At 65.0% G+C, this 57,671-nt stretch carries 50 protein-coding genes (1 of these 50 running past the window's edge); 30 read left to right on the forward strand and 20 right to left on the reverse strand.

Features of this window, described 5'->3' with window-relative positions; genetic code table 11:
- Positions 1-35: 35 nt before the first annotated feature.
- Both K940_RS32775 and K940_RS0100010 read right to left on the reverse strand, forming a co-directional pair.
- Positions 36-263, reverse strand: coding sequence for a hypothetical protein (locus tag K940_RS32775; RefSeq protein WP_196812055.1), 228 nt, complete (start codon positions 261-263; stop codon positions 36-38).
- 331 nt (positions 264-594) lie between these two features.
- Entirely contained in the window at positions 595-1,473 is an 879-nt protein-coding gene (locus tag K940_RS0100010) for an IS5 family transposase (protein ID WP_155980711.1), read from the reverse strand.
- Positions 1,474-1,626: 153 nt separating this feature from the next.
- On the opposite strand from K940_RS0100010, the gene K940_RS0100015 reads away from it, so the two are divergent.
- The gene (locus K940_RS0100015; RefSeq protein WP_028475825.1) at positions 1,627-2,175 is read left to right on the forward strand and encodes a GNAT family N-acetyltransferase; all 549 of its coding nucleotides are present in this window, start codon (positions 1,627-1,629) and stop codon (positions 2,173-2,175) included.
- Positions 2,176-2,195: 20 nt separating this feature from the next.
- On the opposite strand, the gene K940_RS0100020 is transcribed toward K940_RS0100015, so the two are convergent.
- Together K940_RS0100020 and K940_RS0100025 are read right to left on the reverse strand one after the other, a co-directional pair.
- On the reverse strand, positions 2,196-2,708 hold the full coding sequence (locus K940_RS0100020) for a TIGR04338 family metallohydrolase (RefSeq protein WP_028475826.1): 513 nt from the start codon (positions 2,706-2,708) through the stop codon (positions 2,196-2,198).
- Positions 2,705-3,577, reverse strand: coding sequence for a DUF2786 domain-containing protein (locus K940_RS0100025; protein WP_231390194.1), 873 nt, complete (start codon positions 3,575-3,577; stop codon positions 2,705-2,707). The genes K940_RS0100020 and K940_RS0100025 overlap by 4 nt, the downstream gene beginning before the upstream one ends.
- A gap of 120 nt (positions 3,578-3,697) precedes the next feature.
- Between K940_RS0100025 and K940_RS0100030 the strand changes: the two genes are divergently transcribed.
- From K940_RS0100030 to K940_RS0100055, 6 genes are all read left to right on the forward strand, one after another.
- A complete protein-coding gene (locus tag K940_RS0100030) occupies positions 3,698-5,008 on the forward strand; it encodes an ABC transporter substrate-binding protein (RefSeq protein WP_028475828.1) in 1,311 nt (436 codons plus the stop codon).
- Between the two features lie 140 nt (positions 5,009-5,148).
- Complete coding sequence (locus K940_RS0100035) at positions 5,149-6,117, forward strand: carbohydrate ABC transporter permease (protein ID WP_051406781.1); 969 nt, start codon at positions 5,149-5,151, stop codon at positions 6,115-6,117.
- Positions 6,114-6,983, forward strand: coding sequence for a carbohydrate ABC transporter permease (locus K940_RS0100040; RefSeq protein WP_028475830.1), 870 nt, complete (start codon positions 6,114-6,116; stop codon positions 6,981-6,983). The genes K940_RS0100035 and K940_RS0100040 overlap by 4 nt, the downstream gene beginning before the upstream one ends.
- A 265-nt stretch (positions 6,984-7,248) precedes the next feature.
- Positions 7,249-9,627 carry a transglycosylase domain-containing protein gene (locus K940_RS0100045; RefSeq protein WP_369797438.1) on the forward strand — a complete coding sequence of 793 codons (2,379 nt, stop codon included), beginning with the start codon at positions 7,249-7,251 and terminating at the stop codon, positions 9,625-9,627.
- Between the two features lie 354 nt (positions 9,628-9,981).
- A complete protein-coding gene (locus K940_RS0100050) occupies positions 9,982-10,440 on the forward strand; it encodes a GyrI-like domain-containing protein (RefSeq protein WP_028475832.1) in 459 nt (152 codons plus the stop codon).
- An 11-nt stretch (positions 10,441-10,451) separates the two neighbouring features.
- Entirely contained in the window at positions 10,452-10,877 is a 426-nt protein-coding gene (locus K940_RS0100055) for a GyrI-like domain-containing protein (protein WP_028475833.1), read from the forward strand.
- Positions 10,878-11,068: 191 nt separating this feature from the next.
- Here K940_RS0100055 and K940_RS0100060 read toward each other — a convergent pair whose 3' ends face one another.
- Both K940_RS0100060 and K940_RS0100065 read right to left on the reverse strand, forming a co-directional pair.
- Complete coding sequence (locus K940_RS0100060; RefSeq protein ID WP_028475834.1) at positions 11,069-12,169, reverse strand: inositol-3-phosphate synthase; 1,101 nt, start codon at positions 12,167-12,169, stop codon at positions 11,069-11,071.
- Entirely contained in the window at positions 12,162-12,719 is a 558-nt protein-coding gene (locus K940_RS0100065) for a PadR family transcriptional regulator (RefSeq protein ID WP_028475835.1), read from the reverse strand. The genes K940_RS0100060 and K940_RS0100065 overlap by 8 nt, the downstream gene beginning before the upstream one ends.
- 255 nt (positions 12,720-12,974) lie before the next feature.
- Between K940_RS0100065 and K940_RS0100070 the strand changes: the two genes are divergently transcribed.
- The 4 genes from K940_RS0100070 to K940_RS0100080 all read left to right on the forward strand — a co-directional run bounded on the left by K940_RS0100070 (position 12,975) and on the right by K940_RS0100080 (position 18,082).
- Positions 12,975-13,394, forward strand: a complete 420-nt coding sequence (locus tag K940_RS0100070; RefSeq protein WP_196812057.1) for a DUF5318 domain-containing protein — start codon at positions 12,975-12,977, stop codon at positions 13,392-13,394.
- Between the two features lie 130 nt (positions 13,395-13,524).
- On the forward strand, positions 13,525-13,893 hold the full coding sequence (locus K940_RS32780; RefSeq protein WP_036527009.1) for a hypothetical protein: 369 nt from the start codon (positions 13,525-13,527) through the stop codon (positions 13,891-13,893).
- Entirely contained in the window at positions 13,890-16,331 is a 2,442-nt protein-coding gene (locus K940_RS26375) for a transglycosylase domain-containing protein (RefSeq protein ID WP_051406746.1), read from the forward strand. The genes K940_RS32780 and K940_RS26375 overlap by 4 nt, the downstream gene beginning before the upstream one ends.
- An 11-nt stretch (positions 16,332-16,342) precedes the next feature.
- Positions 16,343-18,082 (forward strand): glycosyltransferase 87 family protein, encoded by a 1,740-nt coding sequence (locus K940_RS0100080; protein WP_028475837.1) that lies wholly within the window; start codon positions 16,343-16,345, stop codon positions 18,080-18,082.
- 36 nt (positions 18,083-18,118) lie between these two features.
- Here K940_RS0100080 and K940_RS0100085 read toward each other — a convergent pair whose 3' ends face one another.
- Positions 18,119-19,528 (reverse strand): TerD family protein, encoded by a 1,410-nt coding sequence (locus K940_RS0100085; RefSeq protein ID WP_028475838.1) that lies wholly within the window; start codon positions 19,526-19,528, stop codon positions 18,119-18,121.
- Between the two features lie 178 nt (positions 19,529-19,706).
- Between K940_RS0100085 and K940_RS0100090 the strand changes: the two genes are divergently transcribed.
- The 4 genes from K940_RS0100090 (at position 19,707) to K940_RS0100105 (ending at position 23,451) form a co-directional block, all read left to right on the forward strand.
- Complete coding sequence (locus K940_RS0100090; RefSeq protein ID WP_028475839.1) at positions 19,707-20,330, forward strand: AIM24 family protein; 624 nt, start codon at positions 19,707-19,709, stop codon at positions 20,328-20,330.
- 6 nt (positions 20,331-20,336) lie between these two features.
- Positions 20,337-21,026 carry an AIM24 family protein gene (locus K940_RS0100095; protein ID WP_028475840.1) on the forward strand — a complete coding sequence of 230 codons (690 nt, stop codon included), beginning with the start codon at positions 20,337-20,339 and terminating at the stop codon, positions 21,024-21,026.
- 2 nt (positions 21,027-21,028) lie between these two features.
- Entirely contained in the window at positions 21,029-21,793 is a 765-nt protein-coding gene (locus tag K940_RS0100100; protein ID WP_028475841.1) for an AIM24 family protein, read from the forward strand.
- Positions 21,794-21,951: 158 nt separating this feature from the next.
- On the forward strand, positions 21,952-23,451 hold the full coding sequence (locus tag K940_RS0100105) for a hypothetical protein (protein ID WP_028475842.1): 1,500 nt from the start codon (positions 21,952-21,954) through the stop codon (positions 23,449-23,451).
- A 187-nt stretch (positions 23,452-23,638) separates the two neighbouring features.
- On the opposite strand, the gene K940_RS0100110 is transcribed toward K940_RS0100105, so the two are convergent.
- Genes K940_RS0100110 through K940_RS0100130 form a run of 5 tightly spaced genes read right to left on the reverse strand, consistent with a single transcriptional unit; the run spans position 23,639 to position 29,456 of the window.
- Positions 23,639-24,415 carry an HAD family hydrolase gene (locus K940_RS0100110; RefSeq protein WP_051406782.1) on the reverse strand — a complete coding sequence of 259 codons (777 nt, stop codon included), beginning with the start codon at positions 24,413-24,415 and terminating at the stop codon, positions 23,639-23,641.
- Positions 24,416-24,474: 59 nt separating this feature from the next.
- Positions 24,475-25,614 carry a cysteine protease StiP family protein gene (locus tag K940_RS0100115; protein ID WP_028475844.1) on the reverse strand — a complete coding sequence of 380 codons (1,140 nt, stop codon included), beginning with the start codon at positions 25,612-25,614 and terminating at the stop codon, positions 24,475-24,477.
- Positions 25,611-27,014 (reverse strand): phosphoribosyltransferase domain-containing protein, encoded by a 1,404-nt coding sequence (locus K940_RS26380; protein WP_051406748.1) that lies wholly within the window; start codon positions 27,012-27,014, stop codon positions 25,611-25,613. The genes K940_RS0100115 and K940_RS26380 overlap by 4 nt, the downstream gene beginning before the upstream one ends.
- A complete protein-coding gene (locus K940_RS0100125) occupies positions 27,011-28,225 on the reverse strand; it encodes an HpcH/HpaI aldolase/citrate lyase family protein (RefSeq protein ID WP_028475845.1) in 1,215 nt (404 codons plus the stop codon). Before K940_RS0100125 ends, K940_RS26380 begins: the two co-directional genes overlap by 4 nt.
- A gap of 13 nt (positions 28,226-28,238) precedes the next feature.
- Positions 28,239-29,456, reverse strand: coding sequence for a hypothetical protein (locus K940_RS0100130; protein ID WP_028475846.1), 1,218 nt, complete (start codon positions 29,454-29,456; stop codon positions 28,239-28,241).
- Between the two features lie 146 nt (positions 29,457-29,602).
- On the opposite strand from K940_RS0100130, the gene K940_RS0100135 reads away from it, so the two are divergent.
- Together K940_RS0100135 and K940_RS0100140 are read left to right on the forward strand one after the other, a co-directional pair.
- On the forward strand, positions 29,603-30,178 hold the full coding sequence (locus tag K940_RS0100135) for a TerD family protein (protein ID WP_028475847.1): 576 nt from the start codon (positions 29,603-29,605) through the stop codon (positions 30,176-30,178).
- 159 nt (positions 30,179-30,337) lie between these two features.
- A complete protein-coding gene (locus K940_RS0100140) occupies positions 30,338-31,435 on the forward strand; it encodes a DUF475 domain-containing protein (RefSeq protein ID WP_028475848.1) in 1,098 nt (365 codons plus the stop codon).
- A 41-nt stretch (positions 31,436-31,476) separates the two neighbouring features.
- Here the strand turns inward: K940_RS0100140 and K940_RS0100145 are convergent, their stop codons facing one another.
- Positions 31,477-32,865, reverse strand: a complete 1,389-nt coding sequence (locus K940_RS0100145) for a glycosyltransferase family 87 protein (protein ID WP_028475849.1) — start codon at positions 32,863-32,865, stop codon at positions 31,477-31,479.
- A 198-nt stretch (positions 32,866-33,063) separates the two neighbouring features.
- Between K940_RS0100145 and rpsF the strand changes: the two genes are divergently transcribed.
- From rpsF to dnaB, 5 genes are all read left to right on the forward strand, one after another.
- A complete protein-coding gene (gene rpsF / locus K940_RS0100150) occupies positions 33,064-33,351 on the forward strand; it encodes a 30S ribosomal protein S6 (RefSeq protein ID WP_028475850.1) in 288 nt (95 codons plus the stop codon).
- An 88-nt stretch (positions 33,352-33,439) separates the two neighbouring features.
- Positions 33,440-33,961, forward strand: coding sequence for a single-stranded DNA-binding protein (locus K940_RS0100155; RefSeq protein ID WP_028475851.1), 522 nt, complete (start codon positions 33,440-33,442; stop codon positions 33,959-33,961).
- A 57-nt stretch (positions 33,962-34,018) separates the two neighbouring features.
- Complete coding sequence (gene rpsR / locus K940_RS0100160) at positions 34,019-34,270, forward strand: 30S ribosomal protein S18 (protein WP_028475852.1); 252 nt, start codon at positions 34,019-34,021, stop codon at positions 34,268-34,270.
- Positions 34,271-34,287: 17 nt separating this feature from the next.
- Positions 34,288-34,740, forward strand: a complete 453-nt coding sequence (gene rplI, locus K940_RS0100165; RefSeq protein ID WP_028475853.1) for a 50S ribosomal protein L9 — start codon at positions 34,288-34,290, stop codon at positions 34,738-34,740.
- 750 nt (positions 34,741-35,490) lie between these two features.
- Entirely contained in the window at positions 35,491-37,227 is a 1,737-nt protein-coding gene (gene dnaB, locus K940_RS0100170) for a replicative DNA helicase (protein WP_081706086.1), read from the forward strand.
- 61 nt (positions 37,228-37,288) lie between these two features.
- On the opposite strand, the gene K940_RS26385 is transcribed toward dnaB, so the two are convergent.
- Positions 37,289-38,806, reverse strand: a complete 1,518-nt coding sequence (locus K940_RS26385; protein ID WP_081706063.1) for an MFS transporter — start codon at positions 38,804-38,806, stop codon at positions 37,289-37,291.
- 32 nt (positions 38,807-38,838) lie between these two features.
- On the opposite strand from K940_RS26385, the gene K940_RS26390 reads away from it, so the two are divergent.
- Positions 38,839-39,432, forward strand: a complete 594-nt coding sequence (locus K940_RS26390; RefSeq protein ID WP_051406750.1) for a TetR/AcrR family transcriptional regulator — start codon at positions 38,839-38,841, stop codon at positions 39,430-39,432.
- A gap of 81 nt (positions 39,433-39,513) precedes the next feature.
- On the opposite strand, the gene K940_RS0100185 is transcribed toward K940_RS26390, so the two are convergent.
- On the reverse strand, positions 39,514-40,071 hold the full coding sequence (locus K940_RS0100185; protein ID WP_028475855.1) for a sugar O-acetyltransferase: 558 nt from the start codon (positions 40,069-40,071) through the stop codon (positions 39,514-39,516).
- 286 nt (positions 40,072-40,357) lie between these two features.
- Here K940_RS0100185 and K940_RS0100195 point away from each other — a divergent pair, with 286 nt between their 5' ends.
- Together K940_RS0100195 and K940_RS0100200 are read left to right on the forward strand one after the other, a co-directional pair.
- On the forward strand, positions 40,358-41,704 hold the full coding sequence (locus K940_RS0100195; protein ID WP_028475856.1) for a wax ester/triacylglycerol synthase family O-acyltransferase: 1,347 nt from the start codon (positions 40,358-40,360) through the stop codon (positions 41,702-41,704).
- Positions 41,705-41,917: 213 nt separating this feature from the next.
- The gene (locus K940_RS0100200; RefSeq protein ID WP_028475857.1) at positions 41,918-43,042 is read left to right on the forward strand and encodes a nitronate monooxygenase; all 1,125 of its coding nucleotides are present in this window, start codon (positions 41,918-41,920) and stop codon (positions 43,040-43,042) included.
- Between the two features lie 12 nt (positions 43,043-43,054).
- On the opposite strand, the gene K940_RS0100205 is transcribed toward K940_RS0100200, so the two are convergent.
- Positions 43,055-43,831, reverse strand: coding sequence for a GntR family transcriptional regulator (locus K940_RS0100205; RefSeq protein ID WP_028475858.1), 777 nt, complete (start codon positions 43,829-43,831; stop codon positions 43,055-43,057).
- Between the two features lie 532 nt (positions 43,832-44,363).
- Here K940_RS0100205 and K940_RS0100210 point away from each other — a divergent pair.
- Together K940_RS0100210 and K940_RS0100215 are read left to right on the forward strand one after the other, a co-directional pair.
- The gene (locus tag K940_RS0100210; RefSeq protein ID WP_051406751.1) at positions 44,364-45,149 is read left to right on the forward strand and encodes a 2OG-Fe(II) oxygenase; all 786 of its coding nucleotides are present in this window, start codon (positions 44,364-44,366) and stop codon (positions 45,147-45,149) included.
- On the forward strand, positions 45,139-45,897 hold the full coding sequence (locus K940_RS0100215; protein ID WP_028475860.1) for an SDR family oxidoreductase: 759 nt from the start codon (positions 45,139-45,141) through the stop codon (positions 45,895-45,897). Before K940_RS0100210 ends, K940_RS0100215 begins: the two co-directional genes overlap by 11 nt.
- A gap of 80 nt (positions 45,898-45,977) precedes the next feature.
- Here the strand turns inward: K940_RS0100215 and K940_RS26395 are convergent, their stop codons facing one another.
- The gene (locus tag K940_RS26395; protein WP_196812058.1) at positions 45,978-46,610 is read right to left on the reverse strand and encodes an SDR family NAD(P)-dependent oxidoreductase; all 633 of its coding nucleotides are present in this window, start codon (positions 46,608-46,610) and stop codon (positions 45,978-45,980) included.
- 258 nt (positions 46,611-46,868) lie between these two features.
- Here K940_RS26395 and K940_RS0100225 point away from each other — a divergent pair, with 258 nt between their 5' ends.
- Positions 46,869-49,241, forward strand: a complete 2,373-nt coding sequence (locus K940_RS0100225; protein WP_028475861.1) for a lysylphosphatidylglycerol synthase transmembrane domain-containing protein — start codon at positions 46,869-46,871, stop codon at positions 49,239-49,241.
- 9 nt (positions 49,242-49,250) lie between these two features.
- On the opposite strand, the gene K940_RS0100230 is transcribed toward K940_RS0100225, so the two are convergent.
- Positions 49,251-50,210 carry an MBL fold metallo-hydrolase gene (locus tag K940_RS0100230; protein WP_231390196.1) on the reverse strand — a complete coding sequence of 320 codons (960 nt, stop codon included), beginning with the start codon at positions 50,208-50,210 and terminating at the stop codon, positions 49,251-49,253.
- Positions 50,211-50,517: 307 nt separating this feature from the next.
- Here K940_RS0100230 and K940_RS26400 point away from each other — a divergent pair, with 307 nt between their 5' ends.
- Entirely contained in the window at positions 50,518-55,323 is a 4,806-nt protein-coding gene (locus K940_RS26400) for a type I polyketide synthase (protein WP_036527012.1), read from the forward strand.
- A 20-nt stretch (positions 55,324-55,343) separates the two neighbouring features.
- Here the strand turns inward: K940_RS26400 and K940_RS0100245 are convergent, their stop codons facing one another.
- On the reverse strand, positions 55,344-55,748 hold the full coding sequence (locus K940_RS0100245; RefSeq protein ID WP_028475863.1) for an RNA-binding S4 domain-containing protein: 405 nt from the start codon (positions 55,746-55,748) through the stop codon (positions 55,344-55,346).
- Positions 55,749-55,750: 2 nt separating this feature from the next.
- Entirely contained in the window at positions 55,751-56,404 is a 654-nt protein-coding gene (locus K940_RS0100250) for a C40 family peptidase (protein ID WP_036527015.1), read from the reverse strand.
- Between the two features lie 395 nt (positions 56,405-56,799).
- Here K940_RS0100250 and K940_RS0100255 point away from each other — a divergent pair, with 395 nt between their 5' ends.
- A protein-coding gene (locus K940_RS0100255) for an AAA family ATPase (RefSeq protein ID WP_028475865.1) crosses the window boundary here: on the forward strand, positions 56,800-57,671 show its 5' portion. 310 nt of this gene lie beyond the right edge of the window; 872 of the gene's 1,182 nt are visible here — the first part of the coding sequence; the start codon lies at positions 56,800-56,802; its stop codon lies beyond the right edge, outside the window.

Genomic DNA, 57,671 nt, shown 5'->3' on the forward strand with positions numbered 1-57,671 from the left:
GGTCGATTACGAGCCACAATGTCGAAATTGCAGGCTCAGCAGTCCGGGCGACCGATGCAACCACGCAAGATGTCCAGCAGGTCTCCGTTGAGCAATAGCTCGGCACTACCAGTGCCGCTACTCCCACTCCCGGACTCTTGAATCTGCGTCGCCGGGGCAGCTGGTTCCAGCGACAACGGAGCTGCTACAGCCGTTCCACTGGCTACAGCGGCACCCATTGTGAGCGCAGCAAAGCCGGCGGACACGATACGAAGAGTACGCATACGATCACCTCATCTGAAAATAACTCTGGTCAGATTTGACGAAGTCATTAGAACAACTCCGAACTCGTTTGGCAACCCTATTCAGAACGACCAGCGGTATTCGGCCAGCGGTATTCGGTCGACTTCGGCTGCGCGCGGCCTCGATCATGGTCGAACAACACATCGCTCTTTCAATTGTTTTGGAGCACAGCTCGATACGTCGCGCAGGGCTTCGAATCGACCGGAAAGTAGATCTGTATGCCGCGATCGCACGGATCATTCGAATTCCGCTGCTCAGGCGTTTCTTCTACTTCCTTCGGTAGCTTCGGTTTCGGGCCGTGACGCATAACGACTAGGTTGCGTCTCCTAATAGCTTGAGCCATTCGACGATCAGGGCCAGGACGAGTCCGGCCCGGTAGGTCAGGGCCAACTTGTCGTAGCGGGTGGCGATGGCGCGCCACCGTTTCGCCTTGTTGAAAGCGCGTTCCACGACGTTGCGGCGCCTGTAAGTCTCGGTGTCGAAGTCCGGTGCCCGTCCGCCTGCACGTCCTTTGCGTTTGCGGTTGGCGATCTGATCGGCCCGCTCCGGGATCACCGCTTTGATCCGCCTACGGCGCAGTAGTTTCCGGTTCGATCTTGCTGAGTACGCCTTGTCACCGATCAACTGGTCGGGAGTCGTGCGTGGTGCTCCGCTGTCGAGCCGGGGCACCGCAACACCGTCGAGCACGTTCGGCAGCATCGGGCTGTCTGCGGCCTGACCGGGTGTGATGAGCACCGCCAAGCCGCGTCCGTTGCCGTCGGTGACCAGATGGGCTTTGGTGGTGAGCCCGCCGCGGGAGCGGCCGATAGCATGGTCGGCCGGTTCGTCGTGCAGATTCTTGTAATTCGATGGGGCCCCTGTGTGGCGGGCGAGGCTCGCGCCGTGCTGGTGTACCCGCACGATCGTGGCGTCGATCGAGATCACCCAGTCGAAGTTGCCGGTGGCATCGGCGAGAGTCAGCAGCGCGGTCAGCACCTTGTCCCACGTGCCGTCGCCTGCATAGCGGCGGTGCCGCTTCCACACCGTCTGCCATGGCCCGAATATCTCGGGCAGGTCCCGCCATGGGATTCCGGTCCGCAGCCGGAACAGCATGCCTTCGATTACGCGGCGACTGTTGGCGAAGTTGCGGCCCACGCGGCCCTGGGATTTCGGCAGCAACAACTCCAACAGTTCCCACTGCTCATCGGTCAACCCCTGATATCGATCACCAACCGCCACAACCACGCTGATATTGGAGTACACGCGGGGGCTCCGTTCCATGGCCGGGGTTGCCGAAAAGCGTTGGACGGTTTGATCAATACGCGACAGGATGACCATTGACCGTGGCAGCGGGAGGGGCTTGGGGTGGATGTCTTTTTGCTGACAGACCGTCTCGTCCTGCGTCGGTTCACCGACGCCGACATCGAGAATTTGGTTTGGCTGGATAGCGAGCCCGCGGTGATGAGGTTCCTGACCGGTGAGCCCACACCGCGCGGCGAGATCGAGCACGAGGTGCTGCCCGGGATCCTGCGCGACTACCAGCTGAGTCCGGCCGGACGCTTTGCCGTCATCGAGCGATCCACCACGGCGTTCGTGGGCTGGCTGGCCTTACAGCCGCCGTGGGACGGCAGCGTCACAGACGTAGAACTCGGATACCGGCTCACGCCGTCCGTCTGGGGCCTCGGATACGCTACCGAGGGCGCGCGGGCGTTGATCCGGAAGGGCTTTACCGAACTCGGCGTAGGGCGGGTCTGGGCCCAGACCATGGTGGTCAACATCGCGTCTCGCCGCGTCATGGAGAAGGCCGGTCTCACCTACGTTCGAACTTTCCACCAGCACTTCGACGACCCACTACCCGGCACCGAACACGGCGAGGTCGAGTACGAACTCCACCGAGCCGACTGGGCAGAGTAGGAATCATTAGGAGACGCAACCTAGCCGAGTCGCACACCACAGCCGAGCATGGTGGTACGCAACAGCAACCCGGCCTCGGGGCCGACGATGCCGTCGACCAGATCGATATAGCGACAGCAGAATTCGGATCCGTGGGGCGCTACGGTAGCTGGCGCCGGCTCCAGATGGTGTGCCAACTCGTGCAACACGACCAATTCACGCAGCGCCCACACGCTGGCGCCGGTATGCGTCGGTACTGCGATCACTGCGCGCTCGCCCTCGTAATGTGCGGCAGTGGTGCCGTTCCGAGCCCGAACGCGGACCGGTACGGCTGCCCGGTGCCACCGCAACCTGATCCAGTGCAGGGCAAGCACCTTGCAAACGTAGTCCTGCACCGACTCCACCGAGGCAAACCGACGCTCGATCGGCAAAGTCACCTGCGATCCGTACAGTTCGATCGTGCGCGTGCGGTGTTGGTCTGCACGGTCGAATACCCCGCGTACCAGGTGCTCGGCGTCGTACACCTGCGCACGCTGCGTATCACGCACACTCATCCCGCCCAGCTGCCCTTGGGTTCCAATTGTCCACGTGCGGAATGCAGTTCGGGTGAGGTTGCGATACGTGCCGCACGGCCCGCACGGTCTCCTGCCGCCCGCGATGCCGCCGCATACCCGGTCGATGCTTGCGGACCGCGCCAGGTGCCGCGCGCCTGGGATGCTCGCGCATAGAAGTCGCGCAGCTCGATCTCCTTGTCACGCAAAGCGACCGCGACGCTGGGGAAGGCGTTCGTGCCACGCGCCGCACCGTCCGCCTCGGCCCGCGCCTGCGCTTCAGTGTCTGCCTTCACCGCAGCCAGGCGCCGTCCGACGCGGTCGGCAAAGGCCATGTGAAAATTCAGGCGCGCGGTCACGCCGGCCACAGGTACCCGCGCTCGATGCCGGACCCGTCGACCCCCGCGCTGCGCCACCACGATCTTCTCCATGGTCGCCGACCGGTAGGCGCCCGACTTGATGTACAGATCCGATGCCCGCACCATCTGCACCAACAGACTCGCATACAACGCCGCGCAGGCGTCGATATCGGCGGGAAAGCCGTAGGCGTAGACCTGTGTGGAGGTTCGGGCTACGTCGCAGTGCACGTCATTGGCCGACGCAATCGCAACGAACAGGTGGACGTAGGTGCGCAACCCGCGCTTGCCCGGCTCACCGATGGTGATCACTCGCTGCACCGGCGTGGGCTTGCGCTCACGTCCGGAGATATGGGCACGCGCCACAGCGAGGTCGATGGACGATTTGGTGGCCAGCCGCTGGGCGGCGGCGAGGAACGCGTCGGCTTCGTGCTCGTTGTCGGTGGACTCGGCCTTGCGCAGCAGTCCCCCGATGCGGGTGAGCATCCGGTCCGGAACTGCATTCGGCGACGTCATCGCCGGCCAGCCTAGCGCGCGGTCGCGGCGGTATCGCGCATACCAGCGCAGACCATGTATCTTGCCTTGTGCACCGGCAGGGTGTGCTGCCGCTCACGATTGATCTTGGAGTGTTTGCCGATGGCCGTGATGAAAGTGTCGTCCCTACGACTGGCGCGTGGGCCGCGGGCGGCGCTGGCAGGCGCCGCAGTGGCGCTCCTGGTCACCGCATTCACCAGCGCCTGTTCCAGCGACAGCGGGAGCAACGCCATCGACCAGAACCTCACCGGCCGCGGTCCGATCACCTACGTCGAAGGCAAGGACATCACCCAGACCGGCGCGGTCAAACAGCTGATCGCACGCTGGAACGCCGCGCACCCGGACGAGCAGGTGACCTTCAAGGAACAGTCGAACGACGCCACCCAGCAATACGACGACCTGGTGGAGCACATGCGCTCCGAACAGTCGGGCTACGACGTGGTCGCCCTGGACGTTCCATGGACCGCCCAGTTCGCCGCGAACGGCTGGATCCAGCCGCTGAAGGACACCTTCGCCATCGACACCAGCGGTCTACTGTCGCCGACGGTAGCCAGCGCCACCTACAACGACACCCTCTACGCGGCACCACGCAACACCAATGGCGGCCTGCTGTACTACCGCACGGACCTGGTGTCCGAGCCACCGAAGACCTGGAACGAGATGTTGGCGCAGTGCGATATCGCACGCGAACAGAACATCGGCTGCTATGCAGGCCAGTTCGCGGCCTACGAGGGGTTGACCGTGAACGCGGCCGAGGTGATCAATGCCTACGGTGGCAGCTTCGTCGGCTCCGACGGCTCCACCCCGACGGTCGACAGTCCGCAATCACGCGCAGGGCTGCAAGTCCTGGTCGACGCCTACCGCGACGGCGACATTCCGAAGGAAGCGATCACCTTCAAGGAGGCCGAGTCCGGCAACGCCTTCGAACAGGGCAAGCTGATGTTCCTGCGCTCCTGGCCGCACACCTTCGCCGACCTCAGCCGCGAGACCTCCGCGGTGAAGGACGACTTCGCGGTCGCGCCACTGCCCGGGGAGGACGGGATCGGCGCCTCCACTCTGGGGGGCTACAACGCCGCGATCAGCGCCTTCTCCGAACACAAGGCCACCGCGCTGGACTTCCTGCGCTTCTTGATCAGCAATGACGCACAGCACATCGTCGCCGCCGGCGCGCTGCCCCCGGTACGCGCCTCGGTGTACGACGATCCGGCGCTGATCGCCAAGATGCCGTATCTGCCCGCGCTGAAGGATTCCATCGCCAATGCGGTACCGCGCCCGGTGACGCCGTTCTACTCCGCGGTGTCCAAGGCCATCCAGGACAACGCTTACGCCGCGTTGGAGGGAGTCAAGTCCGTCGACGACGCGATCGGCGACATGCAGACAGGCATCGAAACCGCCGGATCGGGAACGCGCTGACAGGCTCCAGGAGACATGGTGTCGGATCCTTCGGGAACGGCGACGAACGTGCCCAATGACGAGTTCCTCCGGTGAAGGGTGGATTCGGCGCGCCGACCGCCCAGAAGCCGCGCAGATACAGCGCACAGACGCTCCAGAAGTTGCGCGAATACTCCGCGGCGAGCGTCCAGGAGTTGCGCAGATCCAGGAGAGCCTGGCTGTTCGTCACGCCCGTGCTGCTGGCACTCGCGATCGTCATCGGGTATCCGGTCGCTCGGGCAGTGTGGATGTCCTTCCACCAGGACCCCGGGCTCGACCCGGCGACGGGAATGTTCGTCGACGGCGGCAGCGCCGGTATCTCGAACTACACCCACTGGCTGTTGCAGCAGTGCCATACCGCGACCGGTGAGACGGTCGCGTGCCCGACCGGCACGCTCGGCTCGCAGTTCTGGGCCGCCGTCGGGGTCACCCTGTTCTTCACAGTCGTCACCGTTGCTCTCGAGCTGGCGCTCGGTCTCGGTATGGCCGTGGTCATGGGCAAGACCTTCCGTGGTCGGGCGCTGCTGCGCGCGGCCGTCCTGATCCCATGGGCCATCCCGACCGCGGTCACCGCACGGTTGTGGGAGTTCATGTTCCAGTTCGACGGCGTGATCAACCGCGTCCTGGGCACAGAGTTGCTCTGGACCGCCGACCCGTGGTCGGCGCGCTTCGCGGTGATCGTGGCCGACGTGTGGAAGACCACCCCGTTCATGGCGTTGCTGCTGCTCGCCGGTCTGCAGATGATCCCGGCCGACGTGTACGAGGCAGCTCGCGTGGACGGCGCATCGGCGTGGCAGCGGTTCACGCAGATCACCCTGCCCCTGCTGAAGCCCGCGCTCCTGGTCGCAGTGCTGTTTCGAACCATGGACGCCCTGCGCATGTACGACCTGCCCGCGATCCTTACCTCGGGCAACCCTTCGACGCAGACGGTGTCGATCCTCGTCGTGGAGCAGGTTCGACAAGGCCCCTACAGCGCCGCGGCATTGTCCACGATCACCTTCGTGCTGATCTTCGCGGTGGCTTTCATGCTGGTGAAGGTGCTGGGTGCCAATGCGGTCCGTACCCAGGAAGAACAGCGGAGGGCCGGATGAATCCACACACCCCTGCCGCGCAATCGGTTCCGTGGACCAAGCGGCTCGGCTCGGTCCGGTTGTATCTCGGCGCCGCGATCGTGCTCGTCTGGGGGATGGCGCCGTTCTATTGGATGGCGGTCACCGCATTCCGCGACCCCGAGCACACCTTCGACAACACACCGTGGCCCACGCACCTCACGCTGGAGAACTTCCGAAACGCGTTCGATACCAGCCGCGGCAACGATTTCGGCCGAGCACTGGTGAACAGTGTGTTCATCGGTAGCGCCACGACCGTCATCGCATTGCTGATCGGGGTGCTCGCCGCCTACGCGCTGGCCCGACTCACCTTCCGTGGCAAGTACCTGGTGTCCGGCCTGATTCTCGCCGCCTCGATGTTTCCGGTCGTGGTTTTGGTGACGCCATTGTTCCAGCTGTTCACCGATCTCGGCTGGATCGGCGAATACCAGGCGATGATCATCCCGAACATCTCCTTCGTTCTGCCGCTGACGGTCTACATCCTCGCGTCGTTCTTCGCCGATCTACCGTGGGAACTCGAGGAGGCCGCGCGGATAGACGGCGCCACCAAGATGCAGGCGTTCCGTCTGATCATGCTGCCGCTGGCCGCGCCGGCGGTCTTCACCACGGCGATCCTCGCGTTCATCGCGGCGGTCAACGAATACCTGCTGGCTCGTTTGCTTTCCAGCGACGAAACCGAACCGATCACGGTCGCGGTCGCCCGTTTCTCCGGCAACAACCCTCTGGTCGAGCCCTACGCCGCGATCATGGCAGCCGGGACCCTGGTCACCGTGCCGTTGGTCATCATGGTTCTGCTCTTCCAGCGTCGCATCATCTCCGGTCTCACCGCCGGTGGCGTGAAGAACTGATTCCCAGCCACCGACCATCGTCTCGAACCCAGGCTGTCTCGAACCCCGGCCGTCTCGAACCCAGGCTGTCTCGAACCCCGGCCGTCTCCGAACCCCGGCCGTCTCGAACTCGACCCGCAGCCGAAGCCCACGCGGTGAACAATCGGCCCGCCAGAGGACGCCAACACGCGGTGCTGTGGGCGCCATCCCGCTAAGGTGCGAGTCATAGCTTCTTTCCGATCGTGTTCGTGCAGGTGAGTGTCCGACGCTACGGGAGGAGATAGTCGTGAGCTCGGTCCGCAAACCGCCAGGGCACAGGCGTCGTGCCCGGAAGGCTCCGCGAACCGCGCCGTACGCTTCGATCGCGGGCTGGAAGCAGCGACCGCGCACGGCGACACGGAACGAGCGAGCCGGCCGTGAGCGGACATCGGGCCGGCATGCCTCGAAGCATCTCGCCGCGCAGCCGGCGCCGAACCCGAATCGGCGACCATCCAGTCGGGGCCAGCGCATTCGCCGCCTGGTGCTGGCCTTGTTCGTCTTGTTCGGGGTCATGCCCGCGCTGCTGGCCGTCCTTGCGTATTGGAGCGTCGAACTGCCCGATGCCACCACGATGCAGACCGACAAGATCTCCACCATTCTGGCCGCGGACGGCAACACAGTGCTCGCGAAAGTCGTTCCACCGGAAAGCAGTCGGGTGCAGGTTCCCTTGTCGGCGATACCGCAGCCGGTGCGGGAGGCGGTCTTGTCCGCGGAGGACCGGGACTTCTACAGCAACCCGGGATATTCGGCTTCGGGCTTTCTGCGCGCCGCCCGGGACAACCTGCTCGGTCGAGACAACGCCGGCGGCGGCTCGACCATCACCCAACAGTATGTGAAGAACGCTTTCCTCGGCTCCGACCGCACCATCACGCGCAAGATGCGCGAACTGGTGATCTCGGCAAAGATGGGCCGCCAGTGGAGCAAGGACGATATCCTCGCCGCCTACCTCAACACCATCTACTACGGCCGCGGGTCCTACGGAATCGCCGCGGCCGCCGCAGCATATTTCGACAAACCCGTCGCCCAGCTGACCCGCTCCGAAGGCGCCGTGCTCGCCGCGCTGATCAGAACGCCGTCGCTACTGGACCCCGAAACCCATCTCGCAGACCTGAAAGCTCGCTGGCGCTACGTGCTCGACGGCATGGTCGACATGGGCGTGCTGACCCCGCAGGAGCGCGACGCGACGACGTTTCCGCAGATCATCCCGGTCACCGAGGTCGCCGACGACACCGTGGCGCGTGGGCCGGAAGGTTTGATTCGCAGCCGGGTCCTACGCGAGCTGCGCGCTTCGGGCATCAGCGACGCCGAATTGAACGCCGGTGCGCTACAGATCACCACCACCATCGATATACAGACCCAGAATGCAGTGGTGGACACGGTGCACGATCGACTCGGATCCCAACCGCCAGAACTGCGCGCGGCGGTGGTATCGATCGATCCGCGTTCCGGTGCGGTGCGCGGCTACTTCGGCGGTCACAACGGCTTGGGCTTCGACTTCGCTCAGGCCCCGCTCCAACCCGGGTCCGCGTTCAAGGTCTTCGCGGTGATTGCCGCACAGCGGCAGGGCATTCCGCTGTCACGAGTGTTGGACAGTTCCCCGGTCACTCACCGTGGCACACGGATCACCAATGTGAACGGTGAATCCTGCGGCAGGTGCACGGTGACCGAGGCGCTGACCCGGTCGCTGAACACCAACTTCTACCGACTGACCATGTCGATGTTCGATGGGCCGCAGGCCATCGCCGACGCGGCGCACGATATGGGCATCCCGGAGCGGATTCCCGGCGTCGCCGGCGAAACCCTGTCCGAGAACGGCGGAAAGCCGCTACCGGGAATCGTCCTCGGCCAGTATGTGGTGCGCCCGATCGATATGGCCTCCGCCTACGCCACGCTCGCCGCGTCGGGCGTCTACCACGAGCCGTACTTCGTGCAACGCGTCGTGACCAGCAGTGGGCAGGTACTCCTGGATCGCGGCTTGGACCAGCAGGTGGGCCATCAGATGGCGCAGGGTCGACAACGGATCGCCAAATCGATTGCGGACAAGACCGTGCGGGCGATGACCCCGATCGCGGCGTACTCCAACGGGCACGCACTGCGCGGCGGGCGACCCTCGGCAGCCAAGACCGGCACCACGCAACTCGGCGAGAGCGACCGCAACAAGGATGCGTGGATGATCGGCTTCACGCCCTCGCTGTCCACGGCAGTATGGGTCGGCACCGAGCAGTCGCAGCCGATTCGCACCGCGCGCGGCAGCGATATCTACGGCTCCGGCCTACCCGCCGATATGTGGAAACAGATCATGGACACCGCGCTCGACGGAACCCCGGTCGAGCAATTCCCCGATACACCCGGGCAGATGTGGACCGGTCGGAGCGAGCCCACTGGCGGGACCTACGACATCCTGAATCCATCACGCCCATCACCGCAACGCGCCACGCCACCCACCACGCAGCGACAGGCGGCCCCCCGCGCACCGGTCACCACCGACCCACCCACCGCTGCACCAGAACCCCCGCAGGACACACCGGAACGCGAACCCCTGGTGGTCATTCCGCCGCCGCCGCCGACAGCACCACCACGAGACGTGGAGATCTTCCCCGGGCTGAGCATCCCACTGCCCGGATAGCGATGGCAGCGACCGCATGACGTCGACCCGCGGGTGCACGAAACCAACGCCGGCCGGTGTGCGCTGGGCGTCGTCGTTGGTTTCGACTGTGACATACTCCGTGAAGCTCTTGGCAGTAGCGGTCGTCCCGGTGTGCCAACCGCCCGGCCCGGCGACGTTGGAATCGGGTTTCTTGCTGAAAGCGATAATGCTGTGACCTTCCGTGGCCCGGCGGAACGCGTGACATGGCAGCATCGTTTGCCAGAGTGAGAGCGAACAGCGAGACCTCGCGATGAGCAGACACCGCAACCGCGGCAACGATGCGGAGGGTCCGCGCTCGAGCGACGACGAAGACGAGACATAGGGGCTACGCCGGTGGATTTCAATGTCGTTGACCAACCCGAGACGCTGGTGGCGGGAACTGTGCTGCGCAGCCCCGCGCTCGCGGTCGAAGGGCCACGACGGGCGAAAGTCGAGCAGGCGTGGCGGCGCAACCGGGCGCGCACGCTGCCCGGACCACCCACCACGGCCTATGTCGACCACGCAGTCGAGATCAACTCGTATTTGACCCACATCACCGGCTATCTCTGCCACAGCGTCGCCGACCTGTTGCCCGGCGATGTGCTCGCCCGGGTACCCGGGGGACGATTCGCTCGGTTCATCGCCAATGGCGACAACCTCGGCGACACGGTCGTCCGCATCTGGCGCGCGGTCTGGGACGCGGAAGCCTCGGGCCGGCTCGTGCGTGCCTATACCGGTGATTGGGAACGCTATCCCGAGACGAACACAGTGGAAGTCTTCGTCTCGTTGGCAGACGACCAGGCGACCGAGTAGGAACACAAACCGTGGATTTCGAGATCGTCACACTGAAGCAGAGCATGGTCGCGGGCCTCACCGTGCCACTGGCCGGCCGCGAAGTGACCGCGCGCGACCTCGACCTGGTGAACTTCACCTGGGACCGGTACCTGGCGCGCGAAAAGAACGTTCCCCGAGCAGCCGCCTACGTCGGCCAGAACGATCACGCTGTCGCGGTACTCGGCTACGAGATCGCCTCGATCGAGGACATGGACCCCGGCGACGTGCTCACCATCGTTCCGCCGGGTCGCTATGCCAAGTTCGTCGTCACCGACAAGCCCTACGACCTACTACGCACAGCATGGGCCCACGTCGCCAAGGCGGAACACTCCGGAACCATCACCCGCTCGCATACCGCCGAGGTCGAGCGCTATGTCGGTCCGACCTCGGTCGAGGTCTACGTCTCACTGGATTAGGTCGCGTCCACGCCGGCACATACCGACCTCGATCGGCCGGAACATGCTGTTCCGGCCGATCGAGGTCGATTGCCGCTGGGCGATCGATGTCCACGACGCAGGTCGAGATCCACGACGCAGGTCGTTCGAGATCCACGCCGGACGTCGAACAGAATCCAGGACGCGCGTCCTTCGACAACCTCGACCCGGAGTTATTCGGCACCGATGATGAACGCTTCGAGCTGTGTACGAGCGACGTCGTCGGCGAGTTGCTGCGGCGGGGACTTCATCAGGTAGGCCGAGGCCGGAATCACGGGGCCACCGATACCCCGGTCTTTGGCGATCTTCGCCGCCCGCACGGCATCGATGATGATGCCTGCCGAGTTCGGTGAATCCCATACCTCGAGCTTGTATTCCAGATTCAGCGGCACATCACCGAAGGCGCGACCTTCCAGGCGGACATAGGCCCACTTGCGGTCATCGAGCCACCCGACATGGTCCGACGGCCCGATGTGCACCTCGTTGCTGCCGAGTTCCTTCGTGAGGTTGCTGGTGACGGCCTGAGTCTTGGAGATCTTCTTCGACTCGAGGCGCTCGCGTTCGAGCATGTTCTTGAAGTCCATGTTGCCGCCGACATTGAGCTGCATGGTCCGATCGAGCTGCACACCGCGGTCCTCGAACAGCTTGGCCAATACGCGATGGGTGATGGTCGCGCCGACCTGACTCTTGATGTCGTCACCGACGATCGGGACACCGGCGGCGGTGAACTTCTGCGCCCACACCGGATCCGAAGCGATGAACACCGGCAAGGCGTTCACGAACGCGACGCCGGCGTCGATGGCGCACTGCGCGTAGAACTTATCGGCTTCTTCCGAGCCTACGGGCAGGTAGGACACCAGAACATCGACCTGGTTGTCCTTCAGCACCTGCACCACGTCCACCGGCTGGACCTCGGACAACTCGATGGTCTCGGCGTAGTACTTGCCGATACCGTCGAGGGTCGGGCCACGCTGGACGACGACGTCGGTGGGCGGTACATCGGAGATCTTGATCGTGTTGTTCTCACTGGCGAAGATGGCCTCGGTCAGATCGAAACCGACCTTCTTCGCATCCACGTCGAACGCGGCCACGAACTTGATGTCGCGGACGTGGTATGCGCCGAACTTCACATGCATCAGACCGGGAACAGTGGCGGACTCGTCCGCGTCCTGGTAGTAATGCACGCCCTGGACCAGCGACGAGGCGCAGTTACCCACGCCCACGATGGCGACGCGAACTTCGGTGGCGTTGTCAACCTTGATGACGTCACTCATGGCCGATATTTCCCTCTTTCTGTGGTGCCGTCTTCGTCGATTGCTCCGCGGCAATCAACTCGTTGAGCCAGCGCACTTCGCGCTCGCTTGATTCGAGCCCGAGCTGATGGAGCTGCCGGGTGTAGCGATCCAGCGATCCGCTGGCTCGTTTGATCGCCTCCCGAAGCCCCTCTCGGCGCTCCTCGACCTGGCGCCGCCTGCCCTCCAAGATCCGCATCCGCGCCTCGGCGGGAGTGCGGCTGAAAAAGGCGAGGTGGACGCCGAAGCCGTCGTCGGTGTAGTTCTGCGGTCCGGTGTCGGCGAGCAGCTCGTTGAACCGCTCACGACCGGACGGAGTCAGTTGATAGACCCGCCGCGCACGGCGTGTCGCCACACGCACCGGGGTCTCCTCGGCGATCAACCCGTTCGCCTGCATGCGACGCAGAGTCGGGTAGAGCGAACCGTAGGAGAAGGCACGAAACGGCCCCAGCAAACCGGTCAGCCGCTTGCGCAGCTCATAACCGTGCATCGGCGCTTCGAGGAGCAGCCCGAGGATTGCCAGTTCGAGCACCGGGCTTCACCCCCTGACTGTGTACCGACCTAACCAATAGATGCAATCGCTACTATATCGGAGCGATACATCAATAGATGGGTGACCACCGATTGCCACGATGAGACCGTCTCCGAGCGCGCCGTAACGACCTGGGCGCGCCGCACCCGCCGGACACGTCACAGCCGGGCACGACACGCTGATGCACCACGCAACCGCCTGGTCGATCCGTATAGCCCGGGGCAACCTGATTCCGACACCGCTACTCTGGTTCTCGTGCGAATTCAGCGGCAAGTGGTCGACTACGCCCTCCGGCGACGGTCCCTGCTGGCCGACGTCTATGCAGGCCGTGTCGATGTCGCCGAGGTGTGTGATGCGAATCCCTATCTCCTACGCGCGGCGAAGTTTCACGGCCGGGGGAGCGAGGTCACATGCCCAATATGCCGGAAAGAGCAGTTGACCCTCGTATCCTGGGTCTTCGGCGAAGGTCTCGGGCCGATCGCCGGGTCGGCTCGTACGCCCGAGGAACTCGGGCGCCTCGCCGAGACCCGCGAAGAGTTCTCGGTTCATGTCGTCGAGGTATGCCGGACCTGCAGTTGGAATCATCTGGTGCAGTCCTATGTACTCGGCTCGACCCCGGGGCCGCGACGCCGCCGTACCGGAGCACGCCCCAACCGGCGCACCGCCGCCGAATGAACTACCCGGTCACCCGCCCATCGGGGACTCGCGGAGCTGGTATGCGTGCACCGCGGTGACCACCACTGCCGACAGCCACCTGGAACGCGACAAGTTATGGAGATCTAGTCCGTGAATTCCCCTTACGGCGATGAACCACATGGCGACCGTCCTCCACGGAGTTCACATCCAGTTCCCGACCCGCTACGCCGGAATCGACGTCCCGACCCACCGCCCGGCAACCGACCTGGTCCACCGCCAGGCGCTCGTCCCGGCCCACCACCCGGCAACCGACCCGGCGGCCCACCACCCGGCGCTCAGCCGGGCCCACCACCCGGCGCTCGTCCCGGCCCACCGCCCCGTGGGCCGTTCGCAGCGCAGCCGCGCGGCGACCAACGATGGCGCGCTCCCGAATCCATACCGCAGGACGGGTCCGCCGCGCCTGGTCGTGAGACGTCGCCCGACCGCGGTGTCCCCGGCTCCCGGGCACCGCAAAAGTCCCGGCGACCCGGCTCGTTGACCGAGGCTGTCGCCGAACGCAACCGACGCGGAGCCACCGCCGAGCGCCCAGCTGTGGACCGCGACGAACCCACCACTGCCGATGCACGCACGCGAACCGCCAGCGCTTCGCCATCGGGCCCACCACCACGGCGACGCAGCGGCGGCGGTGACGGCTCGGACGGACCGGGCAAGCGGCGACCTGCGAAGAAGAAGAGAAGGTCGCGGTGGCGCTTCGTGCGCCGCACCGTGTACGTCCTCGTTGCCGTGGCCGTTCTGGTGCCCTCGGGCGTCTTTGCGTTCGCCTACTCCACGACGACCGTGCCACAGCCGGGCGATCTGAAGACCAACCAAGTGGCAACCATCATGGCCGCCGACGGCAGCACGGTGCTCAGCAAAATCATTCCGCCAGAAGGCAACCGAACCGACGTCACCATCGACCAGGTCCCCCCGCATGTGCGTAACGCAGTGATCGCAGCCGAGGATCGAGACTTCTATACCAACCCCGGCTTCTCCTTCCGTGGCTTCACACGTGCGGCCCGGGACAACATTCTCGGCAAGGCGAGCGCGGGCGGCGGCTCGACGATCACCCAGCAGTATGTGAAGAACGCTGTGGTCGGTGACGAATACTCCTTGGTGCGCAAGTGGCGCGAGCTGGTCATCTCGGTGAAGATGGCCCGCCAGTGGAGCAAGGACGACATCCTCGCTGCCTACTTGAACACCATCTACTTCGGTCGCGGTGCGTACGGCATCGACGCCGCGGCCACGTCGTATTTCGGCAAGTCGGTGGAAGAGTTGAACGTCTCCGAGGGCGCGATGCTCGCAGCCACGATTCAACAACCCTCGCTGTTGGACCCGGAGAGCAACCCCGAGGGCGCAACCAACAGGTGGAACTATGTCCTCGACGGCATGGTCGCTGGCGGCAATCTGAGCGATGCCGAGCGCCAGGGCCTGCAATACCCCCCCGTGATCCCGCTGGCGTCGACCACGGACAAGGAGTTGGATTCCGGACCAGAAGGGCTGATCAAGACACAGGTGTTGAAGGAGATCAGCGCGGCCGGCATCAGCGAGCAACAGGTCAACACCGCAGGCCTGCAGATCATCACTACGATCGACCCCACGGCCCAGCAAGCAGCCGTCGACGCGGCGATCGGCAAGATGGAAGGTGAACCCGAACAGCTGCGCACCGCCGTGGTATCGGTGGATCCACGCTCGGGCGCGGTGCGCGCATACTTCGGCGGCACCAACGGCCAAGGCTATGATTTCGCCAATGCTGCCCTGCAGACCGGGTCCTCGTTCAAGTCGATCGGCTTGGCAGCGAATCTGGAGCAGGGAATCCCGTTGTCCCAGTTGTACGACAGCTCGCCACTGCGTGTGCACGGGGTCGAGATCACCAATGTCGAGGGTGAGCAATGCGGCATGTGTACCATTGCCGAAGCCCTGAAGCGCTCGCTGAACACCAGCTTCTATCGGATGCAGATCGATATGCAGAACGGTCCACAGAAGATCGCGGACATGGGGCACCGCCTCGGCATCCCGGAAGAACTTCCAGGAGTGGGCAAAACATTGACCGAGCCGAACGGCGCCGGCCCGAACAATGGCATCGTGCTGGGCCAATACCAGTCTCGACCACTCGACATGGCCTCCGCCTACGCAACATTGGCGGCCTCCGGGACCTACTATGAACCGCATTTCGTATCGAAGGTGCTCACTGCCGACGGTCAGGTCCTGTTCGACCGAGGTGAGGTGTCCGGCGAACAACGCGTATCGGCCGCGGTGGCCGACAACGTCACCGCCGCGATGAAACCGATCGCGGCGTGGTCGCGCAACCATGGATTGGCCGGCGGACGCGAATCCGCGGCGAAGACCGGTACTGCACAGTTGGGCGACACCGGCGAGAACAAGGACGCGTGGATGGTCGGCTACACCCCCTCGCTGTCGACCGCGGTGTGGGTGGGCAGCATCGACAATTCACCGCTGCGCAACTACAACGGCAGCATGATCTATGGCTCGGGCTTGCCCTCCGATATCTGGAAGGCAACCATGGACGGCGCGCTGCGGGGGACCTCCAAGGAAACCTTCCCCAAGCCTGCGGCGATCGCGGGCCAGGCCGGCGTCCCCCCGTGGTCGGCCCCCTACACCCCGCCGCCCACCACGGACGATGCCCGATTCCTGCCACCGGTTGTGATCAATCCGACGCAGGCGGAGATCATCCTGCCAGGGGGACTCAGGATTCCCGTTCCCGGCATTCAGCCGCGTCCACAGCAGCAGCGCCCTCCGCAGCGTACGCAACAGAACCAGCCCGACGACCCCGGCCCGCTACCCGGCCAACCGGTCGCCCCGTCGGACAATGCGTACTCCGCGCCAGGCAACGGTGACTCGGACTATGACGGGTCGGATTACGGCGAGAGCGGCTATCGCGCCGAAACAACCGAAATCCCGGCTCCTCAGGGCCGGTAGCCTCGACTGCTGTGACCGATCAGCAGGTGGCGGAGCCACGAACGCAACGGTCGCCGGACACCGGCGCAGCCGAAGCACGGGCGGCGAGGGCGTATTACACCGCCCCCGCCGCACTCGCCCCGGATCTGCGTTCGGCAGACGCCCGAGATCGGCCCAGCCGCAACGATTCCTTGGCCGCTCAATTGTCCACGGTCATCGGCGGACCAGTTGGCAACCATGCCCTGATCGGGAGATCGCGGTTCTGGACGCCGATACGGGTCCTCCTGGCGTTCTCGGTCGTGTTTCTCGCGCTGGGTTGGTTCGGCAAAGCGGGCTGCATCCAGCAGACCACGAATGCCGACGGCGCCCTCACCCTCGATTGGAGCAACGGTCGCCAGTATGTGGCGCTGTGCTATTCGGACACCGTGCCGCTCTATGGCGCGGAACGGCTCGACGAGGGCGCTTTCCCGTACAAGAAACAGTGGACCCAGCCGACTCCGGACGGCGGCCAAGAGACACGGTATATGGAGTATCCCGTGCTCTCGGGTCTGTACCAGTACCTGGCGATGCGAATCGCCAAGAGCTGGGACGCATCGGGGCTGCCCGGCGCACTACAAGTGGTCATCTACTTCAATGTCGTTGCGCTCGGCCTGAGCGTTGCCTGGCTGATCACCGTGTGGGCCTCGGCGTTGCTGGCAGGGCGCCGCGTCTGGGACGCAGCGCTGATCGCTTGCTCGCCCCTGGTGATCGTGCACGCGTTCACGAATTTCGACACACTCGCAACGGCATTCGCCGCCGCTGGGCTGCTCGCCTGGGCTCGGCGTCGGCCTGTCCTTGCCGGAGTTCTGCTCGGCCTCGGCGGCGCGGCAAAACTCTATCCTCTGCTGCTACTGGGACCCATCATCGTGCTGTGCCTACGCGCCGAAGCACCCCCGGTGGGTCGCTACCACGGGCTACGAATGCGCGACATCGACTGCTGGTCGGCCGCGTCGACATGGGTGCGTGAGACACCCGCCCGCATCCGGTTCCGCAATGCCCGCCCGCTCGGCGCCGCGACCGTGAGCGTTGCCGCTGCGCTGACGACCTGGGTGGCGGTGAACCTGCCCATCGCAGTGCTGTATCCGCAGGGATGGCACGAGTTCTTCCGCCTCAATACCACCCGGCCTGCGGACCCGGACTCGCTCTACAATGTGATCTCCTCGTTCACCGGCTGGTCCGGCTTCGATGGCGTGCTCGGCCACGGGCAATCACCGGTGATCTTGAACGCCATCTCACTGGCAGTGTTCGCCGCGGCGTGCGTGCTCATCGGCGGCATCGGCCTCACCGCACCGCGACGACCCCGCCTCGCCCAGTTGTGCTTTCTCGTAGTCGCGGTCTTCCTGCTCACGAACAAGGTGTGGAGCCCACAGTATTCACTGTGGCTGGTACCGCTCGCGGTGCTCGCGCTGCCGCACCGTCGCCTGCTGCTGGCCTGGATGACGATCGACGCGCTGGTCTGGGTGCCACGGATGTTCTACTACCGTGAGTTGCAGGACAGCGGTCAAGGCCTACCCGAGCAATGGTTCACCGCCACGGTGATCCTGCGTGATCTGGCGGTGGTGGGGCTGTGCGCCCTGGTGGTGCGCCAGATCTATCGACCCGAGCACGACCTGGTGCGTCGCAACCACGTGGACGACCCGAGCGGCGGCATCATCGATCATCTGCCGGATCGAACGCCTGCCTGGCTGCCGCCGCTCGTGCGGCCACGCAGAGTGGACGTGCGCAGAACATGAGCCGAACAGCGGAGTCTGCCTGCTGTTCGCCGCCGATCAACCGTTGCCGAGGAATCGGCCCAGTTGCGGGACTGCCTCACCGGGATGCTTGGCCTGGAAACCCTCGCCGAGCGCCTGCAGCTTCCAGGCGCCGCCCACCCGATAGATCTTCGACATCGCCATCGCGGTGAACGGCATACCACCGGCCAATGTGTAGCGGGCCAATTCGCCATTGTTGGCGCCATCGACCAAGCGGCAGAACGCATTCTGCACCTGTTCGAAGGTGTGCCCCTTGTAGGAGGTCACGATGAACAGCAACGTGGTCACCTGCGGGGGAACCCGGGTCAGGTCGACCAGAATCACCTCGTCGTCTCCCTCACCCTCGCCGGTGAGGTTGTCGCCCTGGTGGCGAATGGAACCGTCTTTCGAGGTCAGTTGGCCGTAGTAGGCGAAATCCACTGGATTCGCCTCGGCGAACATGATGACCGATGCATCGAGGTCGATGTCGACCGTACGACTGCCGAAGAAGCCACGATTGGCCACCGGGTCCCACCCCAGGCCCATTTTGACGAAGGTCAGGGCGGACCCTTCTTTCTGGAGCGTCACTCGCTGGCCCTTGCTCAGGCTGACCGGGCGGTCCTTGCTCAGGCTGACCTCGGCCGCGGGCTGCTGCCCGGGTGAGGGCTGACCAGGTGTCGCCTGGCCTGGTCCAGGTGGCGGCGCGAAACCCTGGGCAGGCGGAGGCGGCGCGAAACCCTGGGCAGGCGGAGGCGGCGCAAAGCCCTGGGCAGGCGGAGGCGGCGCAAAGCCCTGGGCAGGCGGAGGCGGCGCAAAGCCCTGGGCGGGCGGAGGCGGCGCGAAACCCTGGGCAGGCGGAGGCGGTGGATAGCCCGCGCCGGGAGGCGCGTATTGCGGCGCCTGCTGCTGCGGCGGGGAGGTCGGTTGCGCCGCCGATGCCGGGGTGTCGTCGACAGTGACCCCATGATCGGTGACCAGCGCAGCGAAACCACCCGCATAGCCCTGACCCACCGCACGCACCTTCCATGCACCTTGGCGCCGGTACAGTTCCAGTGCAATGACGATGGACTCGGTATCCAGTCCGTCGATCCGGTACTGGTACAGCTGATTACCCGCCGCGTCCGACACCAGCGCGGTCGGGGACGGGAACCGACCGAAAGAGCTGGTCGAATCATCCAACGTGATCACTGCACGGATCTGGTCGATTTCGGCGGGCACTGCAGGCAACGACACCGCCAGCACCGCGGGCTGTCCGGCCGGGGCGGGTTGTAGACTCACACCGGGTCCGGATGGCTGGTTGAAGAACACGAAGTCCGCATCGGAACGGACCTTGCCCCGCTCGGTGACCAATAGCGCCGACAGATCCGCCGGTGCCGTGAGCTGGACGGAAATCACCACGTCGTTGGCGGCCAGCGGACCGTTCTGGCCTTTGGCAAGTGTTGCGGACAAGTTCGGACCCTTCGCTTGTCGGTGCGTTCACCTGACACTCTACGAGAAATGCACTGCGCACGGCTTGCACCGAGCAACCGCGACACACCGACACCCACGCGCGGATCGGCTAGGGTGGCCGGACACCTTCGGAACATGCGATCCCCTCACGTCCGTCGAACCGGTAGGCACATACCCCATGGCGCAATTGTTCGAGCAATCCAAGAAAGTGGTCGAGGCTCGTCTATCCGGAACCAGCCTGCGCGCACTCGCGGGCTCGATGATCGCCTACGAAGGGGACGTGCAGTTCAAAGCAGCTGGGTTCGGCGCGGGCGACGGCGTTCTGGCTGGACTGAAACGGCGGGCTACCGGGGAGAAGCTGTCGCTGATGGAGTGCTCCGGACATGGTCGGGTCTTCTTCGCCGTCGACGGCCAGCATGTCACGGTGATCGACATCGACGATCGAACACTGCAGGTGGAGTCGCGCCAACTACTCGCCATTGCCGGAAATCTGCGCACCGACGTGCGTTTCGCCGGTTTGCGCGGTGCATCCACCGGTCAGGGGCTGTTCACCACGACCGTCTCCGGGCACGGTCGAGTCGCGTTGCTCTCCGCGGGTGGACCGCTCATCCATCTGGCAGTTTCCCCGCAGTGTCCCCTGGTGGTCGACCCGGACGCATTCGTCGCCGCACAAGGGGATCTGCGCCAATCGTTCGTCACCGATGTCTCGTGGCGCACTGTCGTCGGCCAGGGCGCGGAGGAGGCGTTCTCCCTGCGCTGGGAAGGTCAGGGTGTGGTGTCGATTCAGCCGGCGGAACGGTAGGACCCGATGTTCGAGGCAGTCAACGACAAGGTCGTCACCATAGACGTCGGAGCGGCTGGCGGCGTCGTGGCCCGCGCGGGCGCCATGTTGTTCTACACCGGCGACGTTTCCTTTGCACCACACGAGATTCCGGGCGCCCCGACGGGCGCCACGAGCGGACTGCTGCGACAAGCCGGGCGCGCGATGGCAGGAGAGTACGAGCGCACCATGCTCGCGCATGGTAGCGGGCAGGTGCACTACGGGTTCGCCGGATTGGACGTGCACGTGGTGCACATGGAACCCGAAGCCACACTGCGTGTAGAGGCGTCGCGTCTGCTGGCGCGCACCGCAGGATTGCAGAGTGCGGTGACCTCGGTGACGAGTTCACCGGCCCGAGGCGGCGGACTGATGGGCACACTGCGCGGAGCCGCCTCCGGTGCATTGACCGGCCAGGGTATGTTCACCACCCAATTGTCGGGCTCGGGCGCGGCGGTGCTGCTCGGCCACGGGGGATTTCTGGAGCTTCCGGTCGGCGGACCGAACCCGGTCGTGGTGGACCCACAAGCCTTCGTCGCTGCCTACGGCGACGTACGGACCGAAGTGAAGGCCGCGCTGAGCTGGCGAGATGCCGTCGGCCGCGGGTCCGGCGAGGCATTGCAGTTGCACTGTGTCGGACAAGGTGTCGTCTATGTCCAGGCCTCCGAAGAGAAGTTGTGAACATGTCCCAGATCATCGACCCCAACACTTTCGGCTCCAGCGACCACGTCCCGGGAAACAGCTACGCTTACTGTGTCGACCTGAACAAGCCCTGGTTCATGCGCAAAGGCGCGATGATCGCCTACTACGGCGACATGAGCTTCCGAACACTCACCCACGGGTTGCACGACAGCCTGCTGCACATGGTGTCACAGCAATTCTCCGCGCCGCTGTTCACCGGTGACTATGTCGTCGCGGAGGGCAGCGGCATGCTGATCATCGGCGACCGCGGTTACGAGGTCAATTCCTTCGAACTCGAAGACAACGGAAACCTCACCATCCGCGCGGCGAACCTGCTGGCCTTCGAGCCGGAACTGTCGCTGAATCAGTCGATCGTGCCCGGGTTCCTCACTCTGATCGGGACCGGTACATTCCTCGCCTCGTCCAACGGGCCGGTCATGTTCGCCGAGCCTCCCCTGCGGGTCGATCCGGAATCGTTGGTCGGCTGGGCGGACTGTCCGTCGCCGAGCCATCACTACGATCACAGGTGGATCTCCGGGTTCCTGGCCGCGGGCGCGGCGCAGATGGGGGTCGGCTCGGGTGAAGAACGTCAGTTCGACTTCACCGGCAAAGGAACCGTATTGATTCAGTCGAGCGAGAAGATTCTCGACGACTCGGTGCTGGTGCGGACCATCGAGGCCCAGGTCCACAGCGGCATGACCACCGGCGGCCTCCAACGATTGCAGGAGGCGATTGCGCAGCAGTTGGGCGCGCAACAAAACCAGTGACAGCAGTACTCGACGAGGAGGTGGCGAAGATCGCCTGGCATGCGGATCGATGTGGACTGTCTTCCTTACCCGCCGCGGCGCCGAATCGGCGCGCCCGGGCACGTGTAATCACTCGTATGGGGGATTCGGGCCGCGCTGCCGATGGATACCCTGCCCGTGTGCTACATGTCCTCCGATCCCGATTCCTTCGCCTACCGCTGTTGGCGGCGGCGCTGGCCGTGGCGGCGGCGCCCGTCCAGGCGGCGCCGATCGACCAGGGTCCTGCTGGGCCCGACGTTCCGCAGTTCATCGGTACACCTGCGACCGCCAACCCGATCACGGGTGTTCCGCCGATCCCGCAGCACCCGTATCTGGCTCCGAACGGTAACTCGGGCATTCACGGCGACGGGTGGATGAGCGACACCTACACCCGCCCCGGCCCGCTCGGACACTCACCGCAAACCAACTCGCTGCGGTTGCTCAGCGAGTGTGCGTCGATCGCGTTCGACAGCGCCGGCCGTATCGTCGCCACCTGCCCCGGGCTCAATCCAGGCCTGTATCTGATCGACCCGGAAACCATGACGGTCCTCGGCAAACACGAGCTGGAGGGCCTGAACGCGATCGACCTGATCAAGCCCGGTGCGTTGACCGACTTCGGCGGCGGTGCGTACTTCTACCTCGACAACGAGGATCGCGCAGTGATCGGCACCAACACCGGCCATATCCAGGTGTTCGCGCAGACCCCCGCCGCCGACGGATTCGTGCTCGAGCGCGACTACGATCTGAGCGGCGTGCTGCAGCCGGGGGAGGCGTTGAACTCCGCGCTGCCGGACTCCAACGGCCTCATCTGGTTCGTCGGTAGGACCAATGGCCTGATAGGCACCCTGAATCCCGAAACCGGTGCGGTGCAGGTCACCCGACTCGGCGCCGGCTCGGAAAACCAGATCGAGAACTCGTTCGCGGTCGGCGTGGAAGGCGACGTCTACATCGCCACCAACCGGCAGTTGGTCCGGTTCGATGCCGGTCCCGAGGGTGAGCCGCAGATCACGTGGCAAGCCACCTACGCCAACAGCGGCCAGCACAAGCCCGGCCAGGTGGATGACGGCACCGGCACCACACCCACCATCCTGCCCAACGGCTATGTCGCCATCACCGACAATGCCGACCCGATGAACGTCGTCGTCTACCGCACTGCACCCGATGCCGCCGAGCGGCAGGTGTGCTCGGTGCCGGTGTTCGAGCCCGGCCGCAGCGGCACCGAGAATTCGCTGATCGGCGCGGGACGCTCGCTCATCGTGGAAAACAACTACGGCTACGCCAACCCCGCTTCGACGACACTGGGCCAGACCACCACGCCGGGCTTCGCTCGCGTCGATATCGACGACGACGGCAACGGATGCCATCTGGTGTGGACCAACACGGTGGAGGCCGGACCGACCGTGGTGCCGAAACTGTCGTTGGCGACCGGATTGATCTACACCTACACCAAGGGCACCCAGATCAGTGACCCCTGGTACTGGACCGCCCTCGATTTCCGCACCGGCGAGATGGTGTGGAAGCAGCTGTCCGGCACCGGCTTCGGCTTCAACAACAACTACGCGGGCATCGCCCTCGGCCCCGACGGAACGGCCTACCTCGGCGCGACCGGCGGGTTGATATCGCTGCGTGACGGCAGCTGAGCGGAGGACACCGGGCATACGGTGAACTGCCAGCGCGCCGACGGTCCGACGTCGGTGCGCTGGCGTTTTCATTACTGCGTGTTGGCTCGTCACTGCCGTTGGCTCGTCACTGCCGTTGGCTCGTCACTGCCGTTGGCTCGTCACTGCCGTTGGCTCGTCACTGCCGTTGGCTCGTCACTGCCGTTGACTACTGCGCCGCCGCTGCGTGGAACCAGTCGAGGATTTCTTCGCCCGCGAGGATGCCGGCGGCACGGGTGACCGTGACAGTGGGGTGTCTCCAGGCAAGGTGTTCGAGTTCGCCGTGACGCGGGCGGATGGCGGAATCGGCGGCACACAGCATCTCGGCGTCGAGAGCACCATCGCCTGCAGCCAGTGTTCGTGCCTGCGCGCCGAGTTCACCGCTGCTGCGCAGACGCGCACGGACCTCCGCGACGGCTCGACTCTTACAGACCGCGTCCGGCATGGTGTAGATCTTGCGTCCCTGCTGGGACGCCGACCAGCCACGGGACCGACACCACGCGTCCCATTCGACAAGAAATCCTTCCGGAACGGACTGCGGCTCCACTACCAGGTAGCAGAACAAATGGTCGGCCGTCCGGAATTTCTTCACCCACGAGTCGTCGATGCGGGCACGCAGTCGCCTGCTCACTTCCGCCAGCGTGGCGCCGCCGACGCGCACTGCTGCGTCGATTGCGATGCGCCACCTGGAGTCGGGAACTCCGTCGACCAGGATGTTTCCCCCGTTGCTGGTGATAGCGTAGCGCCACGGCGCACCGGGCAGTCGAATGCGGCCGAACTGTTGGATCGTGCGGGTGGTCGTGGGAACGATCGCCGCCTGTTCGGCCAGGGCACGCATCCGCTGCGCCGCGGTGGTCGTCATGAACGACAAGGGCGCCCCATCGAGGTTCTCGACACAGACTGTCGATACCGACTCGCTACCAGCAGCGTCGTGCGAATAGATCATGGTCCGGTCCAGATCGGTCGCGATCAGGGCGTGTCTTCGTCGCACCGTCCGAAGCGAATTCACCGGTGCACGTCCTTGATCAGGCCCATACACGAGTAGGCCAGGTCGCCGACGACCTCCAGCGGAACTCCTCGCGCAGCGGCAAGCATGCGGATATGGGCGTGCTCGGGTGCGTCGGCCTCGCGCAGCAGCACCCGCCACGGCACCCGCCGCAGCAGCACGCGAGTGGTCTCCCCGACTCCGGGTTTCACGAAGTTGACGCTGCTGATGCCGTACTGGCGCCGTACTTCCTCCACCGACGCCCACCCGGTCCACGTCGGCGTACGATCACTCGCCCGAACTGCCGCGACCTGGGCGTCGACCCGTTCGCGCACCGCGCCGAACGCCTCGCTCACGGTGTCGAGAAAGTGCTTGGACACATCGTCGTCGGCCAGCTCACGATAGAACTTGGCCCCGTGGAAGTCCTCGATGCCGATCAACGCCTCGTTCAGCACAGTGCGCGAAATCAAACCGGATACGGTCGAATTGAGACAGGCCGAGGCGATCAGGAAGTCGTCTCGTGTTCCATAGGTTCGCACGCAGTGCCCTGGATCGGCCAGCACCGCCAAATCGCTGTCGAATCGTGGACCACCCGCTGCGCGATAGTCGTCCAACGCTGCGGCCAACTCCCGGGCTATCGCGCCCTTGCCGGTCCATCCGTCCACGAAAACGATGGTGTCCGGATCGTGGTGTTGGGCCAGGTATTCCAGAGCAACCCCGTCGATGCCACGATCTCGCACGATGGACACCGCATAGTGCGGCACCATGAGGCTCGGTCGCCGCGCCTGCAGCCAGCGGCGCATCAGGATGCCGATCGGCGTGCCCGCCCGCGCGAGCGATACCAGGACGATGTCCTCGCCCCGTTCGGCGACGACGAGTTCCGACACCGTCGCCACCGCGAGCGCAAGACGCTCGGCGCTGGCCACGAGCACGTCGTCGAACAACGCCCGGTACGACGCGTCGGGCTGGTACTCGATCGGCAGGGACTCCGCATAGTGCGCGGCACCGGCCTGGATCTTCCGCTCCCGCTCGGCGACGTCGGCTTCGAGCGCGACGTCCGACAGGTTCTTCAACAGCCAGGAAACGTCGTCGGCTGCATACGATCCGAACTCCGGACCGTGCAACGGCGCCGGTAGCACCCGCACTGTCGCACCCGTCACCGTCGACTCCCGACCCCGGCATCCGGCGCCGAGATTCGGTGGTCGTGCAACCGGCGTGGGTCGGCCTCCCGCAGCACTGCGAGCAAGACGTCGGCACCGGAGGAGGTCAACACGTCGATCAACCCACCCTCGGCCATCAGCTCCGTGGTGTCGGCAGGCGAGTCGACCACGACGACGAGCACCGGATCGGCCGTCGGCCGCGCGGCTGCCGCACCCGTGGCACGGCAGACCGCATCGGGCATCTCGTCGGGCCACCGCGCGTTGTACAAGAACCGCGGCGCCACGTCGCCCGGCTCCGGAGCAACGAAACGGAACCCACGTCGCAGCGGATACCCGGGCTCGTCCAGCACGTACGCGGGCGAGCGCGTAGTGGTTTGGAAGCGGGTCGCCGTTCCGGTGTCGGCGAGCAATGCCGCCAACCTCAAGGGGAGGTACATCAACTCTTCGTGCCCGAGCACGATTACGGGACGGTCCGTGAAACCGGCGTCCAATCGCGTGGTCAATGCGGCGGCCGCAGCCGCCAACGCCGCTTCGAACGCAGTGGCATCGGATGCGAGCATCCCATGCCGGCCGCCTTCCGGCACCGCGGCCGGCCAGGGTAGTTCCATACGATCGAACCCACCGGGATGCCCGGCAACCGGATTGAGCCGGGGCGCAGGCAAGGCGCTGACCGCGTCGATCAACCCATCGGGCAACGACGCCCGACCGGTAGCCAGACACACCGTGTCGATACGAACGTCGAGCGCTGCCGCGGCGGCGGCGAAACGCCTACGGTCGGCTGCGTCACGCAAGTCGACCAACGATGCCAGGATGTAGTGAGCGCGCGGCGAGAAGGCGTGCAGCGCCCGAATCGCGTCGATCATCGTCGCACCGGTGGAGATTTCATCGTCGACCAGCACCAACGGCAGATCGTTGACGAAGATGTCGGCCGGTGTCGGCTGTAACAGGTGCGAGGTGGCGTGCGAGTGCCCCTCCTCGAACCCGGCAAGCGTCTGCGCGTGTGGCACCTCACGTCGGGTCGAATGCAGGTAGCAGCTCGCGCCGATCCGCTCCGCGACGCAGTGGCCCAATCCGGTCGCGGTTTCCGCGAATCCGAGCACCACCGCATCCCGCCGACCGAGCGTTTCCCGCACGAGATCGCCGAGGCGTTCTCCCGCGCCGAGTACCAGGCGCGGATCGGTGGGCAGGTGCTTGCCCAGCACGGTGGACACCAACAGATGAGCTCGACGCGGATTGTTGTGCCGAATCCCCGGCTGCACGAGGGTCCGCACCGAGAAGCGATCCGAGTGCGATTCGGTCGCATCGTGGAGCGCTTCCGGGTCATGACACAGATCTATGCCAAGATTTCTTGTTGCCCAGGGTTTTTCACTGTGTTCACGCTCGGTTGCACGCTGCTTCATTCGGTAACCAATGCGGTCAGCAGATCCACGAAAGACACTCCCTTGTTCGCCACACCGAAGACACGGGCGCGCAGCAGAGTCTGCCGCGCCCAGCTGCGATGCGGCCGCATCTCGTTCATCTTGTTCCGGTAACCGGAGGCTGCTACGCCCCCGACGTCGGCCCGCAGGATATCCAATGCGTCCGAGTACTCTTCATGCGTCACGACCGACAGTGCGTGCACCGCGGCCACGTGCGATGGATGAATCACCGTCTTGCCTTGGATGCCATTGGCCCGATCCAGGGAGATCTCGCGCAACAACCCATCCAGATCTCGACTGACGAGATACTGCCGGAACGGGACGGCGTCGGACTCGGCGAAGGGCGCGGTGCGCAACAGCGGACGGAACATCCGCTCGTGATCGGCGAAGTACTCCCACACCGGCCCGGTGATGACGAAGCCCGTACCATCGGCGCGGCCCAGGTAGTTCACGATATCGGCGATCACGTCGGCAACCACGCGCACGTCGTAGATCGTGAGATCGCGATCACGGCGAATACCGAAGGTCGAGCACATATCGGTCGCGCCCACGCGTACCGCGAGAACCCGTTCTCGATGCGCGGCCAGCAATGCCGCGATCCGCGTCAGCTCGTGGTCCCGGGTTTCCCGGTGTACCAGCACAGGCGACTCCAGCACCGGCATCCCGTACAACGGTCGGTTCACCCGCTGCGCGGCCGCACGCAGGGCATGCAGATACCGCGGTCCGGACACGCTGTCGAACTTCGGGAAGACGAACCCGGTCAACGCCTCGATGCCCGGGCCGACCTGGTCGAGGAGCTCGGTGATCGTATCCGCATCACGCACCCGCACGAACAACAGCGGATTGGCGTCGGGGCTCATCGCGAGCATGTCCAACGCAGCGACGGTCTGCTGTTTGGCATACGCAACCTCGTGGTCGGCGACCGCATCCTCGAGGTCGATCACCATCGAACACACGCCGTGCAGAGCGCGCTTGCGGATCGTCGATGCGAGGTCGGTTCTGGTGGCGGGCGCGTACAACGTCGCTCCCAGTCCGATCGCGAGCGACTCTCGGTCGGAGTGGTCGTCGCCGAACGGTTCCGGCTGCTGGTGGAACAAGCGCCGCACCTCGGGACCGTGTAGCTGCCGGAAGTGGCGTAGCGGCAGTTGCTTCCGCAGGGATACCTCCTGCTGGACGGCGATGCCCGCGGTCATCGTTGCCCCATTCTCATTCTCGTCGTGGTCCTGGTTGTTTTCTCATTCGATCCACTACGCCGCCGATGAACTCGGTGATCGCTTCCAGCTCCCGTACATAGGCCCAGTAGTCGGGATGTCGACCCGACAATGTCTCTCCGATCCGGTCGATGCGGGCAGCCTGTGCGTCGAGCACCGAACCCCATTCGCCGACCAGCCCACGGCTCACGGCGAGCATTTGCGCATGCCGCAGCCGGAATCGTACGTCCTCGGCCGGTTCTTGCGAGCCGGACTCGATCTCACGAAGTAGCGTGAGCCGCTTGGTGACAGCGACGATCTTCTGTTCGGCCTCGGTGAGGGACCGACGCGCGGATGTGGTCAGCTCGAGTGCACGCTCCGGGTTGTTCTCCGCGGCTGCCGCCAACGCCCTGTCGAGGTCCGCGTTCGCAGACTCGATGGCCTGCTGGCTTTCCCGCTCATTGTCGACCAGATCAGCCGAACTCGCAGCATTGAACTCACGCAGCAACGCGGAGAAGGCCGGCGCGATCTCGGCGGCCTTGTTCCGAACGGCGGTAATTCGAATCGTCACCGAACCGATGGCCACGTTCGCCTCGCTGGCCCGAGATGGAGCCTGCTCCAACGCATCCCTCAATGCTGTGGTCGCCGTCTGGAGGCCACGCACCGCCGCGTGCACGCTGTCCGCCCCGGCGTCGGAACCCACCGATTCCAGCGTGACCATCGCCGCATCCACCGCGGCTGCAGCATCGTGAACCGAAGGATAGTTTACGAATGGCGATTCGGCGGCTGGGCCGCGGACCTGCGCAGCAGCAACCTTCGCTTCCAGCATGAGCCGTGGTAGCGCACCGTGCACGGCTGCCGCCTCGTCGAGTCGAGTCCGGTGGTCACGATAGAACTCGTCCACCGCGCGGGCCGCGTCGGTCAGCTGCGCGATCGTGTCGGCGACGCGGCGCTGCCCGTGCGGAATCGAGGTGCCCTCGCGCTGTCCGGTCTCCAGTTCCTCGCTCAGTGCAAGGTAGACGCCCGCCGCGCTGTAACATCTGTCACGTATGGGTTCCCACTGCGCGCCCGTTCCCCACTGCGGATATACCTGGTCGGCGGCATTCACCGCTGCCTCGGCCGCGCTCTGGCGTCTGTCCAGGTCGAGGAAGGCTGCAGCCAGCGCCGTGCGAGCTTGCTCGATCCACCTGCCGTTTCCCCGAGGTCGGAACCATCCACGTCTTCCACGCGCCACGCCCCGATGGTAGGAGATCCATCCTGTTCGGCGACCGCTGCGCCAGTTCCTACGCAAGTCAGCGGAAACCTACTACTGTCGTATGGCGTACCCGGCGATTCGGACATGCTGGGGACCAACAACGGACTATCGAAAGGGAACCCCGCATGGGTGTCAGTTTGTCCAAAGGCGGCAATGTCTCGCTGACCAAGGCGGCGCCTAACCTGACCGCAGTTTCGGTCGGTCTCGGATGGGATGTGCGGACGACCACCGGCACCGATTTCGACCTCGATGCCAGTGCCATCGCGACCGGCGCGGACAAGAAAGTCGTGTCCGATCAGCACTTCGTGTTCTTCAACAACCTCCGTTCACCCGAAGGAACGATCGAACACGCCGGTGACAATCTCACCGGTGAAGGTGAAGGCGACGACGAAGTGATCAATGTCGACCTGGCCAACACTCCGCCGACGATCGAGAGTGTCTTCTTCCCGGTCTCGATCTATGAGGCCGACTCTCGCTCGCAGTCGTTCGGCCAGGTCCGCAATGCGTACATTCGCGTCGTGGACCGCAGCAGTGGCGAAGAACTGGCTCGCTACGACCTCAGCGAGGACGCATCGACCGAGACCGCCATGGTCTTCGGCGAGTTGTATCGCAACGGCCAGGAGTGGAAGTTCCGCGCGGTCGGCCAGGGGTACGCCTCCGGTTTGGCTGGCATCGCGCGTGACTACGGCGTGAACGTCTGACGATCACACCGCTGTGCGCGGGGAGCCCGGCAGCGGGCTCTCGGCGTATATGCTCCGGCGATCGGGCGAGTCCGGAACGTGTTGGACATCCGGCTGTTCAGCAGCCACGCTGGTGTGGAAACCCTTGCCGACTCATTTCACTTCAGGAAAGGCCCCAGCGTGGTCCTGCGCATATTCGGCATGTCCCTCCTCGTCACGGCCGCCTCACTGGTCATCGCGACCCTGTACGGTGGAGCGACTGCACTCGCGCTCGTTGCGATCCTCGGCATCCTCGAGGTATCGCTCTCGTTCGACAACGCTGTGATCAACGCCACTGTCTTGGAACGAATGAGTGCGTTCTGGCAGCGGATATTCCTCACCATCGGCGTCCTGATCGCCGTTTTCGGCATGCGCCTGGTCTTCCCACTCGCCATCGTGTGGATCACCGCCGGGTTGGACCCGGTACGAGCGTTCGATCTCGCGCTCAACCCACCCCCGAACGATGCGCTGACCTTCCCGGACGGCAGCCCGAGCTATGAGAAGCTGCTGACCGACGCGCACCCGCAGATCGCTTCGTTCGGCGGTATGTTCTTGGCGCTGTTGTTCCTCAACTTCGTCTTCGAAGACCGTGAAATCACCTGGTTGAGTTGGCTGGAGCGGCCACTGGCCAAGGCCGGCAAGCTCGACATGCTCTCGGTGGTGGTCGGTGGTACCGGCCTGATCCTCACGGCGGAATTCGTCGCCGATGACGCCCACCGTGCAACCGTTCTCGTCGGCGGACTGCTGGGCATGATCACCTATATCGCGGTCGATGGCCTCGGTTCGATGTTCCACACCGAAGCCGACACCGATGGTCCATCCGAATTGGCGAAAGCGACCGGGAAAGCAGGTTTCTTCCTGTTCCTCTACCTGGAAGTACTCGACGCGTCGTTCTCGTTCGACGGCGTGATCGGCGCATTCGCCATCACCTCCGATCCGATCATCATCGCGCTGGGTCTCGGGTTGATCGGCGCCATGTTCGTCCGGTCGATCACGGTGTACCTGGTGCGCAGGGGCACACTGTCGGAGTACATCTATCTGGAGCACGGCGCGCACTGGGCGATCGGCGCACTGGCGGTGATTCTGCTCATGTCGATCGGTGTACACGTCGACGAGATCATCACCGGCCTGGTCGGGGTCGCCTTCATCGGGGCGGCGTTCATCACCAGCGTCCTGCGCAACCGCCGGATGGACGACAAGGAACTCGACGACGAACGGGAACCGGCGCCGGTCGGCTGACTGCAGCGAGCACGTCCTGCGATCCGGCTACGGAGGCGGTGTCAGGACACGGCGACCAGTTCGCGACCGACGGACCGCGGCGGGGGAGATCTCCATGCTCGGCGCATGCGCGATGGCGCCCACAAGAACACGAAGAACAGCACGATGAGCAGAATCACCCGACCCCAGACTCCGAATTGGACGATGCTCTCCATCACATCCACCGAGACGCCGGTGCCAATGGAATAGAAGTAACGAAACACCCCGATCCCCACCGTCGCATCGGCGGCGAAATAGCTGCCGACCAGCCACCATGGCACCTCCAGCACAACGAGGAACGGCACCAACCACAAGGTGTACTGAGGGGAGTGCACCTTGTGGAACAACAAGAATCCACACAGCATCGCACCGCTCACGCCGACCCAGGGGAAGACACCGGTCGTCGAGTATCGCCGCCAGCCCAGCCACATCGCCAGTGCGAACGCGGCGAATACCAACAGCGGCGAGGCGACCGAAACCATCTGCTGAAATGCCGGCTCGCTGTACGCTTCCGGTCCGAATATCGGCCGAACCCCCCAATACCACAGGGAATTCGTGGTGATATCGGCCTGCCGTAGCTGCTGAAAGGTGATCGACGCGCGCCAACCCGGATAGCCGATCACCGCGAACGGCAGATTCACCGCGAGCACGGTGCCCATGGCCGCGAACGCGGTCCACGCTGCGCCGGCGACGTCCATCCGGCGACCACCGTCCGGGTCACGGACGCCACCCCTGGTCAGCACGTATACCACCAATGGCAGTACGAAGATCCCGGGGTACAGCTTCAGACAGAACCCCAGCCCGAGCAGCACACCAGCGGCGATCGCACTGCCACGAAACGAGTGTCGAGGCGCCGCCGCCATGATGTAGATCGCGGCCACCGCCATGGCGACCACCGGGAGTTCCCAGTTGTGAAAGGCGTACAGCACCAACGGAGGACCGGCAGCCCACAGCAGGGCCGCTGTCCCGCAGAGCCGAGCCAACATCCACGCAACCATCAGCGCGAACGGCGCCAGCAACAACGCCGAGTGTCGCAGGAATTGCGCGTCGTTGTCCGCCCCGAGCGCGCCCATCCACATCAGCACCCCACTGAGCACCGGATATTCGACTGCGCCCCCGACCAGCGCGCCGTCGGTGGTGATTCCGCCAGCCACATAGGGAAAGACGTGCTCGTTGATATCCCTACCGAGCCACAGGAATTGGATGTCCGAATAGCAGACATCCGAATCCTTGACGGCATCGAACACGGCACTACGGCCGTCCTCGCCGAACGGCGCCCCCGCGCAACGCGCCTTGTTCACATACGCCCCGGCGAGAGTGAGACCACACAGCAGCACCACCACCACGGGCAACGTCAGACGATGTCGTACCGGGCATGCGGACAGTGCGCGTGCGACGAGTCCGGTCGGCATGCAACAACCCTAAGCGCACCGCACGGGCCGTGACGCACATCCGCGCCGATGCGCGCCGACCGTCTCGGCGACGCGGAGCGCACCGGGGGGTTTCGCCGCTCATCGCCCGTTCGGGTACTCTTGCCAGGTTGCTGACGCAACGACCTCCTGCCACGGACCGTCCGTGGCCGTTTCCAGTCCACAGGAGGTGATTGGTCTATGCGTCATTACGAAGTAATGGTCATCCTCGATCCCAGCCTGGACGAGCGCACTGTCGGTCCGTCATTGGACACCATGCTCAGCGTCGTCCGTACCGACGGCGGCAAGATCGACAAGGTCGACATCTGGGGCCGTCGCAGGCTTGCCTACGAGATCGCCAAGCGTGCCGAAGGCATCTACGCAGTGGTCGATCTGACCGCCGAGCCCGCGACCGTCAGCGAGCTCGATCGCCAGCTCGGTCTCAACGAATCGGTGCTGCGCACCAAGGTTCTGCGCCACGACAAGTAGTCCGGCAACGCTCGTTCACGTCGGAGCCCGTGCCTAGGCTCTAGCACGACAGCGAGACCCGAACTGCAGACCGAGCAGGAGGAATCACATGGCAGGCGACACCGTCATCACCGTCATCGGAAATCTGACGGCCGATCCGGAGCTTCGATTCACGCCCGCGGGACAGGCGGTAGCGAATTTCACCGTAGCTTCGACCCCGCGCGTGTTCGATCGCAATGCGAACGAATGGCGCGACGGCGATGCGCTGTTCCTGCGATGCAACATCTGGCGGGAAGCGGCGGAAAACGTGGCCGAAAGCCTGACCAGAGGTTCCCGAGTCATCGTGAGCGGACGGCTCAAGCAACGCTCCTTCGAAACGCGCGAGGGCGAGAAACGCACGGTCTTCGAACTCGAGGTCGACGAAATCGGCCCGTCCCTGCGCTATGCCACGGCGAAGATCAACAAGATCAACCGCAGCGGCGGCGGAGGTTTCGGGTCCGGCGGCTCAGGCGGCTACACCTCCTCGGGCAGCGCGGGCGCTCGGTCCGGCGCCAACGAAGATCCATGGAACAGCGCTCCCAAGGCGGGTTCCTTCGGCGGCGGCCACATGGATGACGAACCGCCGTTCTGAGAACGGCCACAATGGCCCGCTCCATCCGGGCCACCGATACCTATGGAGTAGATGACCATGCCCAAAGCGCCTGCGCGCGAAAAGGTGCTCAAAAAGAAGGCTTGCTCGTTCTGCAAGGAGAGCAAGTCCGGAAATGTCACGATCGACTACAAAGACACCGCACTACTGCGCAAGTACGTCAGCGACCGCGGAAAGATCCGCGCCCGCCGGGTCACCGGAAACTGCGTGCAGCATCAGCGCGATATCGCAGTTGCGGTCAAGAACTCGCGTGAGGTTGCCCTGCTGCCCTACGTGTCGACGGCTCGCTGAGAAAAGGAGACACGCGAATGAAGCTGATTCTGACCGCTGATGTGGACAACCTCGGCGCTCCGGGCGACACCGTCGAAGTGAAGGACGGCTACGGTCGCAATTACCTACTGCCGCGGGGCTTGGCGATCGTGGCCAGCCGGGGCGCACAGAAGCAGGTCGAGGGCATTCGCAGGGCGCAGGAAGCTCGCCGAGTTCGTGACCTGGATCATGCCAACGAACTGAAGCAGGCCATCGAGGGCCTGGAGTCGGTCGGGCTCGCGGTGAAGACCGCTGGTACGGGCAAACTGTTCGGCTCGGTGACCCAGTCGGATGTGGCAGCGGCCCTCAAGGCGGCAGGTGGCCCCATCATCGACAAGCGCAGCATCGAACTGCCGAAAGCGCATATCAAGACCACCGGCAAGCACACTGTCGCGGTGTACCTGCACCCGGATGTGGTGGCGAAGTTCGATCTGACCGTCACGGCTGCCTGAGTTCGACCCGACGCCTCGGGGCGGATCGCCGCCTCGAGTGGGCCGGCTCGTAGGTATTGCATCGAGGACGATTCCTGGCGCCGGACAGTGTTCCCCGATCTATTAGTAGCTAATTGTTTGCTAATAGATCGAGGCGGATTGGTGGACCTGCTACGCGGCACATCGAAAGCGCCTATCGCCCCGCCTGTGGATTACTTGCGCATCGACCTGTCCGAAATGTGAGCTGCGTCATTATCGAGACGGGAGTTGTTCACCCGACACGCCCGGCCGTTCAACTGAACGACACGCCGAATCGGTATTAATCCACAGTTGGAGAAATCCAAAATATCGCCTCTATCTGCGTATTCAATCAATACCACTGCCATTTTCCCCAAGTTGTACACAAGGGGTGCACACGTTCGGCGGGGTTCTCTACCCAGGTTATCCACAGCTGTGTGCACAGCGGGCTTTGCGTGCTGCTGTCCGGTCGCCTAGGTTCGTCGCATCCCCGCACGCGCAGCACCGCGATCTGCATGTCGGCCGGCTCCTTCAGCGATAACTACCGGCCGCGCCGGACGTGGTGAAACCCGTGCGGGGCACCCGTGTCGAACTACCGGTGTCGACACCGAACAACAGAACGAGCCGACAGGGCGGAACCGGTCGAGGTAGAGAGGACGGTCGAGTCTGGTGACAACCACCGATGACCGCGGGCATCCGGACATCCCGCCCGAACCTCCCGGCGAGGACTTCGGCCGCCAGCCGCCGCACGACATGGCCGCCGAGCAATCGGTGCTCGGCGGCATGTTGTTGAGCAAAGACGCCATCGCCGATGTCGTCGAAGTGATCCATCCCGGCGATTTCTACCGTCCCGCCCACCAGGCGGTCTACGACACGATCCTGGATCTCTACGCGCGAGGGGAACCCGCCGACCCGGTGACCGTCGCCGCCGGGCTCGAGCGCCGTGGCGAACTCAAGCGCATCGGCGGCGCGCCGTATCTGGTCACACTCACCCAGACCGTCCCTACTGCAGCGAACGCCAGCTACTACGCCGAGATCGTTGCGGAGAAGGCTGTTCTGCGGCGCTTGGTCGAAGCCGGCACCCGCATCGTCCAATACGGCTACGCCGGCGCGGACGGTCAAGACGTCGCCGAAGTGGTCGACCGGGCCCAGGCCGAGGTCTACGATGTCACCGAGCGGCGCACCAGCGAAGACTTCCTTCCCTTGGAAGATCTGCTGCAGCCGACGATGGACGAGATCGACTCCATCGCCAGCCGCGGCGGCATTTCCCTGGGCGTCCCCACTGGCTTCACCGAACTCGATGAAGTAACCAATGGACTCCACCCCGGTCAGATGATCATCGTCGCGGCACGACCCGGCGTCGGCAAGGCCTTGGCGTTGGACACGCCACTGCCCACACCCACCGGCTGGACGACGATGGGCGATGTCCGCGCCGGCGACGACCTGCTGAGCCTCGACGGCCGACCCGCCCGCGTGGCGGCAGCCACCGAGGTGATGGTCGACCGCCCTTGTTACGAGGTCGAATTCTCCGATGGCACCGTGATCGTCGCCGACCGCGAACACCAGTGGGTCACGATCACCGGGTCGGAGAATCCGGCGCCGTCGGTGCGAACGACCGGCGCCATTGCCGGCAGTATTCGCGCGGCGGACGGCAGTCCGTATCATGCGGTGCCACCCACCGTGTATTCCGAATCGCGCCATATCGTCGACGTCCGCAGAATCGACACGCGCCCGGTTCGGTGTGTCGAAGTCGCCACCGCCGACCACTTATACCTTGCCGGTAAGTCCAAAGTGCCCACGCACAACTCCACATTGGGTATGGACTTCATGCGCAGTTGCTCGATCAAACACGGACTCGCCAGCGTCATCTTCTCCTTGGAGATGAGTCGTACGGAGATCGTCATGCGGCTGTTGTCGGCCGAGGCCAAGATCAAGCTCGCAGATATGCGATCGGGCCGGATGAGTGACGACGACTGGACCAAGCTCGCTCGGCGCATGAGTGAGATCAGCGAGGCGCCGCTGTTCGTGGATGATTCGCCGAACCTGACCATGATGGAGATTCGGGCGAAGGCGCGGCGACTCAAGCAGCGTCACGATCTCAGACTCGTCGTGGTGGACTACCTGCAGTTGATGACCTCCGGTAAGAAGGTCGAGTCCCGCCAGCAGGAAGTCTCGGAATTCTCCCGAAACCTGAAGCTACTGGCCAAGGAACTCGAAGTCCCGGTGGTCGCGATCAGTCAGCTCAATCGGGGTCCAGAACAACGCACCGACAAGCGACCCATGGTCGCCGACCTGCGCGAAAGTGGCAGTTTGGAGCAGGATGCCGACATGGTCGTCCTGCTCCACCGACCCGATGCCATCGAGCGAGACGACCCACGCGGGGGTGAAGCCGATCTGATACTCGGCAAGCACCGCAATGGCCCGACCGCGACCATCACCGTGGCCCATCAACTGCATCTGTCGCGCTTCGTGGACATGGCTCGCGGCTGACATCCATCGCGTAGACTCTCGAATCGCGTGCCATATTCTCAGTCGCGATGTCATGCCCATGTCATTTGTGATATGAGATCGAGAATCCAGGCGCTCCGTCAGAACCCTCGACAGGCCGATCCGCCCGTAGCAGCCTTGTCTGCGGTGCGGATGAACTGGCAACAGCCGAGCGCGGAGTAGGTTCGGCCAATTCGTCGCCGACCCGGCTTCTGTTCCACAGGGCCAATACGGCAATCAGTCCAAGCCCGGTCACTGCACTGGCTATCGCGCCGATACCACGCGGACTGTCGACAGTGGCCATAGCTGCAATTCCCAAGACGACACCGGTCTGGCGAGCGGCGCCTTGTGCGCCTTGAGCCGTTGCAGCGACAGCTTTCGGAGCGGACATCGAAATATCCGCGGTGGTCGCCGGAATTGTCAGTGTTCCACCGATCGCAAGGAATGTTCCGAGAGCAACAGCGATCGCATACGACGTGCTTGCATCTGCAAAAATCAAGCCGACGGAACCAAGGATGCTTATCACTATGCCACCGAATATGACCCGTTGCGTGCCATAGCGTGCGATCAATCGCCCCGTGATAAACGGCAGTATGCACATTGGCAAAGTCATTGGCAAGAATGCGAGCCCCGTGTGAAGAGGAGACATCCCCTTCTCGGTGACCATCCAGATGGTCAGCCCGAAGAGGCATCCGTAGAAGGCGAAGGCAGCTACCGCTACTGCGGCCATGTCGGCGATCACCCGGGGTGATGCGAGAAGCTGTGGTGGCACTGCGGGTACCTCGGCCCTTCGCTCAACAACTACGAGCACTGTGAGCAACGTGAGCCCCAAGGCGAAAGCCGATACCGAACCCACGCTGGTCCACCCGGCCACTCCTGCGTGGATGATGGCGAAAGTGACCGAGGCCAGGCAGCACATCGACAAGACCAATCCGGCGATGTCCAGCTGCCGAAAGTCAGACGGGCGTGCGCGGCTGAGGCTCCGACCAAGGAGTACGACGATGGCTGTGACGATCGGGTTGATGAGGAAGATCAAGCGCCACCCTGACAGTTCGATCAATGCGCCGCCAGCGACCGGACCTAGCGCGAATCCGACGCTACTCATGGCTGCCCACACACCGATCACACGGGATCGTTCCGCTGTATCGGGGAAGTGGGATGCCAGCAGTGCAAGCGAAGCGGGAACAAGCCCGGCTGCGGCCGCGCCCTGTAGTGCTCGTCCTCCGATGAGCACCGCAGGCGTCGTCGCTGCAGCGCATATGATCGAGAAAGCCGCAAACAGGATGATGGACGTCAGGTATACCCGGCGGGGTCCATACCTGTCGGCCAGCGATCCCGCAGCGAGCAGCATTCCGGCGAATACCACCGTGTACGCGTCTACCACCCACGGCAACACCGCCGCCGATGCGTGCAGATCATCTCGGATGTCGGGCAAGGCGATGTTCAGTATGGATACGTCCAGAACAACGAGGAAGTTGCCCCCGACTAGGCCCGCAAGCAGCAGCCAACGCGGCATCGTCCTCACAGGCTCCCCGTCTCCGGCCCTCATTAGTGAAGCGTTCACTACGTCCATGGCGAGCATTTATACCCGAAGCGACTGCTACATTCAATGGCGTGCCGAGACCACCGGACCATCAGAAGCGCGAGAAACTCCTGCGGGCTATCCGGGCCTACATCAGTGAAAATGGCCTTGCCGACCTATCGCTCCGGCCGCTAGCCGCCGCATTGGGCACCAGTGACCGCATGCTGATCCACTACTTCGGCACCAAAGACAATCTCCTGGTGCAGGCACTCGCCGCCCAGAATCCCGGCTTTCATCGGGCGTTCGATGATGTGCACGATCTGCCCTCGTTACACGCGAGCCTGAGGAGGCTGTGGCAGTCGATGACGGCCGGTGCCGATGTTCAATCGACACGCATTCTCCTGCAGGCGATGGGAATTGCGTGCGTACAACCCGGCCCGTTCACCGAATACGTCACTACCATGTTCGATACCCTCACGGACTCACTGACGAACGCCCTTCGGGAGTGCGGAGCCCCCGGCGATGACGCTCGCCTGCGAGCAACCGTTCTGGCGGCAGGGTTTCGCGGCCTTCTCTTCGACCGGCTGATCACCGACGACAAGGACCGCACCGACGCCGCCGCCGAGAAGCTCATCTGTGCAAGCACCCTCGACGATGGGCTGTGGCACGCGGGTGACCAACCCTGAAGCGCGGGTAGTTCCGTAAGACGATCCCCCACCGGAACATCGCTTCGCGGCTCACCCTTGCCGGACCCGGTCGCTTCGAGGTCACAGGTCGCGAATGATCCGACACGGATTCCCCGCCGCGAAGACCCTGGGCGGCAGCGGCTTCGTGACCACACTGCCCGCCCCGACCACAGTGTTCTCTCCGATCACGACCCCGGGGCAGACGATGACACCGCCACCCAACCAGACGTTGTCGCCTATGGTGATCGGAGCCGCGGTCTCCCAACGTTGCCGCCGCGATTCGTGGTCGTCCATCGGATGCAGGGCGGTCAACAACTGAGCACGCGGGCCGATCGACACATCGTCGCCGATGACCACGGGCGCACAGTCCATCACGATCGCGTCGTAGTTCAGAAAACTATTGCGGCCCAAACGGATCGAGTATCCGTAGTCGCATTGGAACCGCGGCATGACCCATGATCCCGCACCGATGGCGCCGAGCAACCGCTCGAGAATATCCCGGCGGCGCGTGTCCTCGTGCGCGCGTGTGGCGTTGAAAGTGTCCAGAAGCTCCTGGCAGAACCGGCGTTCGGCGACCAGTTCCGGATCGCTGTCGTGATAGGCCTCGCCGCGCAACATGCGTTCCTTGTGCGTCCCCATATCGACGATAGTGCCCGAGCCATCGCCGCTCACCACGACTGCCCACCACGATGTGTCGGGCACGCGTTCACCGAATGTCGCCACCAGCATCGGATTTCGCCGCGGCCCGTCACGCATTCACCGATTCGGGCGACGAGCACGGTTTCGTGATTCGCTGCATGCGGTCGGTTCACCCGGGGTACGTTGGTCGGGTCGCGACAGTTTCATCGGGTGCGCTGACCCGCCGACACCGTAGTCGATCGGCGCTCGCCACACAGTCACCACGGTCGTCAGGGGGCGACTCACCATGCAATTCATCGCGCCGTTCGATGCCGTCTTCCTTCTCGCCGAGTCTCGCGACCAGCCCATGCACGTCGGATCGCTACAGCTGTTCGAGCCGCCCGAACACGCTGGGGCGGATTTCGCCGCGCAGATCTACGACCGACTTCTGCATTACACCGATGTCGACCCCACGTTTCGCAAGAGACCCGCGACCATGCTCGGTAGGCCACAGTTGGCGTGGACGTATGCCGAGGAGGTCGATCTCGCCTATCACGTGCGGCGGCTGGCGGTTCCCCGCCCTGGACGGATCGACCAACTCGTCGAACTGGCGTCGACTCTGCACAGCCACCTACTCGACCGACATCGCCCGCTGTGGGAGTTCCATGTGATCGAAGGGTTGGCCGACGGCCGACTGGCGCTGTATTCGAAGATGCACCATGCATTGATCGACGGTGTATCGGCACAACGGCTGGTACGGCGCACCTTGACCGACGACCCGTCCTCGACCAGTCCCCGTGTGCCGTGGCAGGCGGCACGACCCCATCGGCACGCGAAGCCGGGCGGCGGGCGCTCCACAGCACGCAGGCTCGTCTCGGCAGCGGCATCCGCCGCATCACTGCTCGATACCGCGCGCACGGCTCTGCTACGCCACCAACTCACCCTTCCGTGCGCAGCTCCGCACACCATGTTCAATGTGCCCATCGGCGGCGCACGCCGGTCGGTGGTCGGGTCGTGGCCACTGGAGCGGCTGCGACACGTGCAGAAGGCAACCGGCTCGACGGTCAACGATGTAGCCCTTGCGATGTCGGCCGGGGCGCTACGCCGATATCTGCTCGACCGAAATGCGCTACCCGACAAGCCATTGATCGCCATGGTTCCGGTGTCGCTGCGCTGCGCTGGAGACCAGGAGACCAACGGGGTGAAGGTCGGCGCGACGCTGTGCAACCTGGCCACCGATATTGCTGATCCACTGGACCGACTACGCGTGGTCAGCGCCTCGATGCGCGATAGCAAAGCGGTCTATCGCACACTGTCTCACCACCAGACGATGGCATTGTCGGCGGTATTGCTCAGCCCACTGGCTCTCACGCTCGTACCTGCGCTCATGTCCTGGACATCTCCGACCTTCAACCTCGTCATCTCGAACGTGCCGGGCTCCGACGAACCCCTCTATTGGAACGGCGCGCGCCTGGACGCCAGTTATCCGCTGTCGATTCCGTTCGATGGTCAGGCAGTGAACATTACGCTCGCCTCGACCGCACAGAACCTGGACTTCGGCCTGGTCGGCTGCCGCCGCAGCGTGCCGCAGTTGCCTCGTCTGCTCGAACATCTCGAGGACGCACTCACCGAACTGGAATCTGCCGCACCGTGACCTCGGCACCCTCCCCGACGAAACTAGAACGTGTTACTGTTGCACTGTGCGGGAGCGGGCGGTCGGAGTCGCAGCCTTGTCGCGGAGAGCTCAGCAGATTGCGGACGAACGAACGCCCGGACGCCCGCATCACCGAGCGATAGTTATGTAACTCGTTCTACAACATCCGCGCCGGGCAGCTCGGAGCGGCGCCGTGAGGGAGACCAGCACGCCATGCGTACCGAAATCTGCGAACGACTCGGGATCGAATTCCCCATCTTCGCCTTCACCCACTGCCGCGACGTCGCGGCGGCGGTCAGCAATGCCGGCGGGTTCGGCGTGCTCGGTGCGGTCGGCTTCACCGCGGAGCAACTCGAAGTCGAGCTGAGCTGGCTCGATGAACACGTACACGGCGGCTACGGCGTAGACCTGGTCATTCCGTCCAAGTACGAGGGCAAGGGCGTCGATGATCTGACCCCTGAACAGTTGGAAGCCAAACTCGCCCACATGGTTCCACAGGGTCACCGCGACTTCGCCGAGAAGATACTCGCCGACCATGGCGTTCCGAAGTTGCCGGACGGAGAACACCACAACGAACTTCTCGGCTGGACCGCGACGACCGCAGGCCCCCAAGTAGAGGTGATCCTGCGGCATCCGAAGGCCAAGATGGTCGCCAATGCTCTCGGCACCCCGCCCGAGGATGTGATCGCGCGGGTGCAGGACTCCGGCAGACTGATCGGCGCGCTGTGCGGTTCGGTCAAGCATGCGCTCAACCACAAGAAGGCAGGTTTGGATTTCGTCGTTTGTCAGGGCACCGAAGGTGGCGGCCATTGCGGTGAAGTCTCGTCACTGGTGCTGTGGCCCCAAGTGATCGACGCGGTCGGCGACCTGCCGGTTCTGGCCGCCGGCGGCATCGGCAACGGCCGCCAGATCGCCGCCGCCATGGCGATGGGCGCCGCGGGCGCGTGGACCGGCTCGCTGTGGCTGACGGTGGAGGAAGCCAACGTTCCGCCCGCACAGATGCAGACCTATCTCGATGCCACGAGCCACGACACCGTACGCTCACGCGCGTGGACCGGGAAACCCGCCCGCATGCTGCGCAATGATTGGACCGAGGCGTGGGAGCGATCCGACACCCCCGACCCGCTGCCCATGCCCTTGCAGATGATGGTCGCGCTGGACGGCGTGAAGCGTGGCCATCAGTACCCGGAAGCCGCCAAGGACGTCAACTTCAACCCCGTGGGCCAGATCGTCGGCATGATGACCAAGGTGGAGCGCACCGCCGACACAGTGAACCGGCTGGTCGAAGAGTACATCGCCGCGTGCGAGCACCTCAACAAGATCAACGGCGGACTCTGAGCAGCTACCGACTCAGGCCGGGACGTCGCGCGCCTCACCGACGACTTTCGGGGTCATGTGCACCAGTTCGACGAACCGCGCGACGACCTTCTCGTGGTAGACGTCGAACATATCTTCGAACAGGGCCAGTTGCGCGTCGGACGGGCCGCAACCAGAGACCCACACCGCGGCGAGCGCTCGCCAGACCAAGGCGTGCAGATCCGGCGCACCCGCGAAGAACGCCTCGACCGCTTGCGGCACCTCGAGCACCATTTCGCCGATCGAGTTCAGGATTGCCCGCTGCAACGGAAGGCCGAGTGTGGTCAGCAGTCTGCGCACCAACATCACTTCGACGGACAGGATCCGATGCAGATCCGGGACATCCTGGCGGGCAGCGGTTTCCAGTTCGTCGATATCCGCTTTCAGTTCGGCAATATCGATGTCCGACGCACTGCTGCTGTACAACAACAGCGCCTCGAGCACGAGCGTGCGCTCGACAGCGACAATGTCGCGAAACATGTCGATCGCCGTCTCCGGCATCGACATCGAAAAGCGGAACAGCTGACGGTACACATCCACACCGCCCGCTTCCCGGACATCGCGAATCGTGAACCCTCGACCACGTCGAGCTTCGACGAAGCCGTATGATTCCAGCCGCCCCAAGGTCAGCTGCGCGGTCGCACGATTCATGTCGAACTCTTCGGCGACCTGGCGGACCGATGGCATGAGATCCCCCGGCTGATACTCGTCTGCAGCAACCCGGCGGGCCAACTCGTCGGCAACGTCGGCGACTACCGTCTGGGATCTCATCGAAGCTACCTCTCGACCACATCTCACATACGTCCCAGACAGGCTAAGCCTTACTATGCAGTACTGCATCCCGAGTCTCGCCTGTCCGCGCGAGCCGAAGCGCACCATGACCACCCAGTTCGGCGGCGCCCGTCCGAGAAGGCGCCGCGAGCGAGCGGTTGGCGCACTCGACCTCGCGGCATCATGGTAAACCATTGATTCGCAATACAATTCACAGCGCCGACAGGTCACTGTATCCAGCGGGTCACGCCGACACGAACCGGCATCGGCGCCGAACGACAACAGCCACAACCACCGGTTCCGTGCAGATTCGGACCCGGTGTCACGACGACGAGACCGGGTCGGTACCGTGCGGCCGAGAAGCACCTCGGTGCTACCGAACAGTCAGTTGTACAACTACATTCGGCTCGCCGGCGCCCGCACGCCTCGCTACTGCTGTCTCAGACAGAGAGGAGTGCAGGCGCCGGGCCGGCACCACCACGCACACCGCACGCCGGCAATATGATTGCCAGGGTTCCAACGGGAGGAAGTGATGTCGACAACCGGGACCGTCCGTGCAACGGCGGCGGCTCCGCGATGGTTCGCGGACCTGTTCGCCCACCGGCGCTGGGTTCGCCGCAGCCGGCCGTTCCCACACGTGTACGCTCGCGACGTCTTTGTTCCCACGTTCTATCACCGGTTGACCGCCGAATGGGAACGGGTTCGCCGCGACCGTTCCGACTCGGCCGTCGGGGGCATCGCCGGCGTCGACCGAGTCCCGCTGTCCGCACTTCGCGACGGCCCGCTCGCCATCTTCAGCGCCCGAGAATGGCACGACCTGATCGCCGGACTCGGTGGCGTCGAAGCGACCGGCGATATCGAGGGCTCGGTGTGCCGTCACGGGCCAGAAACTCCTCCCGAGCCGACGCACAACGACCTCGCACCGGCGTGGTTCCCCGGCCCGTCGCCGGGCCCTGGCGACATTCGGCTGCCGGACGACTCGGTCGACACGCGGACGGGGGAACGCGCTCCCGGCATCGACGCACGGCAGTCCGTGCGCGCCGTCGCGGTCGAGTTCTATCTCGGAAATTCCGAATGGGAACCCGGCGACGGAGGCGAAACCGGGCTCTACGACCACCGCGCAGACGCGACATCGCAATCCGCGGCAATCCACATCCCTCCGGTGAACAATTCGCTGGTGGTCTTCGAAGTCACTCCACGCAGCTGGCATGCCTTTGCGGGCGCCAACACCAAAGAACGCACCTGCGTGACACTGTGGGTGCATCGCTCCAGGACGGATGCCGCACAGCGATGGGGAGGAGACACGATTGGCCGGTGACGATCGCCGCGTCTGTTTGCTCACTGGTGCGAGCGGAACACTCGGCAATACCTTCTGCCGTACCTATTACCACACCTATGACATTGTCGCGGTGTGCCATACACGCACGCCCGCCGCACCGTCACAGTTGGAGTGGTTCGTGGACCCGCTGGCGCCGCAGGAATCGTTACCGGAGAACGATTCGCGGCTGTTCGTGATTCGATCCGATCTGACGCGACCCGGCGAGGTGGAGCGCGTCGTCGACCTCGCACTCACCCGATTCGGCCAGGTGGACCTACTGGTGAACAATGCGGCACGGATGCCGCTCCACGACGGTGGAATCGTCGACGGTTCCACCGCACTGGATGACCTGAATTCCACCTTTGCCCTGAATGTGGAGGTCCCGCTGCGCCTTTCGGCCAGTCTGGCACAGCAATGCTGGCTACACTCCGACGTGGACAATCGTGCACGCAATCGCAATATCGTCAATGTCTCCTGCATCGCTGCCACGCAGACCCTTCCCGGTCGAACCGTATATTCCGCATCGAAGGCCGCGCTCAACCAGCTGACCCGTAGCGTCGCGGCAGAGTTCGCCGAATTCGGAATACGCGCAAACGCCATCGCACCCACGATATTTCCCGCAATGGTTTCCACCGAGCAGGTCGCACGCGCGATCGTCGAGCTCGACACGGGCAGTCGGTCCGGTGCAGTGTTCGGTGTCGGTGTGGATCCGGATCGGGCGCCGACCGGTGCACCCCTGCACTCGTAGCCCTTGCGCCCCGGCCCAGGCGCCTGTGCCCCTTCCACTCGAGCCAGGCGATTCCATGGCCACAACACAGCGCCGCCCGGTTACGCCGGTTCGACCCCGGTGGCGTGCTCGGACAACCGCCACAGTCGCTGCGCGAGATCGGGGTCGGCGGCCTGCGTGTTTCGCAGTCGCTCCAGGTCGAAGCGGTTGAAGTACCGGCCGTTGATCGTCGAGCCGTCCGCGGTGGTAGCCAGATACACCAACGGCGCGGCCCCCTTGGCGGGACCGGCGAACACCGGACGCGCTATCGGGGAGTTGATGAATCTGCCCAGGCCGAGCGGGACATCGTCGTAGAGCCGGCTCGCGGTCGCACCAGGATGAAACGCCGCGGTGACGAGGCCCGTACCTTCGGTACGGCGGGCCAACTCTCGCGTGAACAGGATATCGGCCAGCTTGGACGCGGCATAGGCGCGAAAGATCGAATACGGACCGGTGTGTGTGTCGACCGTGTCCAGGTTCAGGTCGGCCAGGCGATACGCAATGCTCGCGGTATTGATCACCCGCGCCTGTGAGCGTGTCGAGCGTTCGCGCAACAGGTTGGTCAACAGAAACGTCGCCAGGTCGTTGACCTGGAACGTCAGTTCATTGCCATCGTCGGTGACGATGCGTTCCCACCAGGCGCCGGCGGCGTTGTTGGCCAGCACGTCGACGCGAATATCGATGCGACCTGACAACCGCCGCCTACCGGACCGTTCCGAAAACGCCCTCGGCCACCTGGCTGGCAGGGTCACGAGCCGGGTGTGTTCTTCGGTTGGCCGTGTCGCACCCTCCCTACTGTGTCGTAGCACACAGTAGCGGGGGGTGCAGCAGCGTCGGTCAGCGCTCGGGCAGTGTGTTGGTGTGTATGGTCCACCCAAGTCTCCTGCATACTCCGGAAGGTGAGCGAGGCTGGCCGACGAAGCTCAAACTCGATCCGAAAGTACCTGAACGCCATGCGAGTCGACGGGCGGGAAATCCCGATCACGGGAAGTCTGCTACAGCCGCGGATCCGGCGAACCAGTGACATCGTCCGAGTCGTCCTCGCCGCACTGTGGGTCGCGGTCGTGGTTGCGGCGTCCCTGGTCACCCGCCCCGAATGGCTCGCTCTGGAACGTTCGGTCTCCAATATCGTCGGTTTTCTGAACCCCGAGCAATCGAACCTGGTGTACTTGGTCTACGGCATGGCGATTCTGGCGCTGCCGTTCGCGATCTTGATCGAGCTGGTCATCGGCAGACAATGGAAGCTGCTCGCCGGATACGCCGCGGCAGGCATGGTGGCCGGACTATTGCTGTCCATCACCGGCACCGGCGTGTCGGCGCCGAAATGGCACCTGCAGGTACCGGACCGGCTGGACACATTTCTGTCCCAGTTCCTGGACGATCCACGGTGGATCGCCATGATCGCGGCAATGCTCACCGTATCCAGTCCGTGGCTGCCCACCCGGCCGCGCCGCTGGCTGTGGTTTCTGCTGTTGGCGTTCGCCCCCATGCACCTGGTGGTCAGCACAGTGGTGCCCGCGCGGGCAATGTTCGGCTTGGCGGTCGGCTGGCTGGTGGGCGCCGTGATCGTGCTCGCGGTCGGCACGCCCGCGTTGGAAGTACCGCTCGATGTCGCCGCGCGCGTGCTGGCCCGGCGTGGCCACACGGTCACCGCGTTCACAGTGGTGCACCCCGCTGGACGTGGGCCGCTACGGCTTGCCGCCGCCATCGACGGTCCACAACCCGAGTTGGTCGTCGAGATGTTCGGGATGAACCAGCGCTCGTTCAACGCTCTGCGGCAACTATGGCGCTGGCTCACATTTCGCACCAGTGAGAACGCGGCCATCCACGGGTCCATGCATCGGGCTGTGGAGCATCGTGCGCTGATGGCGATCGCCGTCGGCGACCTCGGCCTCGCCAACTGCACCCCGGTCGCAGTCGCCGCACTCTCCCGCGGCTGGACACTGTTTGCATACACCCGACCACACGGCACACCGATCACCGAGCACACCGACGAGATTCTGCCCGGCGTGTGGCAGGCGCTGGACATGCTGCACCAGAAGCGAATCTCGCACGGGGACCTGCATCCGAGCGACATCCGCATCGACGACGGCGATACCGCTTTCGGCGGTTTCGGTAGCGCCGAGTTCGGAGCGTCGGATGCGCAACTGCAGTCGGACATCGCCCAACTGCTCGTGACCACCACAGCTGTTTTCGGCAGGGAAGCCGCGGTGCGCGCAGCCATCGACAGTCTCGGCCCATCACAAGTGCTCACTGCTGCGGGGCGACTCACCACCTCCGCCATACCCACCGGAATCCGCACGTCGATCCCGAAATGGAAAGCGGCGTTGACCGAGGCCCGCGATGAGGTTCGCACCCAGACCGGAGAAGACCGAATCCCCGCCGAGCAGATCACCCGATTCTCTCGCAATCGGATCGTCCAACTGGTACTGCTGATCGGACTGGTGTACGTCGCCTACCCGTTCATCAGTGCGGTCCCCACCTTCTTCACCCAGCTCAGAACCGCGAACTGGTGGTGGGCGCTGCTCGGACTGGCGGTCTCGGCACTGACCTACATCGGTGCGGCGGCCGCATTGTGGGCATGTGCGTCCGGTGCGGTGAGCTTCCGGAATCTGGTGATCATGCAGGTCGCCAATACTTTCGCCGCGACCACCACCCCGGCGAGGGTCGGTGGGCTCGCACTGAGTGTGCGCTTTCTCCAGAAAGGAGGACTCGGCACCGTGCGCGCCACCGCGGCAGTGGCGCTGCAACAAGCAGTGCAGGTGATCACGCATATCAGCCTGCTGCTCGCGTTCAGCGTCGTCGCCGGCACCTCCACCGATCTGTCGCGCTTCGTCCCGGACGCCACGGTTGTCTATCTGCTGGTCGGCGTCGGCGTCGGCATCATCGGCACCTTCATGTTCGTACCGAAACTCCGTCGCTGGCTCAACACCGCGGTTCGTCCACAGTTGCAGGAAGTTCTCGGGGAGCTCGCCGATCTGGCGCGCGATCCCAGACGGTCGGCGGTGATCGTTCTCGGCTGTGCCGCGATCACCCTGGGGTTCGCCGGTGCGCTGTGGGCCAGCGTCGAGGCGTTCGGCGGCGGCGCCACTTTCGTCACCGTCACCATCGTCACCATGATCGGCGGCACCCTGGCTTCGGCGGCGCCGACCCCCGGGGGTGTCGGTGCAGTCGAAGCCGCGCTGATCGGCGGGCTGGCCGCCTTCGGACTACCCGCCGATATCGCCGTGCCGTCGGTGTTGTTGTATCGCGTGCTCACCTGCTGGCTGCCCGTGTTCTGCGGCTGGGCCACCATGCGTTGGCTGGCCGCGAGAGGTTTGATCTAGCCCAACGACCTAGGCGGCCGCACGTGCAGCGAGGGCCTCGTAGTCGTGGCCGGCAATGAGTTCGATGCCTTCGGGTAGTGCGTGCAAGCGATGAATGGTGGCGAAGGCCGCGTCGCGATCGGCGTCGAACAGCTTGCCCGGCATCGGTGCCTTCTCGCGCAGCAGATCGACCTGCAGCTTGGTCCAGACGGCGTCGCCCACCAGCAGCACCCGACTGCCGTCGTCCACCGCGAGCAGCACCCCGAGGCTGCCCGGTGTGTGTCCCGCCAGATCCACCAGCACCACCGATCCATCATCGAACAGGTCTTTGCTGCGGGGAAAGGTCAATACCGGTGGGCCGTCCAGCTCGAAGCGGTCGTACGCACGGCCACGCAACGGTCCACGAGCCACGCCGACCGGGGCGTGGGTGCCGCCCATCGCCCAGTCGTATTCGACTGCGGGTAGTCGCAGCTCCACCGAGGACGGCAACTCCACCAAGCCCGAGACGTGATCCCAGTGCAGGTGAGTGGGCACGGCAAAGTCGATCTGCTCACCCGCGAGACCGTACTCGGCGAGCGCTTCGGCCAACCCGCGTACCGGTTTGTTCGGCGCGACGAGGTACGACACCGGAAATGGCAGCTCGGGCAGTACACGGTCGTGTACTCCGGCGCACAGGGCAGGATCCACCAGGAAACGCGCCTTCGGGTGCTCGACCACGAACGCGGCCATCATCAGCGGTGTTGCTCCCAGGCTGCGCACCCCCTCGGCTACGAGAGTGGTCGGCATCGAGATCGTCGCCTGTGCCAGGACGGTGAGCCCGACCGCGACACTCGCAGTGGGGACCGGACGCACATCGAGGTTGGCCAACAGCGTGGTATCGGCGCGGCGCGGCCGTAGCAAACGGCCCGGCGTTGCCGCCAGGGCGGTGCAGCAGTGGAGCACCGTGGGCAGGATCGGACTGCGCTCGGCGCTGGTGTCCGGCTTGGTCACCCTGTCACGGTAACCGATGGCCATGGTTCGCGAAAGAGCTGGCAGGCTGCGGAAATGTGCCTTGCTCCGGGCGGATTCTCGGGCATAATCGCGGAGGTACCGTGGGTGACGACAGCCGGGCGACGGGGAGGGAGGATGCGATGCGGCCCAGTCTTCGGCGCAGTCGCAAGGAACGCAACAGTCGCAGGGGAGTGCAGGGCGACGACACGGCGATCGGTCCCCGAGCCCACCCCGCCGAGCACCGTGACGATCCTCGCGCGAGAGCCGCTACACACACCGTGTTCGACGTCCGCAGTCTCGCGATGCGATGAGCGGCGCCCTCACCGACGCCAGCGGCTCGCATCCACCCATTGCCATCATCGGGATCGGCTGCCGACTGCCCGGAGCGGCGAACACCCACGAATTCTGGCAGCTACTGCTCGCCGGCCGCGACGCCACATCGACGCCACCGCCGGGCCGTCCGGGTACGCGACGTGGTGGCTACCTCGACGATGTCGAGTGGTTCGACAACGAGTATTTCGCGATCTCCGATCGCGAAGCTGCCGCCATGGATCCCCGACAGCGTCTAGCGCTCGAGGTCACGATGGACGCGCTCGACGACGCCGGCATCGGTTATCGCGCAGGCGGATCGAATGCGGCGGTCGTATTCGGTGCGTCCGGGGCCGACCGCGGCACTGCGATGCCGCGGCGCGTCGGACACGACGCCGCGGACGCGGTCGCCGGTCCCGCACTCGGACTCATCGCCAGCCGAGTGTCCTCGGCACTGGATGTGCGCGGACCCAGTCTGGCGATCGATACCACGGGCTCGTCCTCGCTCACCGCAGTGGACCTCGCGGTGCGACTACTTGCCGACGGTACTGCACCCTTCGCCATCGTCGGCGGCGTCGAACTGGTTGCGCCGGAAATCATTTCGAACGGCCCCGCCCACCGCGAATTTCCGTCGCCTCGCGGGCGATCGACGCCGTTCGACATCACCGCAGACGGCTGTGCCCGCAGCGACGGCTGTTCGGTGGTGGTCCTGCAGCCGATCACCGACGCACTCCGCGAGGGCAACCGCGTGTACGCACAGATCATCGCATCGGCTCTCGGATCGAACGGACAGCACACCGACGCATCGGTGTCCGATGCCCGGTCGGTGAGTACCGATCCCTCGACGCGCAACGAACGCGCACAGCGCGACATCCTGCGCACAGCGTGGTCGCGCGCCGGATTGTCGCCCCGTGCGGCCGGCTACATCGAATGTCATGCCGCCGGTGTGACTGTCGATGATGCAGTGGAGATCGACGCACTGGCCACTGTCGCGGGTGACGGTAGGGCAGATCCGCTGTGGATCGGGTCGCTGAAGTCCAACATCGGACACTGCGAAGCCGCTGCCGGAATCACCGGCTTGGTGAAGACCGCGCTGTCCATCCAGCACGGCGTCATCGCGCCGACGATCAACGTGCATCCCGAGCACCCGCTGTTGCGTTCGGGTGCGCGGGGGCTGCGCGTGCCGACCGAGCGGGTGGATTGGCGTGATGTGCCCGCGTCCGAACGGGTGGCCGGTGTCAGCTCGTTCGGATTCGGTGGCGCCACCGGACACGTCGTACTGCGCGGAGTAGATCCGTCGCCGCGCGAGCGAACTGCGCGAATTCCGGTACTGCTTGCGTTGACGGCACGCGATGCCCCGCAGGTGCGCGAGCACGCCCAGCGGGCGGCCGACACGCTGGCTGCCACACGCCTGCCGCTGCACGCATTCGCGGCTGGCGCCGCACGACGGCGGCCCGAGCGCATCCGGGCCGCCGTCTTGGCACACGATCACGACGACGCGGTACATCTGCTGCGCGAACTCGCCGGTAGTGATAACGAAAGCAGGTGCTCCGAAAGGGTATTCGGCCCACGGTCCGTCCACCGCCACGGCGGACTGATGTTTCTGTTCTCCGGTGAGGGCGGCGAGCACGCAACGATGGGGCAGGCGCTGGCGGCCCAGTATCCGGCGTTCGCCGACGGGCTCGCCGAAGCAACCGAAGCGCTGGTCGCAGCCGGGGGACCGCAGATCTGGGCTCCTGGGCACGGCTTCGTTGCCTCCACGGACGCGCGTACCGGCGAATGGGTGCAGCCGGCCCTGTTCGCCTTCCATGTGGCGATGGTGAAGCTGTTGGCCACGTGGGGTATTCGTCCCGATGCCGTTGCCGGGTACGGCGCCGGCGAGGTCGCCGCGGCAGTCGCCGGCGGCGCGCTGACCATGAGGGACGCGGCACGGGTAGCCGTATCGCGCGACGCAACCCTTGCACACGTGGATGGTCGCGCAGCGATGGCCGTGCTGGAGGCTGCCCGAGACGACGTCGCGAGACTGGTGGAGCCCATGCACAGGGAGGTGGGCATCGCCGCAGTTCATAGTCCTCGGTCGGTGGTCGTGTCCGGCACGCCACGCTACGTGGCCGCCCTACTGCGCCGTGCCACCCGCCGCGGGTTGCTCGCTCGCCGATCGGCGAGCGACTTCGCTGCACCCCACCCGCAGGTCGCGGGGATGCTCCCGGCGTTTGTCGCGGCACTGAGTGAGATCACCCCGCTGGCGCCGCGTGTGCCGGTGTATTCGATGATCCGGCAGGGCGCCGAGCTCACCACCGCGGCGATGAACCATGACTATTGGGCAGACAACATCACGGCCACCGCGGATTTGGCCGCCACGATCGAGCGCGCCAGCGACGACGGTGTCGCCACCGTGCTCGAGATCTCCCCTCGTCCTCAGTTGGTCTCCGCGGTGCGCGAACACCCGAACCTGCGTGAGAGCACGCATTCGGTGACGGTGCCCGACGACGAGACGGGCGGGTTCCTCACCTGCGTGGCCCAGCTGTACCTGGCCGGGCGGGCGGTCGACTGGTCGGCGCTCGGCCCGTTCCACCCGCCGTCGCCGCGGCAGTGGCGCAGGCGGAAATTTCCGCTACCGACACCGGGTCTTCCCAGCACGCACGCGGCGGAATCCGCCTTCACCGCAGAGGATTTCACCGATCATGTCGTACGCGGCGAGCACACGGTACCCACCGTGTTCTGGTTGCGTAGGCTCCTTCGTCTGGCGCACGAGGCCGCCGCTGCGGCCACACTCGTCGACTTCGTCGTCCACGAAAGGACCGGCCCGGACACACTGCCGGAGGTGGTGTATCACCTGGCCGGAGCCGAGAAAAGCGTGCGGGTGGAGGTCACGGGTACCAGGACGCTGGCTTCGGCCCAGCTCGCCGCTGACCCCACACCCGCGGATATCGTCGCATGGATGCGGGTGGTCGATGCAAACCGGGCCGCCCGACATCACATGCGCATCATCGCCACCAGCGTGTTCTACGAAGAACTCCGCCATCGGCGGCTCGAGTACGGCCCGCGCTTTCGCACATTGCGGGGCATCGCTGCCGGAACGGGACGGGCCCTCGGCCTGCTCGACTCCACCGAATTGCACCGCGACGCAACACTGGACGGATGCCTGCAGGTGCTTGCTGCGGCGGTATTCGACGAGCTGCCCGCGAGATCGATTCCGGTGCCGCTCGGCGTGGACTCCGTATGGTTGTCCAAGGAACCCGACCGCCACGTATTCGAAGTACACGCCTCGATCCGCGAGCGGGCCGACACCGAACTGGTCGGCGATGTCATCGCGACCGACCAGCACGGAGTGCCCTGCGTCGCCTTTTCCGGGGTACACATTCGTTGTGTCGAGGCCGATTTCGCACCCGGAATCGGCGAACGACGTGTGCCCGATACGCCGGCCACACCGATACACCAGGAGACGTGGCAAGCTCGCGAACTCGACTCGGTCGGACTCGGTGACGCGTTCGAGGACCTGCTGGGACACGCGCTGGTGGTCGGCGCCACCGATCTGGCCGGGCAGCTGGAGCGGGCGCTGGGCGCTACCATTCCGACCGAGCGAATCGCGCACGACCCCCACGAGGCAGGTGAACTCGTCACCACCATGCTGGCCGGCCGCACGGACGCGGCATTCGCCGTGGTGGTCTGCCCGGGTAGCACGATCGAGGGCGAGCAGCTGACGACATCCACGGGTCATGTCCTGGCGCTGCTCCAGCAAATATGCGCCATCGAGGCTGTCGCGTCCATGACCCTCGTATTGCCGTGGCCCGCTGCCACCACGCAAGCGACACACCTGAAGGGAACAAGTTCCGCGGTCGGCTGGGCGGCGCTCGCGGGTCTGGTGCGCTCGCTACAACTCGAGTCGAGCCGGACGATACGTCTGGCCTGGACCGACACCGACCCGGCGAGCGTTCCGCTGCTACGTCGGGTGGTGACCGCTGCGCACGGCACGGTTCCCGACGAGCTACGCCTGTCCGCCGGCTCGGTCGCCACCCGACGATTCGTGCTCGCTCGGCAACAGGCCCTACCCGGCACGAGCATCGACGAGAACGGCACGTATGTCGTCACCGGCGGTCTGGGCAGGCTCGGCTCGGTCGCTGTGCGCTGGTTGCTCGACGCCGGCGCCCGAGATGTGATCGTGCTGACGCGTGCGCCCCGCCCGGTGCCCGCACTACTGGACGGCGTCGAGGACCGCCTCGTCGTGATGCGCTGCGATGCCTCCGATCGGGACGAGTTGACCGCTGCACTCGATGACGTCCGAGCCTACGGTTGCACCATTCGCGGCGTGGTGCATGCCGCGGACGCACTGGAGGACGGTGCGTTCGATACGGTCACAGCACGCCAGCTCGCCCGGATGTTCTCGCCCAAACCCATTGCGGCGAGCAACCTGATCGAGCTCACGGCACCCGACGAAACCGACTTCGTCCTGTTGTTCTCCTCGATGAGCGGTACCCTCGGAGCCCCGGGGCACAGCGCCTACGCGGCGGCCGACGCTGCTGTGGACGCAGTGGCCGGGTGCGATCCCGACAGGCGGATCATCAGCATCGGCTGGGGTCTGTGGAATCGGGCCGCGGTGGCAACCCATTCCGAACGAGCCGGCGACCAGGCAAACGAACTCACCCGAGGCAAAGCCGTGCTGTCCCGGGCCCTGCACTGCGAGCAGTCGCGACTGCTGGCGCTGGACCCCGCCCACGCCGCCATGTCGTCGCCGATGGCAACGCGTCTGGCGTCCATGCTGGCGTCCGATGACCACCACGCGCCGATGCGCGAAGCATCCTGACCCCACGCCCTACGGGCAGCTCAGTGCTCGGTGCGGCCCAAGAGGCGATCGATGTCGCGGCGCTCACGCTTGGTGGGCCGCCCCGCTCCCCGATCTCGGCGCGGCATGCTCGCCTGGATTTCTTGTGAGGGAGGCGGCGGACTGCGATCGATCATGCATTGTGCAGCGATCGGGGCACCGACACGTTTGGTGATGATTCGTTCCACTATGACGATGCGCTCGACGCCGCCTGCACGAATACGCACCTCGTCACCGGGACGCACGGCCTGAGCGGGCTTGGCTGTCGAGCCGTTGACTCGAACGTGCCCCCCGCGGCAGGCTTCGGCAGCAGCGGATCGCGTCTTGAACAGCCGCACCGCCCACGTCCATGAATCGACACGGGCCTGGTTGTCGGTGCTGCGAACAGGGGATCCAGCGCGAGCCACCCCTAGAGAATACGGCGTGCGGTGACCACCATGTCGGGACGCAGGGACGTGTAGGTCACCGGCTGCCCCGCCTGGACCGCGTTCAGCAAGAGGTTGTCGCCCGCATAGATGCCCACATGGCCGCCGCCGTTGGTGATGACGATGTCCCCGGGCGCCATGTCGCGGTATGCCACCGGCGCACCGACGTGGGACTGCTCGAAGCTGGTGCGAGGCAGTTCGATGCCTGCCTGTCGGAAAGCCCATTGGACCAGTCCGGAACAATCGAACGAGACGGGACCGGCTGCACCCCAGGAATACTGGGCACCGATCTTGGTCCTGGCCGCCTCCAGAGCAACGTCACCGGCGGTGCTGGGTTCGCCGAACAGCCCCGGTAGAAGCCCGAGAGCCTGTGGCGCCTCCGGCAACCCGAGGTCCTGTGGTACCGCCGGCGGGGGCGCACCGAGCGCTTGCTGGATCTGGTCGTTGAGTTGCTCGACCGCGGGTTCGAATTCTTCGGGGACCGGGACTTCGAAGTCGCCGATGCCCGGGACGCTGATGGTCGCGGCCATAGCCGGGATCGCAGGCATCGCGCCGGTCGCGGCCACCGCACCCATGACGAGCGCGCCCTTGACGGAATTCGGAACCCGAGAATCCCGCTGCAAGCTGTGTTTACCCACCGAGCTGTGTCTCCGATCTTGCTGTTTCCCACCGACCGGGTCGACTGGACCGATTGGACCGGCCCTGCCGCGCACGCTCCCAGACGACCTCCGGGTCCCCGGCGCGACCGCCGAAACCGATTGGCCCCGAATGCCGCTGAGGCGGTAACCAGTGGCGTCGCTCATCTGCCCGAGCAACTTGTTCCACGAAGTCACGAAGAGATTACGATGCCCACGCGTGGTTGTCCAGCGGACGGAAGCAATAGCCGACCCACATGGTTCGGACCCGCCGGTTCGAGCCCTCACCGTTCGAGCCCTCACCGTTCGGGTAGGACGCTGGTGATCGGACGGGCCGTCTGGGCCACGCCCCGGACAAGGGCAGATTCTTCGGAGTCGACGCGCTACGGTCTCGGGGCATGGACCCTGTACGTAATCCGTACGCACCCGGCGCGGGCCAGCGTCCACCCGAATTGGCCGGGCGCAACGGGCAGCTCGCAGCATTCGACATCGTGCTCGAGCGCATTGCGCGCGGCCGCCCAGAACGCAGCGTCATGCTCACCGGACTTCGTGGCGTCGGAAAGACGGTGTTGCTCAACCAGCTTCGATCGGCTGCGATTTCGCGCGGGTGGGGGACCGGAAAGATCGAGGCGCGACCGGACCGAGACGTGCGTCGTCCGCTGGCCTCGGCGTTGCACATGGCGGTGCGAGCGATTGCCATGGCGCACCGCAATCCGGAACGAGTGGATGACTTTCTCGGCATCCTGAAGGCGTTCGCGCTCCGGGCCACCGCGGACAAAGGGATGCGGGAGCGGTGGCAGCCCGGCATCGACGTCCCGGCGGTACGCGGCCGGGCAGATTCCGGTGACATCGAGATCGATCTGGTGGAACTTCTGGTCGAGGCGGCAGCTCTGGCCCAGGACATCGGCGTCGGCATCGCGATCTTCATCGATGAGATGCAGGACCTCGGCTCCGCGGATGTCTCCGCGATCTGCGGCGCGTGTCACGAGCTCGGCCAGGACGCCGCGCCACTGATCGTGGTGGGTGCGGGCCTGCCGCACCTACCTGCTGTGCTGTCCGCCTCGAAGAGCTACTCGGAACGACTGTTCAGCTACCATCGGATCGACCGGTTGGACCGAGAATCCGCCGATCGGGCATTGATCGCGCCCGCCCAGCGCGAAGACGTGAAGTTCACCGACGCGGCACTGGACGCGCTGTATCGCAAGGCCGATGGCTACCCATATTTCGTGCAGGCCTATGGCAAGGCGACCTGGGACCAAGCCCCGGACAG

It is taken from the genome of Nocardia sp. CNY236 (assembly GCF_000482385.1).
Taxonomy (GTDB): domain Bacteria; phylum Actinomycetota; class Actinomycetes; order Mycobacteriales; family Mycobacteriaceae; genus Nocardia.

Excerpts from the sequence above, each read along its gene's own strand:
- K940_RS32775 (WP_196812055.1), bottom strand. The coding sequence starts at position 263 with ATGCGTACTCTTCGTATCGTGTCCGCCGGCTTTGCTGCGCTCACAATG.
- K940_RS0100020 (WP_028475826.1), bottom strand. The coding sequence starts at position 2,708 with ATGAGTGTGCGTGATACGCAGCGTGCGCAGGTGTACGACGCCGAGCAC.
- K940_RS0100025 (WP_231390194.1), bottom strand. The coding sequence starts at position 3,577 with ATGACGTCGCCGAATGCAGTTCCGGACCGGATGCTCACCCGCATCGGG.
- K940_RS0100030 (WP_028475828.1), top strand. The coding sequence starts at position 3,698 with ATGGCCGTGATGAAAGTGTCGTCCCTACGACTGGCGCGTGGGCCGCGG.
- K940_RS0100040 (WP_028475830.1), top strand. The coding sequence starts at position 6,114 with ATGAATCCACACACCCCTGCCGCGCAATCGGTTCCGTGGACCAAGCGG.
- K940_RS0100060 (WP_028475834.1), bottom strand. The coding sequence starts at position 12,169 with ATGAGTGACGTCATCAAGGTTGACAACGCCACCGAAGTTCGCGTCGCC.
- K940_RS32780 (WP_036527009.1), top strand. The coding sequence starts at position 13,525 with ATGAACCACATGGCGACCGTCCTCCACGGAGTTCACATCCAGTTCCCG.
- K940_RS0100090 (WP_028475839.1), top strand. The coding sequence starts at position 19,707 with ATGGCGCAATTGTTCGAGCAATCCAAGAAAGTGGTCGAGGCTCGTCTA.
- K940_RS0100095 (WP_028475840.1), top strand. The coding sequence starts at position 20,337 with ATGTTCGAGGCAGTCAACGACAAGGTCGTCACCATAGACGTCGGAGCG.
- K940_RS0100100 (WP_028475841.1), top strand. The coding sequence starts at position 21,029 with ATGTCCCAGATCATCGACCCCAACACTTTCGGCTCCAGCGACCACGTC.
- K940_RS0100110 (WP_051406782.1), bottom strand. The coding sequence starts at position 24,415 with ATGATCTATTCGCACGACGCTGCTGGTAGCGAGTCGGTATCGACAGTC.
- K940_RS26380 (WP_051406748.1), bottom strand. The coding sequence starts at position 27,014 with ATGAAGCAGCGTGCAACCGAGCGTGAACACAGTGAAAAACCCTGGGCA.
- K940_RS0100125 (WP_028475845.1), bottom strand. The coding sequence starts at position 28,225 with ATGACCGCGGGCATCGCCGTCCAGCAGGAGGTATCCCTGCGGAAGCAA.
- K940_RS0100135 (WP_028475847.1), top strand. The coding sequence starts at position 29,603 with ATGGGTGTCAGTTTGTCCAAAGGCGGCAATGTCTCGCTGACCAAGGCG.
- K940_RS0100145 (WP_028475849.1), bottom strand. The coding sequence starts at position 32,865 with ATGCCGACCGGACTCGTCGCACGCGCACTGTCCGCATGCCCGGTACGA.
- rpsF (WP_028475850.1), top strand. The coding sequence starts at position 33,064 with ATGCGTCATTACGAAGTAATGGTCATCCTCGATCCCAGCCTGGACGAG.
- K940_RS0100155 (WP_028475851.1), top strand. The coding sequence starts at position 33,440 with ATGGCAGGCGACACCGTCATCACCGTCATCGGAAATCTGACGGCCGAT.
- rpsR (WP_028475852.1), top strand. The coding sequence starts at position 34,019 with ATGCCCAAAGCGCCTGCGCGCGAAAAGGTGCTCAAAAAGAAGGCTTGC.
- rplI (WP_028475853.1), top strand. The coding sequence starts at position 34,288 with ATGAAGCTGATTCTGACCGCTGATGTGGACAACCTCGGCGCTCCGGGC.
- dnaB (WP_081706086.1), top strand. The coding sequence starts at position 35,491 with ATGGCCGCCGAGCAATCGGTGCTCGGCGGCATGTTGTTGAGCAAAGAC.
- K940_RS26385 (WP_081706063.1), bottom strand. The coding sequence starts at position 38,806 with ATGCTCGCCATGGACGTAGTGAACGCTTCACTAATGAGGGCCGGAGAC.
- K940_RS0100185 (WP_028475855.1), bottom strand. The coding sequence starts at position 40,071 with ATGGGGACGCACAAGGAACGCATGTTGCGCGGCGAGGCCTATCACGAC.
- K940_RS0100195 (WP_028475856.1), top strand. The coding sequence starts at position 40,358 with ATGCAATTCATCGCGCCGTTCGATGCCGTCTTCCTTCTCGCCGAGTCT.
- K940_RS0100200 (WP_028475857.1), top strand. The coding sequence starts at position 41,918 with ATGCGTACCGAAATCTGCGAACGACTCGGGATCGAATTCCCCATCTTC.
- K940_RS0100205 (WP_028475858.1), bottom strand. The coding sequence starts at position 43,831 with ATGAGATCCCAGACGGTAGTCGCCGACGTTGCCGACGAGTTGGCCCGC.
- K940_RS0100210 (WP_051406751.1), top strand. The coding sequence starts at position 44,364 with ATGTCGACAACCGGGACCGTCCGTGCAACGGCGGCGGCTCCGCGATGG.
- K940_RS0100225 (WP_028475861.1), top strand. The coding sequence starts at position 46,869 with ATGCGAGTCGACGGGCGGGAAATCCCGATCACGGGAAGTCTGCTACAG.
- K940_RS26400 (WP_036527012.1), top strand. The coding sequence starts at position 50,518 with ATGAGCGGCGCCCTCACCGACGCCAGCGGCTCGCATCCACCCATTGCC.